Genomic DNA, 53143 nt, shown 5'->3' with positions numbered 1-53143 from the left:
GCATCAACAACACCATCAAGGTCATCAAACGCCGCGCCTACGGATACCGCGATCAGGAGTACTTCTTCCTGAAGATCCGCGCAGCCTTCCCCGGAATTCAGCGATGAACCAAAAAAACATCCTGATCAGGATGGTGTTCATCCGGCCGTAGTATCGTGCCGGTCACTTCACTGGGAATCACCAAGGCCTGTCGATGAGTCCGAAGAGCCCCACGCTCGGAACCCTGCTGCGCGGCTTGCGCACGCGCAGGGGCTGGACGCTCAGGGAGATGAGCGAACACACCGCCATCCCCCTGTCCACCCTGTCGAAGATCGAGCACGATCGTCTGACCCTGACCTACGACAAGCTCCAGCACTTGGCGCAGCGCCTGAACATGCGCGTGTCGGAGCTGTTTGCCGAACCCGAGCCGGGCGCCGCGCCGCAGGCGGTCACCGCCCGCCGCAGCATCGGCACGCTGGACAAGGCCTTGCGGGTCAAGACCGACAACTACGATTACTTCTATCTGTGCACCGAGTTGCGGCGCAAACGGATGATCCCGATCCTCACCCGGGTCCGTGCCAAGACGACGGCCGAGTTCGGCGATCTGGTGCGCCATCCCGGCGAGGAGTACATCCACGTGCTCGAAGGCCGGATCCAGGTGCACAGCGAGTTCTACGACCCGGTGGTGCTCAGCGCAGGCGAGGGCATCTACATCGACAGCCAGATGGGGCATGCCTACATCGTCGACACCGGCTGCGAGGAAGCCTTGCTGCTCGGCGTGTGCTCGAGCGCGGAGGAAGACCTCATGGAGTCGTTGATCACCATGCACGAGCAGGAAGGCAGCGTCTGAGGCCACCGGGGCCCGGGCCTTGCCATGCAAGTGCATGCAGGGCCTGGGATGTGCAGCAGGCCACGGGCCATAATGCCGGCATGCCGGACCTGCACGCGCCCTCTCTGACCGATGCCGCCGCTGCGGACGCGACATGGATGCGCCGGGCGCTGTCGCTCGCTGAGCGGGCGATGGCCGAGGACGACGAGATTCCGGTCGGCGCGCTGGTCGTGTCGCCGCAGGGCGAGGTCATCGGCGAGGGCTGGAATCGCAACATCGCCGAGCACGATCCCAGCGCGCATGCCGAAGTGGTGGCGATGCGCCGCGCGGGCCGGCTCCTGGGCAATCACCGGCTCGTCGGCTGCACGCTGGTGGTCACGCTCGAGCCCTGCGCGATGTGTGCGATGGCGATGATCCATGCGCGGATCGCGCGCGTGGTGTTCGGGGCCTTCGACCCCAAGACCGGCGCGGCGGGCAGCGTGTTCGACGTGCTGGGCGATCCGCGGCACAACCACCGGGCCGAGGTGACGGGCGGGGTGCTGGCCGAGGTCGCCGGGCCCATGCTGACGAACTACTTCCGTCGCAAGCGCGGGCGTCCGCCGCGTTGATCGCGGGCGAGGGGTGGGGACCGCTGCGATATCATGCGTGCCACGACAGCGATGGCGACCTGCCCATGAATGCCGACAGGCACAGCGACACCCGGTTGATCTGGATCGATCTGGAGATGACCGGTCTGGACACCGACCACGACCAGATCCTCGAGATCGCCACCGTGATCACCGATGGCGATCTCAACGTGCTGGCCGAAGGTCCGGAGCTGGCCATCGTGCAGCCGCTCGATGTGCTCGAGGCGATGGACGACTGGAACCGCAACCAGCACACGCGCTCGGGGCTGTGGGCGCGTTCGCTGGAGCAAGGCGTCGGCCTGGCCGAGGCGCAGGCGCGCACGTTGGCGTTCCTGCAGCAGTGGGTCGAGCCGGGTCGTTCGCCGATGTGCGGCAATTCGATCTGCCAGGACCGGCGCTTCCTGCACCGGCAGATGCCGGCGCTGGAGAAGTTCTTCCACTACCGCAACCTGGACGTGAGCACGCTCAAGGAGTTGGCGCGCCGCTGGGCGCCGCAGATCCTGTCGGGCTTCACCAAGCATTCGGCGCATACGGCGCTGAGCGATGTGCACGATTCGATCGACGAGCTCCGGCACTACCGGCGCCACATGGCGGCGCTGGCGCAGCCTTGATTCTCTGCCTGCGGTAGAAAGGTGCACGGCTCTAGTGCTCGCTGCGCGAGCCGTTGCGGGGGCCACTTCGGATAGGCATCGGCCTGCCGCCCGGTAGCCGCTCTTCCCTCGGCAGGCCGCTTCGCGGTCCGGCCACGCGAAGCACGCGTGGCGTTCGCATGGATGCGCGGCAGTGCCGCGCACGCCATCCATGCTCACCCTGTCCTGACTCGGGCGCGCGCGCTCCGCTTTGCGGATTGGTCCGGCCCGGCGTAGCACGCCGGGCGTTCGCCCGCTCGCGCGGCATGCCGCGCAAGCAGAACGGGCTCACCCATGGCGCGCTTGGCGCGGCCACCGACCGTCAGTCCGCTGCTGCAGACGTGTGCGCTCCGGCTTCGAGTAAACGCAACGTCGCATGCTGGGAGAAATCGCGCACTGGCAGGCTCAGTGCGTCGTGCTGGTCGGGGGCTGCGATAGCGGGCCATGGATGGCCCGCGGCGGCGAGTCAGCCATGGATGGCTGACCGAGCCGGGGAGCAATCCCCGGCCGGCGCGACGCGCGTTCCGGAGAGGAGGCAGTGGAAAAGCAAGATGTCCCTGACCTCGCAAAGAGCCACAAAAAAGCCCGGGAACATCCCGGGCTTTTCGTGGGGCAGGGCGGTCAGCCCGCGCGTGCCTTCGACTTCGCGAGCCGCAGCCAGGTATCGACCACGGTATCGGGGTTGAGCGACACCGACTCGATGCCTTCTTCCATCAGCCATTGCGCCAGGTCCGGATGGTCCGAGGGGCCCTGGCCGCAGATGCCCACGTACTTGCCCTTCGCGCGTGCGGCCTTGATCGCCATCGACAGCAGCTTCTTGACCGCCGGGTCGCGTTCGTCGAACAGGTGCGCGACGATCGACGAGTCGCGATCCAGGCCCAGCGTGAGCTGGGTGAGATCGTTGGAGCCGATCGAGAAGCCGTCGAAGATGTCGAGAAACTCGTCGGCCAGCAGCGCGTTGGACGGGACTTCGCACATCATGATGATCTTCAGGCCGTTCTCGCCCTGCTTCAGGCCGTTCTTCTCCAGCACCTCGACGACCTTGCGTCCCTCGTCGAGCGTGCGCACGAACGGGATCATCACCCACAGGTTCTCCAGGCCCATCGTGTTGCGGACCTTGAGCACCGCGCGGCATTCGAGCGCGAACGCTTCGGCGAACGAATCGTCCACGTAGCGGCTGGCGCCGCGGAAGCCGATCATCGGGTTCTCTTCGTGCGGCTCGAAGTTGCTGCCGCCGATCAGGTTGGCGTACTCGTTGGACTTGAAGTCCGACAGGCGCACGATCACCGGATGGGGCGCGACCGAGGCAGTCAGCGTCGCGATGCCTTCGGCCAGGCGGTCGACGTAGAAGTCGACCGGGCTGCGGTAGCCGATGGTCTTGGCGTCGATCTTCTTCTTGGTCGCCGCATCCTGCCGGTCGTACTGCAGCAGCGCATTGGGGTGCACGCCGATGTGCGCGGCGATGATCATTTCCAGCCGTGCCAGGCCGATGCCGGCGTTGGGCAACTGGCCGAAGTCGAACGCGCGCTCGGGGTTGGCGACGTTCATCATGATCTTCAGCGGCGCCTCGGGCATCGAGGTCAGATCGGTCGTGGTGCGATCGAACGGCAGCTTGCCGGCATAGATGTAGCCGGTGTCGCCCTCGGCGCAGCTGACCGTGACTTCCTGGCCGTCCTCGATCGTTTCCAGCGCATTGCCGGTACCGACGACGGCCGGCACGCCGAGCTCGCGAGCGATGATCGCGGCGTGGCAGGTGCGGCCGCCGCGATTGGTGACGATCGCCGAAGCACGCTTCATCACCGGCTCCCAGTCCGGATCGGTCATGTCGGCCACCAGCACGTCGCCCGGCTGCACCCGATCCATGTCCTCGAGCCGGCGGACCACGCGCGCCACGCCCGCGCCGATCTTCTGGCCGATCGCGCGGCCCTCGCAGACCACGTCGCCGCGCTGCTCCAGCGAGAAACGCTCGATCTGGGTGTTCTTGGCGCGCGACTTCACCGTCTCCGGACGCGCCTGCACGATGAACAGCTTGCCGCTGGCGCCGTCCTTCGCCCACTCGATGTCCATCGGGCGCTGGTAGTGCTCTTCGATGATCAACGCCTGACGTGCGAGTTCCTGCACGTCCTCATCGTCGAGGGAGAAGGTGTTGCGCAGTTCGGCCGGCGTGTCCTCGGTGCGTACCCGCTCGCCGGGGACGTCGGAGTAGACCATCCGCAGCTGCTTGGCACCGATCGAGCGGCGCAGAATCGCCGGCTTGCCCGCCTTGAGCGTCGGCTTGTAGACGTAGAACTCGTCGGGATTGACCGCGCCCTGGACGACCATCTCGCCCAGGCCGAAGCTCGAGGTCACGAACACCACATCGCGGAAGCCCGACTCGGTGTCGAGCGTGAACAGCACGCCCGAGGCGCCGATGTCCGAGCGCACCATCAGCTGCACGCCGGCCGACAGGAACACGTCCTCGTGCTTGAAGCCGTGGTGGACGCGGTAGGCGATCGCGCGGTCGTTGTAGAGGCTGGCGAAGACCTCCTTGACCTTGTGCACGACGTCGTCGGCGCCGGTGACGTTGAGGAAGGTCTCCTGCTGGCCCGCGAACGAGGCGTCGGGCAGGTCCTCAGCGGTGGCCGACGAGCGCACGGCCACGGCGATGTCGCCGCCGCCGTTCTCCGACGCCAGCTTTTCGTAGGCGGCGCGGATGTCGGCGTCCAGCTCGGGCTGCAACGGGGCCTGGGTGACCCAGCTGCGGATCTCGCGGCCAGCGGCGGTCAGCGCGCCCACGTCCTCGACATCGAGCGGCGCGAGCCGGTCGAAGATGCGCTGGTGCAGATCGTTGTGCGCAATGAACGCCTTGAACGCGTCGGCCGTCGTGGCGAAGCCCCCGGGGACCGAGACGCCCAGCTTGGCCAGGTTGCCGATCATCTCGCCGAGGGAAGAATTCTTGCCGCCGACCTGGGCCAGGTCGGTGAGTCGAAGGTCGTGCAGCCACAGGATATTGGCGCTCAAGAGGAGGCTCCGTGTCGCGTGATCGGGGAGACCGGACCGGCGGGTCCGGCTGAGACGGGTTATTTTAGCCCTCCCGGGCGCCGCGGCGCTCGCCGATGCGACGGCTTCCGTCATGCCGACATCCCGTCCCGTGTTCTACGTCTCAGATGGCACCGGTATCACCGCCGAGACCATCGGCCACAGCCTGCTGACCCAGTTCAGCGGCACGCAGTTCAGCACCAACCGGATTCCGTTCGTCGACAACGCCGAGCGCGCGCGCGAAGTCGCGGCGCTGATCCGCGCCCGTGGCGAGGCCATGGGGGCACGTCCGATCGTCGTCAGCTCCTGCGTCGACCCGGGCCTGGCGACCATCCTGGAGGAGAGCGGGGCCCTGGTGCTCGACGTGTTCGCGCCGTTCATCGAGCCGCTGGAGCGCGAACTGGTCGAGGCGCGCGAGTCGCGCGTCGGGCGCGCCCACGGCATGGTGGACTTCGACACCTACCACCGCCGCATCAACGCGATGAACTTCGCGCTCGCACACGATGACGGCATGTCGGTCAACTACGACGAGGCCGATGTGATCCTGGTGGCGGTGTCGCGCGCCGGCAAGACGCCGACTTGCATCTACCTGGCGCTGCACCACGGCGTGCGCGCGGCGAACTATCCGCTCACCGACGAGGATCTCGAGCACGATCGGCTGCCGCCGCGGCTGCGCGCGCACCGGGCCAAGCTGTTCGGACTGACGATCGACCCGGTGCGCCTGGCCCAGATCCGCCAGGAGCGGCGCCCGAACTCGCGCTACGCCAAGCTCGAGACCTGCCGCCACGAGGTCAGCGCCGCCGAGTCGCTGTTCCGGGCCGAGCGCATTCCGGTGCTGAGCACCACCCATACCTCGATCGAGGAGATTTCCAGCAAGGTGATGTCGACCCTGGGCATCGAGCGGGTGATGTACTGACGCTGCGCGGACCGGGGCTGCCGGGCGGTTCACTGCACGGCGTGTAGGATCGCGTCATGGCCAATGTCGACTCCACTCGTGTCCGAATGCCCGCACTGGGCCGCTTCGGCTGGCTGATGGCGCTGTATGCCGAGAACCACGTCCGGCTCACCCGGCTGTTCCATCCCGGCGACCTGTCTCCCGGCCCCTACCTGTCACAGGCGCCGGGTACGCCGACGGTCCGACTCGACGTGATCGCGCAGCATCGCTACACCACCGAACTGCGGCTGAGCTACACCATGCTCGATCCGCTGACCGGCGAGCCGGACCCCTCCGCGCACCTGCGCCTGTATCGCGACGCCGGCCAGGTCGAGGCGACGCATTGCTACGTCGGCCGGCGCTGGCAGGACGTCATCGGCATGTTTCCGCCGCCGGCCGAAGTGGTCGACCACCGCTTGCGCATGAACACGTTCCTGGGCAAGTGGCTGCAATATCTGGTGGAGCAGGGCCATGGGGTTGCAACTTTGCGTCCGAATCTGGATGATGCGCGCCTCGCTCGGAACGAAGCCGAACTTCTCGGCTGAAGGCACCCACCCGGAGGCCGCAAGTTGCGAGTGAGATGGAAGCGAAAACTTGTTGACGTTGCCGCACGGCATCCCTACAATTTCGCGCTTCCCACTGTGGGGCCATAGCTCAGCTGGGAGAGCGCCTGCATGGCATGCAGGAGGTCGGCGGTTCGATCCCGCCTGGCTCCACCACAATTTCGTCGCGAACCACAAGGCCGGTCCGCGACATGATGCAGGCTTCTGCGTCCCCATCGTCTAGAGGCCTAGGACACCACCCTTTCACGGTGGACACCGGGGTTCGAATCCCCGTGGGGACGCCACTCAACGCTCTGCGAACGGGTTGCTTCGATGCGAAGCGGCCCGTTTTTTTTGTTGTCCCGCGCGGCACACTGCCGTCATGACGGATCGACGCCACAGGAGTAGCGTTTCGCCAGGCGCCTAGGGGGGAGACGGACGTGAGATCGATGCATGAGGCCGACCGGATCGCGTTGATCCGCAGTCTGGATCTGTTGTCGCTGGCGGGGCATCCTGAGTTGGACAGAATCGTGTCCCTGGCTGCGTTCGCATTCCGGGTGAAGACGGTCCTCATCTCCCTGGTCGACGAGGTGGACCAGCACTTCCTGTCCTGTGTCGGCACCGAGCTGCGCGGGAGCAGCCGCGAGATCTCGGTCTGCACGTATGCAATCGAGCAGGACGACATCTACGAGGTCTGCGACCTGACCGCCGACCCGCTGTTCGCGCGCAATCCGCTGGTCACGCAGGCCCCTTGCATGCGGTTCTACGCCGGTGCGCCGCTGGTGCTCGGCGACGGCTACAAGGTCGGAACGATCTGCTTGATCGACTACGCGCCGCGCCGGCTGGACGATGTCGAGCGCGAGCAGCTACGTTCGTTTGCGCACCTGGTGGTGGGGCAGATCTCGCTGCTCCGGTCGATGGGGCGGCGCGACCCGGTGACCGGCCTGGCGAACCGCCAGCAGCTGGCTTGGGACCTGCGCGAATCGCTGCGGCATGCATCGCCCGGGATACCGGCCCTGTCGTACCTGTGCATCATCGACGTGCTCGATCTGGCCAGCGCCCACCGCTTGAACCAGGCGCTGGGGGTGGCGCCGGTCGAATCGATCATCCGGCAGTTGGGCTATCGCCTGACCGACGCCCTGGGCGACACCGCACGGCTGTACCACGTCGGCGTGACCCGGTTCGCCTTCGTGCTGGCGAACGTGGCGGAAGGAGACGTCGCGGCGGTCCTCGAAGACCTGCGCGAGCGGCTCAGCGAGCCGGTGGTGAGCAGCGGCTTGACCTTGCAGGCCGTGTTCCACGCAGGTGTGGCGAGTTTCTCCGCGGACGATGCCGCCGATGTGCTGCGCCGTGCCGTCACCGCAATGCATGCGTCGCTGGAGACCGGCGCGACGTGGTGCGCGTACGACCGTGATCGCGACGCCCGCCTGCAACGTCATTACCGCCTGGCCACGCAGGTCGAGCGCGCGCTGGAGACGCATGAGTTCTCGCTGATGTACCAGCCCCGGCTGCGTCTGTCGACCGGGCGTCTGCGCTCGGTCGAGGCCTTGCTGCGCTGGCGGCATCCCGAGTACGGCGACATCGCCCCCGACGAGTTCATCCCGGTCATCGAAGGCACGACGCTGATGCCGTTGGTCACCCGCTGGGTGCTGCGCCAGGCGCTCGTGCAACTGCAGGCCTGGGAGCAGCAGGGGGTCGTGCTCGACATCTCGGTCAACCTGTCGGGTGCGGATTTCCGCGATGGACAGTTGCCGGATTACGTCGCCGGGCTGGCCCGCGAGTTCGGCGTCGCGCCGCCGCGACTGGAGCTGGAGGTCACCGAGGGCGAATGGCTGCGCGACAAGGGCCGGGTCGCCGCCCAGCTCGCCGCGCTGCAGGCGCAGGGGTTCAACATCGCGATCGATGATTTCGGCGCGGGCTACAGCAACTTCTCGTATCTCAACGAGCTGCCCGCCACCACGATCAAGATCGACCGCGGGCTGCTCGCCGGCATCGAGACCAGCGAGCGCCGCGCGCGGCTGGTCAGGACGGTGCTCAAGCTGTCGGCCGAACTGGGCTATCGCACGGTCGCCGAGGGCGTGGAATCGCCCGAGCAGATGGCCAGACTCCGCGAATGGCAGTGCGACGAGGCGCAGGGCTATCTCGTTTCGCGGCCGCTCACGCCCGAGGCATTGGTCGCGCTGCTCCGGCAACAGGCGGATGCGGAGGGCGTGCCGCTCGCCGGTGCCGGGCGGGACGGCCCGGTATAATCGGCACCGATGCCCCGGATCTCCGCCACTGCCGTCCGCATCCTGCTGCTCGCACTGCTGCTGATCGAGGCGACGGGCGTCGTCTTCGCTTCGCCCCCGATCCCGCGCGATATCGCGACGCACGACGCCGGCCATGGAGGCGGCGCCGATGCTTCTCCTTGTCACGGCGATGCCGAGCAGGCGCCGTCGGAACCGGGCAGGGCCAACACACCCCACGCGGCGTGCGACGACGACGGTTGCCGTTGCCTCCACGGCTGCAGCATCGCGCTCATGCCGCGTCTCCGCCCACTGATGCTGCTGCCCCGGCCGACGCGCCACGACGCGCACGGACTGCAGGTGCGTGCAGATCCTGCCCCTGTCCAACCGAACCGCCCTCCCATCGCCCACCTCTGATCCGCATCGATCGCCCACCCCGCGAGGGGCAGGGCGCAGCGCCCGTGTGACCGGGCTCCCTACGGATGGAGTAGCGATGACTTCCGATATGTTCTCTGGCCGCGGCGGCTTCGATCCCGCGCGCCGCCGTTTTGTCCAGGGCCTGGCGCTCGGTGGCCTGGCCGCCGGCCTCGGCGCCTGGCCGCGCCCGTCCTGGGCACTGCAATCCCCGCACGGCCGGATCCTGGCCGGCACCGACTTCAACCTGGTGGTCGGCGAGACACTGGTGAACTTCACCGGCCGCACTCGGCCGGCCGCGACCCTCAACGGCAGCCTGCCCGCGCCGATCCTGCGCTGGCGCGAAGGCACGACGGTCACCTTGCGCGTGCGCAATGCGCTGCCGGCCGGCTCGATCTTCGGCGACATGACCTCGGTGCACTGGCACGGCATCGTGCTGCCGGCGAACATGGACGGCGTGCCGGGCATGAGCTTCGACGGCATCCATCGCGGCGAGACGTTCCAGTATCGCTTCGACGTACGCCAGGGCGGCACCTACTGGTACCACAGCCATTCGGGGTTCCAGGAACAGGCGGGCATGTACGGCGCGCTGATCATCGACCCGGTCGCGCCCGAACCCTTCGCCTACGACCGCGACTACGTCGTGCTGCTGACCGACTGGACCGACCTCGATCCGCATGCGCTGTTCACGCGGCTCAAGCAGATGGCCGAGCACGACAACTGGTACAAGCGCACGGCCGGCGACTTCGCCCGCGACGTGCGTCGCGACGGCTGGCGCGCCACGCTCGCCGATCGCCGCGCGTGGGGGCAGATGCGGATGACGCCGACCGACCTGTCCGACGTCAATGCGCACACCTACACCTACCTGATGAACGGCACGACGTCGCCAGGCAACTGGACCGCCCTGTTCCGGAGCGGCGAGAAGATCCGCCTGCGTTTCATCAACGGCTCGGCGATGACCTACTTCGACGTCCGCATCCCGGGCCTGAAGATGACCGTCGTCGCGGCCGACGGCCAGTACGTGCACCCGGTGACGGTCGACGAGTTCCGCATCGCCGTGGCCGAGACCTTCGACGTGATCGTCGAGCCTTCAGGCCAGGATGCCTACACGATCTTCGCCCAGGACATGGGCCGGACCGGCTTCGTCAGCGGCACGCTCGCCGTACGGGAGGGCTTGCGCGCACCGGTCCCTGCGGTCGACCCACGGCCGATCCTGACCATGGACGACATGGGCCACGGCGGCATGCATGGCATGGATCACGGTGCGGGGCAGGGCGTGGATCAGGGCGGCCACGAGGCTGCGGCGATGCATGGCGGCCACGACCACGCCGCGATGGGGCATGGTGCCATGCCGATGCAGGCGCACCCCGACAGCGAGCGCGGCAACCCGCTCGTCGACATGCAGACCATGACCCCGGCGCCGAAGCTCGACGATCCCGGCATCGGGCTGCGCGACAACGGTCGCACGGTGCTGACCTACGGGGCGATGCGCAGCCTGTTCGACGACCCGGACGGCCGCGCGCCGTCGCGCGATGTCGAGCTGCACCTGACCGGCCACATGGAGAAGTTCGCCTGGTCGTTCGACGGCATCAAGTTCAGCGACGCCGCGCCGCTGCGGCTGAACTACGGCGAGCGCCTGCGCATCGTGCTGGTCAACGACACGATGATGACCCATCCCATTCACCTGCATGGCATGTGGAGCGACCTGGAGGACGACGACGGCCGCTTTCAGTTGCGCAAGCACACCGTCGACATGCCGCCCGGTACACGCCGGAGCTTGCGCGTGCGCGCCGACGCGCTCGGTCGCTGGGCCTTCCACTGCCACCTGCTGTATCACATGGAAGCGGGCATGTTCCGCGAAGTGCAGGTGGTCGAATGAGCGCCGCCACCTCGCATCCCAGGTGCATGCCCTCGTTGCTCGCCGCTGCGCTGCTCGTTGCAGGCGGCGCGCAGGCGCAGGACCACGCGCATGGCCACGGCCATGGCGAAACGCATCGACCGCCGTCGACGGCCGCATCGCATGGCGCGTCCGCACACCGGCACCATGCCCCCGCTGCGCCCAAGCAAGCGGGGCAGGGCGCGCATCGACCCACTGTGGAAACGACCCGTCCGCATCCCCGGACGGACCGTGGCGTACATGCGGATCGGACGGCGCACGAGACACCTGTTGACGATGCGGCCCGCCTGCAACAGGCGATGCCCGCAAGTGCCCGACATCCCGCCCGCGATGATTCGCAGGTGGACCACTCCAGAATGAATCATGCTGGGATGGATCACGCAGGGATGGATCACACGAGGATGGAGGCTGCAGCAGGACACCCAGCAGCCGCCGAGATGGAGGGCCACTCCGGACCTGCGCCTGGGGCAGGCGACTTGCCTGCGGATGCGCCTCCGCGCACGCCAATTCCTGCGCTCACTGAGGCCGATCGCGAGGCCGCATTTCCGTCGTTGCATCCCCATGCGATGGGCGATTCGGCGATCCGCCATCTTGTACGCGTCGACCGACTCGAAGGCTTCGATACCGATCACGGCCATGGCCTGGGCTGGGACGTGGACAGCTGGATCGGCGGCGATCTGCACCGCTTGTGGCTCAAGTCCGCCGGCGAGCGCGTGGCCGGCCGCACCCACGACGCTTCGCTGGATGCGCTCTATGGCCGCAGCGTGTCGCCGTGGTGGGACGTCGTCGCCGGCGCTCATCACGTGTTCGCGCCGGGGCGTGCCAAGACCTACGCAAGTCTCGGCGTGCAGGGGCTGGCGCCGTACTTCTTCGAAGTCTCGGCAATGGCGCATGTCGACGATCGCGGCCGCGTTCTCGCCGAGCTGGAGATCGAGTACGAATTGTTGCTGACCAACCGCCTGATCCTGCAGCCGGCGGTCGAGCTCTCGGCCGCCAGCGAGTCGGATCCCTCGCGCCGGATCGGCAGCGGCCTGAACGGGATCGAAGCCGGTCTGCGGTTGCGCTACGAGGTTACCCGGCGCTTCGCGCCGTACATCGGCGTCGTGCACGAGCGCAGCTTTGGCCAGACCCGGGCGCTAGCGCAGGCCGACGGCGGCAGCGGACGCGAGACGCGCTGGGTGATCGGGGTCAGGACCTGGTTCTAGCCGACGCGGTCTAGTCTTGGCGGCAGCGCCGGACCGATGCGCCGGGGCCTTCGGCCCCGGTCGCCATCGGACGCACATGCGCCACCAGCGTGAGCAGCATCTTGCCCGGTTCCTCGTTCATGACCTCGTGTGCCGACTGCTCGAACCAGACCAGTTCCTTGCACGGCGCGTCGACGGTCGCGAACCATTCGGCCGCCAGTTCGGACGACACATTGTGGTCGTGGCGACCCAGGAACAGGAACAACGGGGTCTGGAGCTCGCGGATCGTGGTCATGTCCAGCGTCAGGACCCCGGACAGGAGATGCGTCATCGAGTAGTCATTGCCGGCCCAGACCGCTGCCAGATCGGCATCGGTGTACTCGGGTGCCAGCCACAGGGCCGCAGCCTCGGCCTGTCCGCCGCGGCGGTTGTGGACCATGCCGCCGTAGTGGTTGAGCCATTTGCGTTGCTTGAACAGATCGTCCAGCGGGACCGGCGCCGTGCCCTGCGCGTAGGGCTGCAGCGACATCAATTCCTCGACAGCTTCCGCATTGCCGTCCTGGCGAGCCTGTTCCAGCGTCCATGCCCAGCCACGACGCTCGCTTTCCGGTGCATTCGAGATCTGGCCGACGCCGATGTAGGCATGCAGCCACTCCGGCCGCTGTCGCGCCACCTCGAGTCCCAGATAACTGCCCCAGGACTGGCCCAGCACGAAGATCCTGTCCTGCGAGAACGCCTCGCGCAGCCAGGCCACCATCTCCACGGCATCGGCCACCATGCGTTCGCGGGTCATCGTCGGGGCGATCGCGTCGGGATCATGGCTCGCGTAGGTTTTGCCCGCGCCGCGCTGGTCCCACTGCACGACCGTAAAAAACTCCTCCCAGCCACGCTGGAAGTACCAGCTCGTCGGCATCGACACCCAACCCGGGCCGCCGTGGAGCATCAACAGCACGGGATTGCGGCGATCGCTGCCGCGAATGGAAACCCATTGATCGATGCCGCCGATCCGGACTTTCTCGAGGCGTTCGACACCGTGATCGGTGACCACGCGCCGCATGTCGGCAACGATCGCCACGCTGTCTTCCCGGGTCTTGGACATCTGCGCGTCGGCGGCGTGCAGAGACGTTGGCAGCAGAAGGAGCGCGAGCGCCGCCGCAGCGCACGCGGTGGACAGCAGCATGGCAGCAGTTGCGGGCCGGAGAATGCGGCGAAGCGACATCGAATGCCTGTCATGATGGAACGGGGCGCCGATGATGCCATGCCACAGCGGGCAGGACTGCCGGATGCGCGCGCATGCAGGACGGCGCCACGGTCCGCGTCACACCAGCGCGGTGTGGATCGTCAGCGCATCTGGCCTTGCGACGCTGCCTCCGCACCATCGGCCCGGGTTGCCTGAGCAAGTGAACGCAGCGCAGCGCGCATGACGCGGGCGGCGGGCCCGAGCGGGCGGTCGTTGCGGTGCGCCAGATACGACGCGAGATCCACGCGCCCGTGTTGACCGAGCGCGGGGACATCGAGCCGCTTCAACCGTCCCGACGCCAGTTCGGCCTCGACGGCCCACAGCGGCAACCGGCCCCAGCCGAGGCCTTCGCTGATCATCACGTGCTTGATGTCCTGTCCGGCCACCCGCCAGGTGCTGGGCGACAGCACGCCGAAATCCTTGTCCGCGCTCCGTGCGCTGGCGTCTTCGAGCACGATCTGCAGATGCTCGGCCAGCGCCGATGGCGTCAGGCCGCCGGGCTGGCTGGCCAGCGGATGGCCGGCTGCGGCCACCGCGACGAACGGCACCGGCGACAAAGCCTCGAGCTGGATCTCCGGCTCCCGGAACTCTTCGCCCACGGTGATGGCGAGCGTGCAACGTCCCTCGCGCAGCGCGGCCAGCGGCTCGCCCAATGGGGCTGCACGCAGACGCACGGCAACGGACGGGTAGTGTCGATGCATCGCGTCGAGGGCGTGGGCGACCGCGTGGATCGGGAACAGCGTATCGACGACCAGCGACAGGCCCAGTTCCACACCTTCGCCCAATCCGCGTGCGCGGGCGCGCATCGCATCGGCCCGCAGCACGATGCCCCGGGCATCGGCGAGCAGGGCACGCCCCTCGGGGGTCAGGGCCGGCCGACGACCGGAACGGTCGAACAGGCGTACCCCCAATTGCGTCTCCAGGCTTGCGATTGCGTGACTCACCGCAGATTGCACCCGCCGGATGCGCTTTGCGGCCGCGCGGAAGCTTCCGGTGTCGGCCACGGCCACCAGGACGCGCAGTTGGTCAAGGGTCAGGCCGTCGATCATTGATCTATTCCATCGATCGGATCGAGCAAAATATTAGCACTTCCGTAGATCGGATGCCGCTGCGAAGGTGGCCACGATTCCCGTGGAGATACTTCGCATGCCCAGGGTTCTGGTGCTGTACTACTCGGCCTACGGCCATATCGAAACGATGGCGCACGCGGTTGCCGACGGCGCCCGGGGCGCCGGCGCCGAGGTTGCGGTCAAGCGGGTGCCCGAACTGGTGCCCGAAGGCGTGGCCAGCCGCGCGGGTTACAGAACCGACCAGTCCGCTCCGGTCGCGACCGTGGCCGAGTTGCCGGAGTACGACGCGATCGTCGTGGGCACGCCGACGCGCTACGGCAACATGGCCGCGCAGATGAAGAATTTCCTCGACCAGACCGGCGGACTCTGGGTCCGCGATGCGCTGGTGGGGAAAGTCGGCAGTGCGTTCACATCGACCGGCGGCCAACACGGCGGCCAGGAAACCACGCTCCAGTCCACCCACACCGTGTTGCTGCATCTGGGCATGGTGATCGTGGGCCTGCCGTACACGTTCAAGGGCCAGCTGCGCATGGACGAGGTGACCGGCGGAACGCCGTACGGGGCATCGACGCTGGCCAGCGCAGAGAACGACCGCGATCGCCAGCCCAGCGCCAACGAACTGGAAGGCGCCCGGTTCCAGGGCGCCCATGTGGCCCGGATCGCCGCGGCCCTGGCCGGGCACGCCGGGCTGCGAGGGGAGGCGTCACCATGACCTCGCATCGCCTAGATGGGCCCGTGCCCATGGCTGCCACGAGGGACCGGCTCGCGCTGTCGCTGGTCGTTGGTGCGGGCATCGTCTCCGCCTTCCAGGTGGGCAAGGCGACCCTGGCGCTGGAATCGATCCGCCTGGATCTGGGCGTGGACTTGTCGGCCGCCTCCTGGGTGCTGTCGGCGTTCGCGATGGTCGGGGCGCTGGTCAGCGTGCTGGTCGGGGCGGTGTCGGACCGGATTCAGGCGCGCCCGACGGTCGTCGCCGGGCTGCTGCTGCAGGCGGTCGGCTCGGCGCTGGGCGCGATGGCACCGGGCCTTGGCCTGCTGCTGGCGGCACGGGCGCTGGAAGGGCTGGGTTTTCTCGCCGTGACCGTGGCCGCGCCTGTGCTGGTGGTGGCGGCAACGTCCCCCGCGACACGCAAGCAGGCGTTCGCCGCGTGGGCGATGTTCATGCCCCTGGGGATGGCGCTTGTGCTGTTCGCGGCGCCGGGACTGGCCACCCTGGGATGGCGCGGCCTGTGGTGGGCGAATGCGGCCCTGCTGGCTGTGTATGCATTGGTCCTGGTGTCGGGCACACGGGATCTGCGTCCAACCGAGGGGCAGGGCGAGGGCCGCCACTGGCGGCACGGCCTGCGACGGGTGCTCGAAGACAGGGGCGCATGGTGGCTCGCCGGCCAGTTCTGTGCCTACACCGCGATGTTCTTCGCCCTGTTCGGATTCCTGCCGACGCTCCTTGGCGAGCGTCTCGGGGTCGGCGGATCCACCGCCGGCATGCTCAGCGCGATCGCCGTTCTGGCCGGCGCTGCCGGATGTCTGGCCGGCGGCATGCTGCTGCAGCGCGGCCTCGACGCGCCCCGGATCCTGCGCGCAAGCTTCGCGACCCTGGCGCTGTGCAGTCTGGGCATTCTGGCCCTGCCACTGCCCGGCGAACTGGCTTACCTGTTGTGTGTGCTGTTCTCGTTCGTCGGGGCATTCATTCCGGTCGCGATCTTCGATGCGGCGCCGCGCCTGGCCAGGCGACCGGGCACGCTCGGCTCGATCGTGGGCCTGGCCACGCAAGGCAATAACGTCGGGATCGTCATCGGCCCGGTACTCGCCGCAGGCGTGGCCAGCGCCGGGAGCTGGCACTGGGTGGCACTGCCGCTGGTGCTGATCGCCCTGCTGGCGATGCACGCCACGCCTGCCGGCCGGCACCCGTTGGCGCCAGGCCAATGAGGGCGATTGCCGGCATCGCTGTGCTCGCCTTGGCCGGGGGATCGATGTGCCAGGCGCAGGCGGACGTGACGCTGCCGCCGGTGAACCTCGGTGACAGTACGTTTCAGGACGGAATCGCTGGGCCGGGTTGGATGGTCCAACAGACCTTGTCGGCGTATGGCGCGCAGCGGTCTCGGGATGACCGCGGGCAACGTACGGTCGGCGCACCGGAGGTCGAGTCCCTAGCGCTGCTCGGCCAGCTCAGCGTGATCTCCAACCGCCGCGTCCTGGGCGCCTACTGGGGCGGGGAACTCATCGTGCCGTGGGTCCATGCGCAGAGCACGCCCGCGCACGACAGCCCTGTGCACACGCACGGCCTCGGCGATGTCTTCATCAGTCCGCTGATTCTGCAATGGCCGCAGACGCGCCTCGGCGGACGGCCGTTCTGGCAGCGCCTCAACCTCAATGTGACCCTGCCCACCGGACGCTACGGCACGCCCGGCCGCCTGGACGCGGGACGCAACGTGCTGCAGTTCAATCCGCACTACGCGTTCACCTGGGAGCGGTCCGATGCCTGGGAGCTCAGCGGTCGCGTGCACTACCTGTGGACCCGTGCCAACCACGATCCCGCGCCCGACCTCGACGCCGCCGACGTGCAGGCCGGGCAAGCGGTGCATCTCAACGCATCGATCTCGCGTTCGGCTGGCCAGGACCTGCGCATCGGCGCTGCGCTGTACGCGCTGGTCCAGGTCACCGACGACCGCATCGACGGCGTTCCACAACCGGGACGCGAGCGCATTGTGGGTGTCGGGCCCGCACTGGGCTGGTCGCGTGGCGCCGTCTCACTGCACGCCGCGGCGTACGTCGAGACCCTGGCGAAGGATCGCTCCGAAGGCACCCGGCTCAGTCTGCGTTACGCCGCGCGATTCTAGGCAAAGCCCCCGCGCAGGCGCGGAGGAGGGCCTTCGGCCGTCGCCCGATCACCGGGCGACGGCGCGCTCGTTCGAGGCCTCATCGCGCAGCCACTGGCAGAACGCGTCCACGGCCGGCGTCGGCACCGGCGTGTCGCGGCGCACCAGCCAGAACGCGTACGCATTCTCCGACGCCTGCGCGTAGGGTTGGACCAGCCGGCCTTGCTGAAGGTCGTCCGCGACCAGCGGACCGATCCCCAGCGCAACCCCGTGCCCGGCGATCGCAGCTTCCTGCGCGAGATAGGCGCTGGTGAACACCGGTCCCGCGCCGGTATCGGCCTCGGCGGCACCTGCGGCCGCGAGCCAGTCCGACCAGCCGGGCACGCCGGGCCGACCGACCGCAGTCCGGTCGTGCAGGAGCGTGTGGTGGCGCAGGTCGGCAGGCGTGCGCAGCGGATGCGGGCCGAGCAGCAGGGCAGGGGCGCAGACGGGGAACACCGCCGCGTCCATCAGGCGTTCCGCATGCACTTCCGTATAGCCGCCGGCGCCATAGCGAAGCCCCACATCGAGGCCATCGCGCACGAAGTCCGCCGGGGCGTCGCCGGTTTCGATCCGGACCTGGATGCCTGGCCATACCCGATGGAAACGATGCAGCCGCGGCACCAGCCACTTCGCCGCGAAGGATTCGAGCGTTGTCACCCGCAGCACCGTTGCGGCCTGGGACATCGCCTGGTCCAGTGCCCGATCCAGATGCCCGAACACCTCGCCCAGCGTCGCCGCCAGTGCCTGACCCGCTTCGGTGAGCTCGACCGCACGGTGATGACGCTGGAACAGAGGCAGTCCGAGATACGCCTCCAGTTGCTTGACCTGATGGCTGACCGCGGCCGGGGTCACGAACAACTGACGGGCCGCGGCATTGAAACTCAGATGGCGCGCCGCCGCCTCGAAGGTGCGGAGCGCATTGAGCGGAGCGGGGCGGCGAGATCTCACAAGAGGTGCGACCGTTCGAGGCGGCAAGCATCGTATCGCGTTAGTTTTTCTGATGCGAACGACAACACAACTCGTTTGTCGCGTGCGCGCAGCATCGCGACCATGCGCGGGCTTCCCACAGGACAACTGCCATGCGCGTCGAGGAATTGTGTTCGGATGTAGTGATGTTTGTCGGCGATGAGGTCGAATCCGTCGCCACCGCGTTCGTCGACCACGACGAGGTGCTGCTGGTCGATGCACTGGGCAGCGAAGCCGACGCGGCGTGGCTGCGCGACACCTTGTGCGGACAGATGGGGAAGACGGTGCGCCTGATCGCGACCACACACTTCATGAGTGACCACATCGCGGGCCTGGTGCAATTTCCCGGTGCTCGGGTCCTGGCGCACCGGCACCACCGGCAGACCTTCCTGTCGCAGAATCGCCGCGTCGACGCGTTCTACCGAGAACCTGACTTCGTCTTCAACGACATGGCGCTGCGCTGGGGCCGGCACCAGTTGCGCCTGCTCTACAACCCGGGCAAGTCCATGGATCACGTCAGCGTGGACGTGCCGAGCGCTGATCTGGCCTGCGTGGGCGACAACATCGTCGGGAACATCGTGTACCTGTCGAAAGCCGATCCGCAATTGCAGCGCGCCGCCATCGGTCGGATCCGTCAGTTCGGGCGCGCGCGAATCATCGGTGGACACATCGGCGTCTTCGATGCAACGGTGCTCGAGCACGCCTAACAGTATCTCGACACCATCCAGCGACACGTCGTGCGCATCCGCAGGCAGGCATCGCCGGACGCGGTCGCGGCACGCATTGCCGAGATCCGGATCGAGGACTGTGTCGCACCGGGCGTCGCGCCGGTCGCCTTCGAGCGCGCATGGCACACCCACAATCTCGAAGCGATCGTCGCGCAATCCATCTTCGCGCTGGATGCGGCGCTGGCGTCGATGGGGCAGGGCGCATGAGGGCCGTCGCACGCGCCCGGCCGGTCGATTCCGGCCGCAGGCGCTTTCTGACGGGCTGCACGGGCCTGGCCGCGACGATGGTGCTGCCGAGTGCGGTCTGCAACGCGGCGGCCGCACCAAAACCGCTGCGGATCCAGCGTTTGGCCTGGGCGGGGATCCGGCTGCAATTGCCGGAGGCGACACTGTTCATCGACCCGCTCGTCGATCCGCAGGCGTGGGGCGCTTCGCTTCCAGACACACTCGTGCCGGTGGGCGATGCCATCGGCGAGGCCAGTGTGCTGATCACGCATGGCCATTCGGACCACTTCGATATCCAGGCGACCGCATCTGCGTTGCGACAAGGCGGCGTGTTCGCCTATCCAGCCGGGCTCCACCCCAGCCCGTTGCCTGACGGCGTCCGTGCCAGGCCCAGCCCGCTCTGGGAGCCGCAGCTGATCGGCGACTTCACCGCCACGCCCGTGCCAGCAGTCGATGGCTATGGAGACACCCAGGTCTCGTGGGTCGTGTCCGCTGGCGGGCGGCGCATTTTCCATGGCGGCGACACGCTATGGCACGGCCATTGGTGGCGGATCGGCCGTCAGTTCGGGCCGTTCGACGCGGTGTTCCTGCCGGTCAACGGTGCTCGGTTCGGCTGGCGACGCCCCGTCAGCGGCCTGCCCGGTGTGCTGACGCCCGAGCAGGCAGTGGCCACGGCCGCGATTCTGGGCGCGCGCACGTTGGTGCCGATCCATTACGGGGTTCGTGACATGGAGGCCTACGTCGAGGTGGACGATCCCATCGGCGCACTCCGTGCCGCCGCCCGACAACGGGATGTCCCGGTGCAGGTGTTGACGCCCGGAGACTGGATCGCGTGGCCGGCCTGAGTGGGCTGCAACCGTGCGTCAGCCACTGGAGCCGTCGACGCGTCACAGCCCAGCGCGCCGAATCGTCAGACCTGCATCCGGGCACACGCGCCCGCGCTGGAGACTGACGATGCACGCCACCGATTCCCCCTCACAACCGGTGCCGGTCGACCGAGCATTGCCCGATGTCTATCGCGCACTACTCGCCGTGCACACAGCCAACGATCGCCACGGACTACCGCAGGCCTTGCGCCATCTGATTCATCTGCGCGCCTCACAGATCAACGGCTGCGCGTATTGCATCCGCATGCACACCCGTGAGGCGAGGGCGGACGGTGAGACCAACGCACGTCTCGACCATCTCGCCGGCTGGCAGCACATGACGGACTACACCCCGGCCGAACGCGCCGCATTGGCCTGGACGGAGGCACTGACGCGTCTCGGTGGCGATCGAGAGCCGGACATCGGGGCGTTGCGCACGCAGTTGCGCACACACTTCGAAGACCCGATGATCGCGGCGCTGACCGTGGAAGTGGCGATGATCAACCAGTGGAACCGCATCGCGATCGCCAATCACTGACATGACCGATCGGCCCGACGATGGCATCGCCGCATTCGATCACGCCCGCCCTGGGCTGCTCGGCCTGGCGTATCGGCTGCTCGGCTCGCGGGCCGATGCGGAAGATGCGGTGCAGGACACCTACCTGAAATGGCAGCGAGCCGACCGCGCGACGATCGTGTCCGCAGGCGCCTGGCTGACCACCGCGTGCACCCGGCATTGTCTGGACCTGCTGCGCAATGCCCATCGCAACCGAGTCGACTACGTCGGCACCTGGCTGCCCGAGCCACTGCGCATTGCCGACGACATCGAGCCGCAGGCCGCCGCTGAGCTGGCGTCGACGCTGACGTCGGCCTTCCTGCTGCTGCTCGAACGGCTGACCCCGAAGGAACGCGCGGCCTACCTGCTGCACGAGATCTTCGAGATGGACTACACGGACATCGCCAAGGCACTGGACATGCAGGAACCGGCGTGCCGGAAACTCGTCTCGCGCGCCCATGCGCACGTCGGGCATCCGCGTGTGCGGCACATCACACCGCCGGCGCGACAGACTGAACTGCTGACCGCCTTCGAACGCGCCATCCGTAGCGGACAGACCGAGCAGCTTGCGCTGCTCCTCTCACGAGACGTGCGCCTTGCCGCCGACGGCGGCGGAAAGGTTTCTGCGGCGCGCCGGATCATGGTCGGGGAGGGCGAAGTGCTGCGGTTCATCGCAGCGGGCCTGCATATCTGGTGGGCCGACTACGCCTTCGAGCGCGTGATCTTCAATGGCCACCTGGGCCTGATCCTGCGCGACGCGACGGGGACGGTGACCGCGGCAGCCTCTTTCTCCTATGACGAGACTGGGCGCCTGTCCGACATCTTCATCATGCGTAACCCCGACAAGCTGGTGTGGGTGGAACAGGCCGCGATCGAGGTGCTATGACGTGCGGGGGCGCGCATCTGAATACGGACACTCCATGAGGCGACTGGAGAGCAGCCTCATGGAGACGGACTGATGGCCGATCTAAGCGCAGGCTTCAGCGAGGCAACGGTCGTACAAGCGTTCACAGCCGATGGTGGTTGTCGCCGGATCGGCCAAACAGGGGACTTCATGATGCATTGGTCTCCAGTTTTGCCCGGATGCGCATCTGGACCAACGGGTGGGCAAAAAGGGGATCTGTGGCGGGTGGCTTGTTTGCCCGGGCCGCTACAGGAAAAGAACATAATGTACATTATGCGAAGTATTAGAGCCGCGGCACATCGCATAGCAGCATGGATCTTCCGTCTCATCTACGGTCGACATGCTCACCTGTTAGCACTGTAGCCACGAGAACGAAACCCAGCACTACGACCGCGTGCTGCTCGACAAGACGGCACTGCATTGCGCCTCGATCGGACTGTTGGCGATCGCTAGCATGATCGTCACGGTGGCGGTTGCGCACCAGCTCCAGATGACAGCGGAAGCCCGTAGCGCCTGGCCAACTTCGGCGACGAGCTCAGCTGCCAGAGCCCCGCCCCTCTTAGTGTCTACCTACCGAACATCGGCTACTTTTGATGCAGATCGCCTCAAGCAGTTGCACATCGGTGGGCGTTCGCCGCTGGCAACGATCTCATCGCCAGCGGTATGGACATCGGATTTAATGATGCCACGGGCCAATGATATGCCCCCTACACGCCCCCATTCTTTTGTTCGCGCACCGACGAAGGGTGGCTGCATCCGGCTAACAACCTGGCGTATAGCCGGACCCATGGACGATGCTGACGGCGACACTCCTGCCTGACTTGACCCCCAGGTGCGACTCTCCTAACCATCAAGCGCACTCTCTCGAATGTCTGCTTTGGGTCGAAAGCCGCCCTCTACCCTCAATAAGCATCCCTAATCCGCCAAGATTCGCTAGCTTTGTTGAAAGATTAGGGCAGCTTCAAATCAACTCGTTCTTGTTCCAATGTCCTGTTTGGTATCTCCTGAAGACCCAGCCACCCCGCACGGATCGCTGAGAGCCTCATGGCATTACCCGTGGCGTCCGACACCTCTTCGCCTTGCCCATGCATCGTGAGATCCATCAGCCAAGGTCGAAGTACGCTTCCGATCGGTACAGCGACCTCCTGCAGTCGCGCTGCAATCCTGAAGCCGCCGACATCGATGTCGCCCCAGTGGTAGAACAAGGTCGAGTGCGGAAGGTTTCCGGTCAACCGAGTGAATCCTGCCACCCATGCTGGGGACGGCATGCCACCGGTAAACACCACCAGTCCATCCTGGCTGCCCTTCAGCGCCGCGGCAGCCAAATGGAACGTCGTCAAGTTTTCGATCGTCAGGACCCATGCGGGCGCGCTCGTCAGACCTCCCACGGACCGCGGTGCCACGCCGACATACGGTCGCACGATCGTACAGTCAGGACCCTCCTGCATTATGATGGTGCCCGCACCGGCAACCATCAGGGGTAGCGGCTGCTTGACCAGACCGAGCGTCTTGAGCACTTCCCATTTGCCGCGTGGACGGCACGCCAGCCCTTCTCCTGACAAAACATCAAGCTGGGGCAGTAGTTGTTCGATCCGTTTGGTGTCCGAGAACAGGTGTCCGCTGAGGACGCGGATGATCTGATCCTCCCCCGGCTTGGCCGCCAACGCATCCAACACCTGCAGAGCATCTCGCCAGGAACGCCATGAGTCCGGCCCGAGAGAGCGGATACGCCGTAGAGCTGCCCAGGCCTCCAACACCTCGACCAGCCGCGGGTATCGATCCAACCACGGCGCCAGCTGAGTGCTGGCGACCTGCGCCTGATCTACGTTTGTGGCCACACCCAGCAGACTGGCCAGCGCGTCCACGTTGCGCACGCGAACCCAATCCAGCGGCCGGTCTTCGCCACCCTGGTCAGCCCAACCGGCCTTGATCGCGCCAAGCCTGACTGCTTTTCTGATTTGCTCGTGACCACGCATGCGCTCGTCGAAGTCCTGCCGCCAGTAGATTGAGCTGGTCGGCTTCAGGTTCGTTTTCTGGGGAGCCGCCGTAGATCCCGTCACCCGCTTGCGCTCGCCGCGCTGCAACTGCTCACGCAGGACGGTCTCGACCCAAGGACACAAAGCCAGTTCGCGCCCCTCAGCCACCGGCGCGCCCCGTGACCTCGGCTAAGGCCTTGTCCATCAATTCCGGATGCACCTCAACAATGTCACTGGCAAGCAGCTCCCGGGCAGCGGGTTTCACCTCGTTGCGGAACAACTGAATCCGCTTCGTCCCGAATCGGGCCATATCCCAGTAGACGTCCAGAAACGAGGACATCTTCGCTTGGTCAGATTCGGGACCTGCAATGATCATTTGCAGCCCCAGCGCATTGAGGTACTCGGCGGTCGCACGCACGTTTTGGGCATCCATCTTCTCGAACGCCTCGTCCAGCATGATCAATCCGCCACAGCCCGGCGTACCTGCCGGCTTTCCGAAGGCTGCAGCTAGGGCAGCACCGAAGATCACGTAGAGCGGCGTGCGGTGTTCGCCGCCCGAACCGGGGCCGAAGCGCTTGCTGAGCTTCCCCTTCAGTTCGCCGCCGGCATAGATGTCGACGTCATAGCTGAAGAATAGGCGATGGTCGTTGAGCGGACTGTTCTCCAACTGCAGAGGTGAGCCCTTGCCATCACCCTCCACCAAAAGTCGGAACTCCTCCGGTATGGGGCCCGAGCCACCGAACAACGCGGTCTCGCTTTCGCCCATCTCGCGTACGCGCTGGAGGAACTCGTAAAGCTTGCGGTGCTGGTCGACCTTGGTGGCCTTGAACTGATAGCGCTCGCCGTTGGTGAACTCCGGTGCTTTGTCTAGGATCCGGTTCAAGCCCTTGATCTGCTCTTCGATCGTATCGAAACCATTGAGCAGCGTGTGCGCCACGTCCGACCGGAAGACGTCGACCGCCGCTGCGTATGCGCGACCAGCTTCGTCCTTCTTTTCGACGAGTTCCAGTTCGGACATCCGCTTGATCTCGGTCTGGATCATGACTTGGGCCTGCTGCCAGTCCTGATTGCGGATCTCGTGGTTCTCGAGTTGGTAGTTGGCCAGATACGTGGTCATTAGCCCCCACGTCTTGGTGTTGGCACCATTGCCTAGCTTGATACTGTTTTCGTGCTGCGTAGTGCACTCGATGATTGCCGCGGCCGCATTCTCGTCGGTCTTAGCATCCACAGCCTGGCGAAGCCCCTCAGCCGCGTTGAGGTCACAGAGCAGACTCTGCCGCGCGGCCAGCTCGGCCTCCTGCGCTTCGGCCTGTTCGTTCGTGAGGCGTTTGAGCTCCTTGTGCATACCCTCCAATGCCAAGCGAATCCTTTCCAGATTCTTGGCAGCGGTCGTCTTGGACTCATCCTTAGTCTTGTGGTCCGCCTCGGCGGCTTCAGCCGCAGCTTCCAGCATCGCAAGTCCGCCAGAGGCGCCGGCTTGGACGATCGTCTCCGTCTGGATGATTGCCGTCTGCTGATTCACGATCTGGCCGACCGTCGTCTGCAGACGCTTTTGGAGGGTATCGCCATCGCCAGTCGACGCCAGTGACTGACCAATGTCTGTCACCAACTGCAGCCTGTGCTTGACCGCATCGCGGTGCTCATCCGCCTTCCGATGCGCCTCGCGTGCCAACCGCAGCTGCTCGTCGTTGCTGACCCCGCCGATCCGCAAACCGGCCCTCGTCGACAGGCGCAGGCGGTCGATGCCGCCGCCGGAGCTGACCATGCCGTCACGCGAAATCGCCTTGTGGCCGACGCGCAGCTGCTCGCTGCTGTCCACTAACGCCACCTTGCCCAACTCACCTTGCAGGAAACGCACCGCCCCGTTGTCGTCGCCGGCGATCAACTGGGCGGCATACGTGCCTCCGCCCGGGGCATGCCACGGGCGGGTGCGCGAGCTCAGTGCGAGCTTGGCGCCATAGATGTCGCGGCGGTTGCGGCGATACAAGTCGATCGCCGCGGTTTCCTGACCCTGATCATGGATCAGCAAGGCGTCCACGTTCCGCCCGAGGTAGGCCTCGATCACCGACTGCCATTCCGGGTCCTTGACTTCGACCAGGTCACACACAGGGGTCGAGCGGATGCCGGCGTCTTCCAGCAGGGACTTCAGGCTTTCCACCTCCCGCCGCAACGGCGCCCGACCTGAGTTGGTCCGGCCGAGGTCGCCAGTGGCCAGAGCCAGTGCCTGATTCGCTTCAGCGGTCTGCTGGGTCAGATCAAGCCGCACGCTGTCCACGGCCTTGTGTAGTGCGCCGAGGATGTTGGCCAGCACCAAAGTGTCTTCGGGCTGTATGTCTTCTTCCCGCCCGGCCCTATCAACCAGCGCCGACACATGCTCCAGCGCCTTGGCTCCCTCACCCTGCAGGTCAGTGAGGTCATTGTTGCCCAACACGCGACGCACCGTGGTGCCCAGTCTGCCTAGCTCGTCCCTGAAACCCTTCCGCACCCGATCCAGGTCCTCGCGGCTCTTGGCCAGCTCGGTCTGGCTACCCAAATGGCGCAGGTACTCCGGATCCTGGTTCAGCGCGACTTGCGCGGAGACCAGCCGCTTGTGCGCGGCTCGGGCATCGTCCTCCGCCTTGGCTAGGGCCACCCGGGCCGTGCCCTCCTCCTGCGTCAGGTGCTCGATCATCTCGCCGGCTTCGGACACTTCCTCTCCCAGCCGCTCGGCTCGGTAGACGGCCTTCAGGTAACCGTAGTTGGCCGCCCTGACGAAGTGCTGCCTGACGATGCGGTACTGCTTTTCGACGGTCTCGGCCTCCGCCAGCCGATCGGCCAGTTCCTGGATAGTGCGCTGGATCTCACGGAACTGATCCAGCCTGGCCCGGAACTGGACGACGTTGGTCGGCCGCGCCTCGATCAGGTGGCTGCGCAAGGTCTCATTGAGATCGTCGACATCGCGGTTGAGCTTGAGGGAACGTGCGAATGCGGCACGGATTGCCCGGTGGTTGGGGGACTCACCGCGGCTTGCCAGGTGCGCCCCGAACAATTGGCGAGAGAACTCCTCGCCATTGATGGTGAACACCGGTGTCGTGCCTACTTCCCTGCAGCGATCGGCCAGTTCGTGTTGCATGCGTCTCCATGGCAATACCACCTCCTGCCCGCCCTGCATCCCGATCATCTGCTCGGTGCGCAGCGCGACGCCCGGAAGGATGTAAAGGCTGTGGAAGATGTGGTCCTGGCTATCCACGGTGGCCGACAGGGCTGCACCGGCGGTGACCGGCACGCCTGCATCCGGATCGCGGAACACTAGGTTTATGTAGGTGTTGGACGAGTCACGGCATACATCGCTGGGTCGTTGTCCGTACACCCCGAGGCAGTAGTCGCGCAGGCTGCGGGCCCGTCGCTTGCCCTCGCTCGAGGCGTTGAAGTGGATCCGGTTACGATCGGCACCCAGTAGCACGATCTGCAGCGCATCAAGAAGCGCCGTTTTCCCTGTCCCGTTCGGCCCGAGGAAGGCCGTGTTCCAGCCTACATCCAGATCCTGCCGGTTGTAGAGGAAGTACTGGACTAGGCCGATGGACTCAAGCTGCTTCATCGCCAGTCCCCTCTTCCGTGTCATCGACGCCGACGCCGTAGGCCGCAAGTTGCAACAGCGCGGTCTCGCCCAGGATGTCGGTGATAGCCGGCCGGATCGCAATCTGGAACGGCTGGTCGTCTTCAGACTCGATCTCACGGGCCATGCCGTTGCGCTTGAGCGAGCGTACCAGTTCGCGCGTCTCCGCCCGATCGGGCAACTGCCTGCCCAGCAGGCCCTTGTAGAGCTGCTCCAGCTCTTCCAGGGTCACGAACGCCTCGCCGTCCACGATGTCCACGGCGTTGATCCTGTCGTCGTAGACACGGCGCAACAGCAACGCCAGCCGTGTCTCCTCCAGCCGCATGCGGGCACCGAACGCATGGCGCGGGATGGCAACGACATAGCCATGGTGAGGGTTGTGGGTGATTATCATCCCGAACTGCTCGAACACGTCGCGGAAAGCGGCTAGGTGCCGGGTCACCATTTCGTAAGGCACACGGCTGCCACGGTCACCGGCATAGATCACCTGCTCCATCATCAGGCGGTAGGCGGCCTGCTGGTAATCTTGCTCTGCGTAAAGACCGTTGCTCTGTGCCGCCAGTCGTTCCCAACTGACCATCACGCTCCCTCGCGTTCGACGACAAAGCGTCGATGTGTCATGTAGTCGTTGTTGGTCGAGCGTTCGTCCTCGAACCGCACCCGGATCCCCCGCAGCATCTGCACTACCGGGTCGTGCCGCCGTAGTTGCAGCGGCGCATCGTTGCGGGACGCGATCAGCAGCAGGCGCTGATAGCAGCACAGGTCGTTGATCGACTCGACCTCCAACGCATCTGAGTCCACCCGGCGCTTGCCGTTGAGCATCCGCGCAACGTAGTTGGCCAGTTGCACAGCCGTAACCTTGCGGTTCTCGACCAACCGCCGGCGCAGCCACTCCATGGCCAGCTCTTCGTCCGTAAGCTCTATCGTCTCGACGGTGGTGGCCACCTGCTCCCTAGGTGGCTTGCGGGGTTTGGCCAGCGCCAACGGTGACCAGTGCACGCCACCGGCGTCGCCGGGCAAGGCCGGGTGATCCTCTTGCATACCCGCCAACGCGGTGCAGGCTCGGCTGATCAGCTTGTCCAATTGCTTTGGGGCACGGAGTTTGTACTCGATCAGCGCCAAGGCACGCTGGTTAGCGATGCTGATCTCCTCGTCTAGGCGGGCGAGGTGGTCCTCGATGTTGTTCAGGCGCAGCAACTGGCTCGTATCGCGCCGGTAGGCGGCTTCCCCGCGTTCCCGATCGCCTTTGCCGATATGCTCGACATACCAGCCGATCAAGCGTTCGCGCGAGGCTTCGTCATCCTGCAGCGCGTAGGTTTTCTCGATGATCTGGCCGCGGTACTGCAGCGGGTGGTTGCGGGTCCGCAGTTCGCTGTAGTCGGCGATGTAGACCCGCTCGACGAAATCGCTGAAGAAACCGTGGACGAAGTCGCGTGCCGACTCCAGCTCCACTAGGCCATCCATCAAATCCTGTACCCTGCACCCGGTGTTGACGATGTGCGCCATGCATTGCTTGGCCTGCTTGGCCGCGGTCTGGTACGCGCTGCAGGCGTTGGGATCGGCGCTCTCCTCGTTGATTGAGCGCAGGTTGAGCAGGATCGAACGGACCTGTCCACCGATGTACTCGGGTTCCTGCCGCGCGAACTCGCTGAGGATCGTGAACAGCATACCGATCCGCGGTTTCACGGTGACCATGTCGACCACGCCGCGGCGCCGTACAGAGAACCATCCGGCTTCCGACAACGTTCTGAACACGTTGTGGCTGAGCACGCCCACTGGAGTTTGGAGTTCGCCGTCCCAGGGGTCGTCTGCCACGATGCAGGATTCAATCACCCGAAGCGCCACGGTCTTGGGGACCTCCTCGCCCGGGGCCCGGCCATTGTCTCCCCAGAGCGTCGACATTACCCGCGACAGCACATCCCAGTAGTGGCGGCTGTTCGCCACACCCAGCGGACGGAAAATGGACTCCGGCAGCCGTTCGAACAGCGGTGCGGTCACTTCGTCATTCATCTCACCACCCGTCGGTCTCGCTTGCGCGCTGAAGCAATATCGTTGTCTACCTAGTAATAAGATGTCCGTTCGTTCCCGCACCCGCCCGAGGGCCACCATCATTTCCAGCAGATTGGGCAGACGCCTTTTCCCGTGCTAGGGGCAGTAAAGCGAAGGGCGGCCTTATCGATTGAGAGCGGCCCGTAGGCGGTACTGAGGACATCCGCGCCCGAACGGACCTGGTCAGCCGTGTCCTTCGGCCATGGCTGGGGCTCGGCCTGAAGAATCGCCTAGGGGGCACTTCCGCAGCCACGCCCTGCCAACGGGTAGTCAAGCTGTCGACGTCCGGCGCTCCCCCTGCCCTGCGCGTCTTGCGGGAACAGGAGGATACGACACGGCGGGGATGATCTGAACTGCCTGGCTAGGCTAGAAGACAGATAGGGCTACCCCCGATAAACATCCCTACTCACTACATCGCCTATTGCGAGTTCCCGTACGTTAGAGCACCACCCGCATCAAGCGGGGCGCAGTGGGCGCAGCCGCGCTCGTCAGTCGCTAGCGGCCCGGAGCACGCGGGTGATTGCAAAGCTGGGATACAAGGCTCGCATTCGCGCGGATGCTTTCGATTGTGCGATGGCCGCGCGCACCATTGACCACAGCGCGAACAGGTTCGCAAAGAGCGTCGGACTTGACGCGACCGTCGGCATCCATGACACGACCGTACGTGGGTGAAAGTGCGTCAGGCGAACCGCCTGTGGTCGGCACAAAGTTGCGCACAACCCGCCCTCCGACCTCAATGTCACGGTTCGTGTCGTAGGTACGATCGATGCGCTGGCCTTCGGGGCAGCGTTCGGATTGGTACGTGACCGCTCCCTGCCAGTTCACGCACTTGTAGACGTGTTGGGCCAAGGCCGGTGCCGACACGACGAACATCACCGCGAACGCGGCGACTCTCCTGACATCCATGATGCAAAACTCCATCCCCTGTATGACGGAGTGTAAGCCTGCTTATGTGCCGCGTCACGTGACCGGACAGCGCGTGGCCAACTCGGCGGAAAGCTTGGCCGCCAGCGCCCTACCCGACGTCTAAAGATGAAAGTTCCCGAACGATTCCGGTTGGTAGATCACCTTGTCGATCCGGATATGGCGCGTGCGATCCCCCACTCTCCAGTCGAAGGCATCGCCTTCTTGGTAGCCGAGGATCGCGGCGCCGACGTCGGAGAGGATCGAAAGTTTCCCGGAGCGGTCGTCGGCATCTTGCGGATAGACGAGCTCGACTTGCGCCTGATCGTGGTCCACCTGCAGCACCACTCTGGAATTCATGGTGACGACATCGTGCGCGACAAGCTGCGGATCCACGACGATCGCGCGCTCGATCTCGTGTTCAAGCTCGACAACAGCTGCCCCTTGCTCGAACGCAATCAGGCTCTCGAGACGGGCTTTGTCGATCTCAGTGACGTAGATGTCGGTCGCTTTTGCCAGGACGCCTTCGCGCAGCAACTGGAGATATCGAGCAGAGGTCATGGATAGGGAGTTCAGCGTGGGTACTTCGGCTTTGCGCACAAAGCCGCAGCGCTCAAAGCCCTTGAGCGAGCGCGTGTTGCCCGGCTGAATCTTGGCGATGACGGTATCGGCCCGCATGTCGAGGAAGGCGAGCTTCAGGCCTTCCCGGATGGTGCTGCCGCCGAGTCCGCGCCCCCAGTTGTCCTGGTCGCCGATGACCAGGACGATTTCGCACTCGGTGCCTGTCTTCACCAGGCGGACGAAGCCGACCGGGACATCGTTCCGGTCGTAGGTCATGAAGAATCGGCCGCCCTGATTGAACAGATGTGTCAGGATCGGCATCTGCGTCCGGTCGACGGCCTGCGCGATGAATCGAGACACGCTGCGGGAGTCGCTGAGGTAGCGCGTCACGCACTCATCTTCCAACCAGTCCATCAAAAGCAGTGCGTGTGTCCGCGTGATCTCGGGACGCAACGAAACAAACGGCTTCTTCATCTTCGCCACCTTGGTCGCAAGAATGAAAGCCTGTCACGACCGCTGCCGTGCTGGTTCTTTCCGTCAAAGCTGGAAATTATAGGTCCGATCTCATGCGCGCCCAAGGAAGGGGCGCATGTAGTGCCCGCTTTCCCGTGATCGCATCAGGTGCGGCGAGGCATGCGCAGCGCTTGGCCCGCTCGACGGTGAACCTGACAAATTGTGCCCTGCCCAAAGGAGCCTGCTTCAGCGCTGCCGACTAGCGGATCCCGCGGTGGTTGCAGGCCGAAGAGACCGCATCGTTGAGCCGGCGCAGGTCGTCGTAGCGGCGCTTCAAGCCGAGGCGGGCCAGCGTCGTGTCGCGGTGCGCGCGAGCCGCGATGCAGCGCGCATGCCGGTCATCGCGCGTCGCGGCGGACCGGCGGGGCGCATGGAGGCGGCGCGCACGCACCGTTCGTGGACGCGCCGAAGGGGTGTTCGACGTCACCTGGACCGGTTGCGCCACAACGGGCGCCGGGCGCAAATCGGCGATCTCCCAGGTCCGCAACGTCGCGCCCGCGCAGGCCTGCGACTGGTAGACGATGCCGCCGGCGGCCTCCCGGCACTTGTGCAGCGACTGAGCAGTTGCCGGCAGCACGCACAGCACCAGCAGCGCGAACATCGACCTTCGCATGGGCTCCATCCTGGGCGCGATCTTGGACGGATACGGTGCCGTGTCGTCGGGCCTGGCGCATCGGCGCTCCGGCCAATCAGCCTAGGGCTGGCCCGCGCGAGCGGATCGGGGATTGCCGCGGCGTCAGTCGTCGCGTGCGGCGCGGGCCGCTTCGCGCGCGGCGCGTAGCTGGTCGAGCTTGTCCTTGAGCTTGATCTCCATGCCGCGGGCGACGGGCTGGTAGTAGAGCCGCTCACCCATCGCATCCGGGAACCCGGTCTGGTCGAGTGCGATGCCGCCTTCGGCATCGTGATCGTACTGGTAGCCCGTGCCGTATCCGAGTTCCTTCATCAGCTTGGTCGGCGCGTTGCGGATGTGCATCGGCACTTCCTGCGTGCCGTATTCGCGCACGTCGCGCTTGGCCTGGTTGAAGGCCATGTACGCGGCGTTCGACTTGGCGGTGCTGGCCAGATAGATCGCCACTTGCGCCAGGGCCAGGTCGCCCTCGGGGCTGCCGAGCCGGTCGAAGGTGTTCCAGGCGTCGATCGCCATCTGCAGGGCTCGCGGGTCGGCCAGGCCGATGTCCTCGACCGCCATCCGGGTCAGCCGCCGGGCGAGATAGCCGGGGTCGCAGCCGCCGTCGAGCATGCGTGCCAGCCAGTACAGCGCCGCGTCGGGGTTGGAGCTGCGCACCGATTTGTGCAGCGCCGAGATCTGGTCGTAGAACTGCTCGCCGCCCTTGTCGAAGCGGCGGGTGCGGTCGGCCAGGACCTGCTCGATCGTGCCGGCGGTGACCTCTCCGCCCTCGCCCGCCAGTTCGGCGGCGATTTCCAGCAGCGTCAGCGCCCGGCGCACGTCGCCGTCGGCAGCCACCGCGATCAGCCGCAGCAGGTCGTCGGCGATGTGCAGCGTGCGGTCGCCCAGGCCGCGCTCGGGGTCGGCGAGCGCACGGCGCAGCGCATCCTGGATGTCGTCGGGCGAGACCGCTTCCATCACGTGCACGCGGCAGCGCGAGAGCAGCGCGGAATTGAGCTCGAACGACGGGTTTTCGGTGGTCGCGCCGACGAACACGATCGTGCCGCGCTCGATGTGCGGCAGGAACGCGTCCTGCTGGGTCTTGTTGAAGCGGTGCACCTCGTCGACGAACAGCACCGTGCGTCGGCCGCCGTCGAAGCGGTGCGCGGCCTCGGCCAGCACCTGGCGGACCTCGGGCAGGCCCGACAGCACGGCCGAGATCGCCTTGAACTCGGCATCGGCATAGCGCGCCAGCAGCAAGGCCAGCGTGGTCTTGCCGCAACCCGGCGGCCCCCACAACACCATCGAGTGCACCTTGCCGGCCTCGACCGCGGTGCGCAGCGCTGTGCCCTCGGCGAGCAGGCGACGCTGGCCAACCATTTCGTCGAGGCTGGCCGGACGCATGCGCTCGGCGAGCGGACGCATGGCGCTGCGGTCGACCTGCAGCAGGTCGCCGGTCAACGAGGCGGCGGACTTGGCGGAACGGGACACGAGGCAGCTGCGCGGGACAGAAGACGGGTCTTCACAATAGCAAGCCGCCGTCGCAACCCGTGCGACGGCGGCAGAGATCAGCCGATGGGATCGAGCAGGCTATTCGTCGCCGCCGACGACGTCGACGCCGGCCGGCGGGGTGTAGCGGAAGGTCGAGGCGGCGAACGTGGGATTGCGCTTCCAACCGCTGAAGCCGATCGTCGTGCGCTGGCCGAGGCTGTCGAGGATCTCCATCCGCGCCAGGCCGCCGTCGTTGCCGAACCCCAGCCGCGCGTTCTCGAACGCGGCGCCCTCGACCTGCTTGGGCCGCAGTTGCAGCCACGACAGGCCGTCGCGCTCGCCGGCCGATTCGACGACGAAGTCGCGGTCGAGTCGGGATGGGTCGATCAGCGCCGCCAGCGGGCTGTCCTGCTCCTCGCTACCCTGCGGGCGGCGCGTGACTTGCTGCAGGTCGGGGTCGTAGACCCAGACTGTCCTGCCGTCGGCGACGATCAGCTGCGGGTACGGTTTGACGTACTCCCAACGGAACAGGCGCGGCGCCGACAGCGCCACGGTGCCGCTCGCACTCTCCTTGACGCGGCCATTGCCGTCGGCGACCTGCTGCGTGAACTGGCCCTCCAGCCCCTTGAGGCCGCGGGTGAAGGCGTCGAGCTGGGCGCGCGCATCGGTGGCCTGGGCAAGCCCTGCGGCCAGCAGCACGGAGGCGGCGACGAGCCAGCGGGAATGACGGAAGATCGGACGCATCCTTGGACCTCGGCTGATCGGGAATCGTTGCGGTGAGTGTGCGAATCGGTGCCTGAATGCGACGCCGACATGCGCCTGTCGGACGCATGCCGCGGCATCGACTGTTCAGCCGTCAGCGCGGCGGCGGCGGTGCGAGCACGCTGCGGTCGCCATTGTGCTCGGGCGGGCTGACCACGCCGGCCATCTCCATCGCCTCGACCAGGCGGGCGGCGCGGTTGTAACCGATCTTGAGCCGGCGCTGCACGCCGGAGATCGACGCGCGGCGGGTCTCGGTGACGATCTTGACCGCCTCGTCGTACAGCGGGTCGCTCTCGTCCCCGCCACCGCCGCTGGCCTCCGGCAGGCCGGTCGCGCCGACCACGGTGCCGTCGCCCATCGTCTGCACCTCGTCGAGCACGCCTTCGATGTACTCGGCCTTTCCGCTCTGCTTGAGGTGCTCGACGACGCGGTGCACCTCGTCGTCGGAGACGAACGCGCCATGCACGCGTTCGGGCATCGCGGTGCCCGGCGGCAAATAGAGCATGTCGCCGTTGCCGAGCAGAGTCTCGGCGCCGGACTGGTCGAGGATCGTGCGCGAGTCGATCTTGGAGCTGACCTGGAAGGCGATTCGGGTCGGGATGTTGGCCTTGATCAGGCCGGTGATGACGTCGACCGACGGGCGCTGCGTGGCCAGGATCAGGTGGATGCCTGCTGCACGGGCCTTCTGCGCCAGGCGCGCGATCAGTTCTTCGACCTTCTTGCCGACGATCATCATCATGTCGGCGAATTCGTCGATGAAGATGACGATGTAGGGCAGCGGCTCGAGCAGGTCGGCGACCTCCCCGCTCTCGGGGTTGGGCCGGAACAGCGGGTCGGACAGCGGCTGGCCGGCGTCCTGGGCGTCCCTGACCTTCTTGTTGAAGCCCGCGAGGTTGCGCACGCCCACCGCGCTCATCAGCTTGTAGCGACGCTCCATCTCGGCCACGCACCAGCGCAGGCCGTTGGCGGCCTCCTTCATGTCGGTGACGACCGGTGCGAGCAGGTGCGGGATGCCCTCGTAGACGCTCAATTCGAGCATCTTCGGGTCGATCATCAGCATTCGCAGGTCTTTGGGCGAGGCCTTGAACAGCAGGCTGAGCACCATCGAATTGACCGCGACCGACTTGCCCGAGCCGGTGGTGCCGGCGACGAGCAGGTGCGGCATGCGCGCCAGATCGGCAACGACCGGATTGCCGCTGATGCCCTTGCCCAGCGCCAGCGTCAACGGGCTGGCCGATTTGTCGTATTCCTTGGAGTCGAGCAACTCGGTGAGATAGATCATCTCCCGGCGCACGTTGGGGATTTCCAGGCCGATCACCGACTTGCCGGGGATCACGTCGACCACGCGCACAGCCTTGACCGACAGGCCGCGGGCGATGTCCTTGTCCAGCGAACTGATCTGGCTGACCTTGACGCCTGGCGCGGGCTCCATCTCGAAACGCGTGATCACCGGGCCCGGCTGGGCCTCCTTGACCTCGACATCGATGCGGAAGTCCTTGAGCTTGAACTCGATCTGCCGCGAGAGCGTATCGAGCGTCGCCTCGTCGTAGCCACTCGGCTGGGGCTTGGGCGGATCGAGCAGCGACAGCGGCGGCAGGTCCGAGCCATCGGCATTGACGCCCTGGAACATCGGAATCTGCTGTTCGCGCTTGGCGCGCTCGCTTTTCTCCACGACCGGCGGGACCACCGGCGCTTCGATCTTCACCGGCGCGCGCTTGGCGCGCAATTCGGTCTCGATCTTGCGCGCCTCGGTGCGCTCCTCGCGATGCTCGCGCGCAGCCTTCCACTCGGTGGCCTGCTTGCTGCTGCGGCGCAGCAGCGGCGGCAACTTCAGGATCCAGCCGCCGATGCGGTCCATCAGCGCGAACCACGACAGGCCGGTCGCCAGCGTCACCGACACCAGGAACAATGCGATCAGGAACAGGTTGCCGCCGACCTGGCCGAAGGCGCCCGACAGCGAGCGCCCGACCAGCCGCCCGAGGATGCCACCGCCGCCGGCCGGATAGCCGGCCAGCACGTCGAACCGCAGCGCCAGCAGGCCCGCGGCCGAGATCAGGAAGCCGACGATGCCCACCAGTCGCAGCGCGGGGCCGAAGTCGGCGCGGCCTTCGCTGCCCGCGTCCATGCCGAACAGCGCGATCCAGGCGACCGCACCGAGGATCGGCGGCAGCAGGTAGGCCATCAGCCCGCACAACTGCAGCAGGATATCGGCCGTCCACGCGCCGACCGGTCCGCCGACGTTGTGGATCTCGGTCGCCACCACCCCGCCCTGCGTCGACCAGCTCGGATCGGTGTTCGAGTAGGTGACCAGGCACGCCAGCAGGTACAGCAGCAGCGGCGCGGTGACGATCAGGGCGATGTCGCGCAGCAGCCGCTGGCGCCGCGGATTGGGCGCAGCGGCGGCCGTCGCCTTCGCGGTGGCCTTTTCGGCGCCGCGGGCGCGCTTGACGCGATCTGAGAGCGGACGTGCCACCGTGGGTAATTACCTGAGGAATTCGATACAGGTCGTTGATATTACGCCAAGCTCGGCTCCGCTGCAGCGCGACTTGGGACGGCAGCTGCGGCGGCCCCAGGGGCATCCGGGGTTGGCGCGGGCCAGCCGCGTCGCCCAGCGCGACGAGCGACGCTGCGTTGCGCGCGGCGGCCTCCGGCGCGCCTTGTCTTGCCGGGAGCGGGACGCCAAGCTATGCGTCACACACGCCGCAGTGCGATCAACCGCGAGTCTACATGAGCTCTTCGAACGGCCCCCGCCACATCCGTCTGCTGATCCTGGGCTCCGGCCCCGCCGGCTGGACCGCCGCCGTCTACGCGGCGCGCGCCAACCTCAAGCCGGTCGTCGTGACCGGCATGCAAATGGGCGGCCAGCTGATGACCACCACCGAGGTCGACAACTGGCCGGGCGATGCCCACGGCCTGCTCGGCCCGGACCTGATGGCGCGCATGCAGGCGCACGCCGAGCGCTTCGACACCGAGGTCGTGTTCGACCACATCCATACCGCCGACCTGTCCCAGCGCCCGTTCCGGCTCAAGGGCGACAGCGGCGAGTACACCTGCGATGCGCTGATCATTGCCACCGGGGCGACCGCCAAGTACCTGGGGCTGCCGTCGGAGGAAGCCTTCAAGGGCCGCGGCGTGTCGGCCTGCGCGACCTGCGACGGCTTCTTCTACAAGGATCAGGACGTGGCCGTGGTCGGCGGCGGTAACACCGCGGTCGAGGAAGCGCTGTATCTGTCCAACATCGCCCGCAAGGTCTACCTGGTGCACCGCCGCGACACGCTGCGCGCCGAGAAGATCATGCAGGACAAGCTGTTTGCGAAGATCCAGGCCGGCAAGATCGAGCCGGTGTGGCACCACACCGTCGACGAGGTGCTGGGCAACGACGCCGGCGTGACCGGGCTGCGGGTGAAATCGGTGCATGACGGCGCGACCCGCGACCTCGACGTGCACGGTTTCTTCGTCGCGATCGGCCATACGCCCAACACCACGCTGTTCGAGGGCCAGTTGGCGATGCACAACGGCTATCTCGAGATCCGCTCAGGGATTGACGGCAATGCGACTTCAACCAACGTGCCGGGCGTGTTCGCCGCGGGCGATGTCACCGACCAGCACTATCGCCAGGCGATCACCTCGGCGGGCTTCGGCTGCATGGCCGCACTCGATGCCGAACGCTTCCTCGATCAGCAGGGCTGATCGCGGAAGCGTCGCGCAGGCGGACGCGCGCGACGCGGCCGGCCGCCTGCCGTGACCGTCGAACAACTGCGCCTGTTCGCGCGCCGCCACGGCCGGCGCATGTGGGTCCGTGCGACCGTGTATTGCGCGCTGGGGGTGGTCACCGCGCTGGTCGGCGCGCTGGTCAAGACCTGGATCCCGGAGTCGCTGGCCGGCCGGATCGGCGCCGACTCGGTCGGCAATCTGCTCAGCATCCTGGCCGCCTCGATGCTCGCGGTCACCACGTTCTCGCTGTCGACGATGGTTTCGGCCTACAGCTCGGCGTCGACCGGTGCGACGCCGCGCGCGACGCGCCTGCTGATCGCCGACAGCGCGGCGCAGAGCGCGCTGGCGACGTTCATCGGCGCCTTCCTGTTCTCGGTGGTCGGCCTGATCGCGCTGAGCACCGGCCTCTACGGCGACAGCGGCCGCGTGGTGCTGTTCGCTGCGACGGTGCTGGTGATCGTGCTGATCACGCTGACCCTGTTGCGCTGGATCGAGCAGTTGTCGAGCTTCGGCCGGCTCGGCGCGACGATCAATCTGGTCGAGGCAACCACGCGCCGGGCGATCCGGGCGCACCTGCGCGATCCCCACCTGGGCGGTGCGCCGGGCATGGGCGCGCCCGAGGGCGGGCATCCGGTGGAGGCCGGGCGCGTCGGCTACATCGAACACGTCGACGTGGCGCGGCTGGCGCAGATCGCGAGCGATCAAGGCGGCGTCGTGCATGTGCTCTGCCGCCCGGGCACGTTCGCCGTGCCGGGACGACCACTGCTGGTACTGGAGGGCACGCCGCCGGATGCCGACACCCGCGATGCGCTGCGCGACGCCTTCACGATCGGCGACGAACGCAGTTTCGACCAGGATCCGCGCTACGGGCTGGTCGTGCTGACCGAGATCGGCAGCCGGGCGTTGTCGGCCGCCACCAACGACAGCGGCACGGCGATCGATGTCGTCGGTACGGCCACCCGACTGCTCTGCGAATGGGCGGCCACGGACACGGCCGGCGACGGCCCGCACCATGCGCGTGTGTTCGTGCCGGCGATTGCGATTGACGATGTCTTCGAGGATGTGTTCCCGCTGCTGGCGCGCGACGGCGCGGGCCTGCTGGAGGTCGGCATCCGGCTGCAGAAGGGCCTGGCGGCGATCGCGGCGACCGGCAACCCGGCGTTCGCCACGGCGGCGCGCCGGCAGGCGACGCAGGCGCACGCCCGCGCCCTCGATTCGATGACCTTCGAGGGCGATCGCGCGGCGCTGCGGGACGCGACGGCGAAGGCCTGGGGCACGTGAGCAGCCTGCGCATCGTACGCAGCCTCGATGCCATCGCCGCCGAGGAGTGGGACGCACTGTCGGACGCCGGCCATCCGTTCGTCGCGCATGCCTTCCTCGCGGGCCTGGAATCGGAAGGCTGCCTGCGCGCGGACTGGGGCTGGACCCCGCACCATCTGACCCTGTGGGACGCCAACAGGCTTGTGGCGGCCGCGCCGACCTACCTGAAGGCGAACTCCCACGGCGAATTCGTCTTCGACCACGCCTGGGCGCACGCCTATGCCCGCCATGGGCGGGACTACTTCCCCAAGCTGCTGTGCGCGGTGCCCTACACGCCGGTGACCGGGCCGCGGCTGCTGGCGCGCACGCCTGCGGCGCGGACGGCACTGCTCGAGGCGATGCGCGAGCAGGTGGGCGCCGCGCAGTTGTCGTCGGCGCATGTGAACTTCCATACCGACGCCGAGGCCGTCGCGTTCGACGATGACTGGCTGCCGCGGGTCGATGTGCAGTACCACTGGTGCAATCCCGGCGACTGGGCAACGTTCGACGATTATCTGGGCGCGATGGACCACAAGCACCGCAAGAACATCCGCCAGGAACGCGCCAAGGTCGCGCGCGCCGGTGTCGACTTCCGGGTGCTGCACGGCGACGAGGCCAGCGACGACGACCTGGCGACGATGCACGGCTTCTACCTGCAGACCTTCGCCGAGTACGGCAATTCGCCGGCACTGACGCTGGATTTTCTGCGTCACCTGGCACGCACGATGCCGCGGCAGCTGGTGCTGGTGTTCGCGGACCTGGCCGGCGTGCCGGTCGCCGGCGCGCTGTGCCTGCGCGGCGGCGACACGCTGTACGGCCGCTATTGGGGGGCGCACATCGCCCTGCCCGGCCTGCACTTCGAGACCTGCTACTACCAGGGCATCGCCTATTGCCTGCGCGAGGGCCTGCGCCGCTTCGAGCCCGGCGCGCAGGGCGAGCACAAGCTCGCGCGCGGGTTCTTGCCGGCGTTCGTGCACAGCCGCCATTGGATCGCCGATCCGCAGTTCCGCGAGGCGCTGCGCGACTGGTGCGCGCAGGAAGCCGAAGCGATCGGCGGCTACGCCGCTTCGCTTGGCCGCAGCGGCCCGTTCCGCGCGGACGCGCTGCGCTGAGCCTGCACCTGCCGCAGTTGGACAGCGATCCGCTGGCGCCATTTCCGCCGGTGGCCTCGGCGCTGCGGCGCCCTGACGGCCTGCTGGCCTTCGGCGGCGACCTGTCGGTGACCCGGCTGGCCAATGCCTACCGGCAGGGCATCTTTCCTTGGTACTCCCAGGGCCAGCCGATCCTGTGGTGGTCGCCCGACCCGCGCACCGTCTTCGAGACTGCAACCTTCACGCTGCCGCGGCGCTTTATCCGCCAGTTGCGGCGCAGCGAGTGGCAGGTCCGCGCCGACACCGCCTTCGAAGCGGTCGTCGCGGCCTGCGCGTCGGCACCGCGCCCCGACCAGGACGGCACCTGGATCACCGACGCGATGCAGGCCGCCTACGCCGCACTGCACCGCGCAGGCCTGGCCCACAGCGTCGAGGTCTTCGACGGCGACCGGCTGGTCGGCGGCCTCTACGGCGTCGCGATCGGCCGGATGTTCTTCGGCGAGAGCATGTTCAGCCGAACCTCCGGCGGCTCCAAGCTCGCGCTCGGCGCGCTGGCCCGCCAGCTCCATCGCTGGCAGATGCCGCTGATCGACGCTCAGGTCGGCAATCCGCACCTGGAAGCATTGGGCGCCACGCAATGGCCCAGACCCCGATTCGCCGCGGCCATCGCCGCCCTGGTCGAGCAGCCGCCACCGGTCGCGGGTACCTGGACGCAGGCGTTCGGCGTCCAGCACGCCGCGACGTTCGCCCGGCGTAGCGCGGACGAGACGTCTGCCGGGCCAGCTTGACCCGCCTCGACCTCAGGACTGGCGGACAATCCGTAAGAATTCTTCGCCGAAGCCAGGGGAATCCTGCCTCTGCGCTCGATCGGTGCGTTCGTCTTCGTCGCGCGCGTCGCGCCGGCCGGGGACTGCTCCTCGGCTCGGTCAGCCATCCCTGGCTGACTCGCCGCCGCGCGCCATCCCTGGCTCGCTATCGCAATCCCCAGCCGGCCGGACGCACTGAGCCCCGACAGTGCGCGACTTTGTCCAGCAGGCCCCGAAGTCGGGTTGCAGACGTCCATGGCAGCGGACCGGTGGTCGGTGACCGCGTCGAGCGCGCCATGGATGGCGCGCGCTCGAGTCAAGGCAGGATGCCTTGCCGAGGGGAGAGCGGCTTCCGGCCACCAGGCTGCTGCCCACCCGGAGTAGGACTCACACGTCCGCACTCAGCCCATCACAAGGGCGCAGCCTTTTGCATCGGTGCGGCAGCCGTGCCACAATACCCGACTTTGCCGGCGCGGCTTCAGCGCGGCTCCCTAACGACGAGTACCCAACACGAATGGCGAAAGACGACGTCATCGAATTCGAAGGCTCGGTCTCCGAGACGCTCCCGAACACCATGTTCCGCGTCAAGCTCGAGAACGGCCACGAAATCATTGCGCACATCTCCGGACGGATGCGCAAGAACTACATCCGCATCCTGACCGGCGACCGGGTCAAGGTCGAGATGACGCCCTACGACCTCACCAAGGGTCGCATCACCTACCGCATGAAGTAAGCGACACGCTCCTAAGCGACGCGCTCCGTCGCTGGACGACGAAAAGGCAGCCCCAAGGGCTGCCTTTTCGCGTTGCGCACGCCGGCCGGCGAACCAGCGGCGATGCGCGCCTCACTCCACGGTCGCGGTGAGCAGGCGCTCGGGCTCGGCGAAGGTCTGCACGGTCAGTTCGCCGTCCTCGACATCCACCACCACCCGACCGCCGCCCATCAACTTGCCGAACAGCAGCTCGTCGGCGAGGCGGCGCTTGATCCGGTCCTGGATCACGCGCGACATCGGACGCGCGCCCATCTGCGGGTCGAACCCGTGCTGGGCCAGCCAGTCGCGTGCGGCCGGCGTGGCGCTGAGCGTGACGTCCTTGTCGTGCAGTTGGCTCTCGAGCTCGATCATGAACTTGTCGACCACGCGCAGGATGTGATCCAGACCCAGCGACTGGAACTGCACGATCGCATCCAGCCGGTTGCGGAACTCCGGCGAGAAGCTCTTGCGGATCACTTCCATCGCGTCGCTGCTGTGGTCCTGGCGCATGAAGCCGATCGACCGGCGCGAGGCCTGGGTGGCGCCGGCGTTGGTGGTCATCACCACGATCACGTTGCGGAAATTCGCCTCGCGGCCGTTGGTGTCGGTGAGCACGCCGCGGTCCATGACCTGCAACAGGATGTTGAAGATGTCCGGATGCGCCTTCTCGACCTCGTCGAGCAACAGCACGCAGTGCGGCGTCTTGACGATCTTCTCGGTCAACAGCCCGCCCTGGTCGAACCCCACGTAGCCCGGAGGCGCGCCGATCAGGCGGCTGATCGAGTGCGCCTCCATGTACTCGGACATGTCGAAGCGCACCAGCTCGATGCCCAACTGAAGCGCCAACTGCCGGGTGACCTCGGTCTTGCCGACGCCCGTGGGGCCGGCGAACAGGAAATTGCCGATCGGCTTGTCGGGATCGCCCAGGCCCGAGCGGGCCAGCTTGATCGCAGACGTCAGCGTCTCGATCGCCGGGTCCTGGCCGAAGATCACCATCTTCAGGTTGCGCTCGAGGTGCTCGAGCACGTCCTTGTCGGTCGCGCTGACCTGCTTGGCCGGGATGCGCGCCATCTTGGCCACGATCGTCTCGACCTCCTCGACATCGATCAACGCCTTGCGCACGCCCTCGGGCAGCAGCCGCTGGCGGGCACCGGCCTCGTCGATCACGTCGATCGCCTTGTCGGGCAGCAACCGGTCGGCGATGTGCTTGACCGACAGGTCGACTGCTGCCTGCAGCGCGTCGTCGGCGTAGGTCACGTCGTGATGCGCCTCGTACTTGGGCTTGAGGCCCAGCAGGATCTGGTAGGCCTCGCCGACGGTCGGCTCGACGATGTCGATCTTCTGGAAGCGCCGGGCGAGCGCGCGGTCCTTTTCGAAGATGCCGCGGTACTCCTGGAACGTCGTCGAACCGATGCAGCGCAGATCGCCCGACGACAGTGCCGGCTTGATCAGGTTCGAGGCGTCCATCGTGCCACCCGACGCCGACCCGGCGCCGATGATGGTGTGGATCTCGTCGATGAACAGAATCGCACCGGGATGCTTCTTGATCGCCGAGAGCACCGCCTTCAGGCGCTTCTCGAAATCGCCGCGGTACTTGGTGCCGGCGACCAGCGCGCCGAGGTCGAGCGAATAGATCGTCGCCTCGCTCAGCACCTCGGGCACCTCACCGTCGACGATGCGCTTGGCCAGGCCTTCGGCGATCGCCGTCTTGCCGACCCCGGCCTCGCCGACGTACAGCGGGTTGTTCTTGCGGCGGCGGCACAGCACCTGGATCGTGCGCTCGACCTCCTCGGCCCGGCCCACCAGCGGATCGATGCGGCCCTCGCGCGCGGCGGCGTTGAGGTCGCTGGCGAACTCGGCCAGGGCATCCCCCTTGGCCTCGCCCTCCCCGCCTGCGCCCGCCGCGCCGTCCTCGTGCGCACTCTCGGGCTCCTCGCCACCGGCCTTGGCGATGCCGTGCGAGAGATAGTTGACGACATCCAGCCGGGTCACGTCCTGCTGGTTGAGGTAGTAGACCGCGTGCGAGTCCTTCTCGCCGAAGATCGCCACCAGCACGTTGGCGCCGGTGACCTCCTTCTTGCCGGAGGACTGGACATGGTAGACGGCGCGCTGCAGGACCCGCTGGAAGCCCAGCGTGGGCTGGGTGTCGCGGGTGTCCTCATCGGCGAGCTTGGTCACCGAGGTCAGAATGGCCTGTTCCAGATCGCCACGCAGACGGGCGAAATCGGCACCTGTCGCCTTGAGCACCGACTCGGCGGACGGGTTCTCGAGCAGGGCCAGCAGCAGGTGTTCGACCGTCATGTACTCGTCGCGGGCTTCGCGGGCGCGCTTGTAGCACTGGCCGATCGTGAACTCGAGATCTTTGCTGAACATGGGGCGGGGCCTCCGGAATCACTGCAACCCTGAGTGGGGGCCCGGACCCGGCTTTTCCATCCCTGCCCCGGTCCTGTCAGCCGGCTCTTATTAGGCCTTCTCCATCGTGCACAGCAAGGGGTGAAGGTTGAGTCTTGCGTATTCGTTCACCTGCGCGACTTTCGACTCGGCGACCTCGCGGCTGTAGATCCCGCATACCCCCCGGCCTCGGGTGTGGACGTGCAGCATGACCTGGGTGGCGCGCTCGATGTCGAGCGCGAAGAATCGGGTCAGGATCTCGACGACAAAATCCATCGGCGTGTAGTCGTCGTTGAGCAGCAGCACCGAATACAGCGGCGGTGGCGCCACTTCCGGCCTGCTGGTCTCCACGACCGTGCCGTGGTCGTGCTCGTGTTGGTGTCTACGGCTCATGGCGCAATTATAAGCGCCGGCGATGGACGCGTCGGGAGCGCCGGGGAGACAATGCCCCGAGTCCCCCGCCCGATCTGCCATGCGCCTTCGTTCCCCGCCCCGCCCGTTCCCCGCCCCCGTCCGTGTTGCGGCCGGCGGCCGCATGGCGCGATGCCACCGCTGCGCGACCGCGACGTGGTCCGCAGCCGGAGCGACCCGATGAGCGGGCGTTTCTGGCAGCCCGACGTGACCGTGGCCAGCGTCGTATTCGATGCCGGCCGGGTGCTGTGCGTGGAGGAGCGGGTCGACGGTCGCCTGGTGCTCAACCAGCCGGCGGGCCATCTCGAGCCCGACGAGGCGCTGGTCGATGCGGCGGTGCGCGAGACCCTCGAAGAATCGGGCTGGACGGTCGAGCCGACCGCGCTGATCGGCCTGTACCAGTGGAGATCCCCGCCGCGCCCCGGCGAGGCCGACGGCCGCCACTTCATTCGCGTGGCCGTGGTCGCCCGCCCACTGGCACACGACCCGGACCGCACGCTCGATGACGGCATCGTGCAGGCGCTGTGGCTCACGCCCGAGGCGCTGCGCGCCGAGGCCGCACGCCATCGCAGCCCACTGGTCTGGCAGGTCGTCGCCGACTGCCTGGCCGGACAGCGTCACCCGCTGTCGCTGCTGCGCCAACTTCGATGAGCGCGCCGGAGGTCGTCGTCGGCCTGTCGGGCGGGGTCGATTCGTCGGTCGCCGCGCTGCTGCTGCGCGACGCGGGCACGCCGGTGGCCGCTCTGTTCATGCAGAACTGGGCCGACGACGATGCCCAGGACGGCAGCGGCGTCTGCCGCGCCGAGGACGATCGGCGCGACGCGGTCGCAGTGGCCGGCCGTCTGGGCCTGCCGATCCATTTCCGCGACTTCTCGCGCGAATACTGGGACGGTGTGTTCGCCCACTTCATCACCGAGTACGCGGCCGGGCGTACGCCCAATCCCGACGTGTTGTGCAACCGCGAGATCAAGTTCCGGCATTTCCTCGATGCGGCGCACGCGCTGGGCGCGACCCGGATCGCGACCGGCCACTATGCCCGTGTGGGGCGTGACGGCAGCGGCTGGCAGCTGCTGCGGGCCGTGGATCGCAGCAAGGACCAGACGTACTTCCTGCACCAGCTCGGCCAGGCGCAACTGGCCGCGACGCTGTTCCCGCTCGGCGACCTGCCCAAATCGCAGGTCCGCGAGATCGCCCGTGCTCATGGCCTGGCGACGGCCGAGAAGAAGGATTCGACCGGTATCTGCTTCATCGGCGAACGCGACTTCCGCAGCTTCCTTGCCCGCTACGTGCCTGCCCGCGAGGGCGAGATCCAGACCGCTGACGGGCGCGTGGTCGGCCGCCATCCGGGGGTGTTCTTCTTCACCCTCGGCCAGCGCGAGGGCCTGCAGTTGGGCGGCGTGCGCGGCTTTGCCGCCGCGCCTTGGTACGTCGTCGACAAACGCGTCCACGACAACGTGCTGGTGGTCGATCAGCAGCGCGACAGCCCCTGGCTGATGTCGCGAACGACCTGGACCGCGCAGGCGCACTGGATTGCGGGCGCGCCGCCGGCCGCCCACTTCGTGGCCAGCGCGCAGACCCGCTACCGCCAGCCCGACGAGGCCTGCGCGGTCGAGGTGCGCGACGACGGCACGCTGGCGGTGCGCTTCGCGCAGCCGCAACGCGCGGTCACGCCCGGCCAGTCGCTGGTGCTCTACGACGGCGAGCGCTGCCTGGGCGGTGCGGTCATCGAGGCGACCGACGCCCCCGCGCCCGCCACCACGACAGCCGCAGGCGGGCCTGATCGCGCCGCAGACGCTAGACTTGTCCGATGAGCGATTCCTTTGACGATCGGGTGCTCGCGCTCGCCGCGCTCGCCCAGGCCCTCCAGCAAGTCCGCACCACCGCCGAGTCCGGCCAGTCGCGTGGCGACGCGGCGCAAACGGTCATCGACAGCGTCTTCCGCATCGATGCCGATTCGGTGGCCGATGTCTACGACGGCGTGCCGCGGTTGCAGCCCGGGCTGCGCCTGCTGCGCGACATCCTGACCCGCCAGCCCCACGACGAGGGCGTGCCGAAACTCGCGATGTCGGTGATGCGGCTCGAACGGCGGTTCTCGGCCGAGCCCGATGTCATCGAGGCGGTGAGTGCAGGCCTGCGCCGGATCGCGCCGCAGGCCGAATCGCAGGGCGCGGCGCATCCCGACGTGTTGCTTGCGCTGGGTGCGCTGTATGCCGACACGATCAGCCAGTTGCGGCCGCGGGTCATGGTCCAGGGCGCACCGCACTACCTGGGCCAGGCCAGCGTGGTCGCTGAGATCCGCGCGCTTTTGCTCGCCGCGGTGCGCGCGACCGTGCTGTGGCGCCAGCTCGGCGGCACCCAGTGGGATCTGCTGTTCTCGCGCGGTCGCATGCTCGAGTCGATCGCCCGGCGCGTGCCCTGAGCGTCAGGCTGCAGGCGTCGATCCGCATGCAGTTGTCAGCGGCCGGCTAAAGGCCGGCCACCGGGTGCCGATACCGGGAGCGTGAGAACCTCCCTGAGAGCGCCATGTACGCACGCATCCTGATCCGCCTCGCCGCGCCGTTGTCGCTGACCCTGCTTCTGCCGCTGGCGTTCGCGCTCGGTTGGGCGGCGCCTGCGCGATGGGCGATCCTGCTGACCCTCACCGCGAGTTGGCTGGGCGTGGGCCTGTGGCTACTGCGCCGAGAAACCCGGCGTTCGCCCGAACAGGTGCGCGTGCTCAAGGAGCAGGACCAGTTGCTGACCGAACTGCGCCAGTTCGTCGGCGCCGAGATCGAGGGATCGCGGGTCGAGATCGAACGTGCACGCGAGTTGATCCGACAAGCGGTCAGCGCGCTGGGCAGCAGCTTCGACGCGATGAACCGCAAGTCCCGCCAGCAGGCGCAGGCGATGGGGCGGCTGCTCGACCATACCGGCGACCAGGACGGGATGGGCGGCGCCGATGTCGCCCGCTTCGCGCAACACGCGAGCCAGCGCATGGAACAGTTGGTCGAGGCGCTGGAGCAGGTCAGCGGCCAGAGCGTGACCACCGTGTCGCACATCGATGAGATGGCCGGGCATCTGGACGGCATCTTTGCGCTGCTCGAGGACGTCAAGTCGATCGCCGACCAGACCAACCTGCTCGCGCTCAACGCCGCGATCGAAGCGGCGCGCGCCGGCGAGGCCGGCCGCGGCTTCGCCGTGGTCGCCGACGAGGTCCGCAACCTGTCCGAACGCTCGACCGCATTCAACGAACAGATCCGCAAGCTGGCCCATTCGTCGAAGGAGTCGATCGCCAAGGTCCGCGACACGGTCTCCAACATGGCCTCGCGCGACCTGGACCGCTCGCGCGATGCGCGCGCCGAGGCGGCGGGCATGCTGACCCAGGTGGCCGCGATCAACCGCTCGCTCGGCGACGGCATGCGCGAGATCTCCGAGTGCGGGCGCGCAATCGACTCGAGCGTCGGCGACGCGGTGCGGGCACTGCAGTTCGAAGACATCGCGACCCAGGCGCTGGGCGGGGTCCATGCCCACCTCGAGCGCCTGAGCGCGATCAACCGCGAGGCGATCGATCTGCAGGAGATCCTGCATCGCAACGGCGGCGCGCTCGACGAGGAAATGATGCGTGCGCTGCAGCGGATCGGACAGCGCCTGCGCGAGTCGCGCTCGACCTGGGAGAAGCCACCGCACAAGCCGGTTGCGCAGGAGAGCATGGGCGCAGGAACCGTCGAGCTGTTCTGAGTTGGAACCGCGCTCTGCCAGCAGCGCCCCGCCCCAGGCCCCGGCTTCGACCGGGGCCTGCGTGCTGTCGCGCACGAGCGCACCGGCCGATGCCACCGTCAGCAGGATCCCGGCCGACCTGCTGCAGCGGCTCGACGCCGCTGCCCACGAAGAACTGCGCGACCTGCTCGATCACGCGTCCCAGTCGCCATCGCATGCGCCCGCGCCCGATCCGGTGGCGGCCAGCATCGCCTGGGACCTGGCCGCCGGCTACTGAGCGTCGCGCTGCGCCACGCGGACGGGCTGGTCAACGAATCCAGCGCGTTCTCCAGCGCACTCCCTGCCACCGGCATCCAGTTACAAAGGCCGACGTGTCGCGCAAGGGGATGCACCCGCGCCAGTACGCTTGGCAGCTTCTCGACACGACGGCTCGCAAAACCGGGGTCAGAGGGCAATTTCTCGAGGCGAAATTGCACTCTGACCCCGGTTTTCCCTCGTCCGGCGGCTCGGTCAGCGCGCTGTGGCGCCGTCCACGGCCTGGTGGTGGGCGAGCAGCCAGCGCGCCATCTCGCGCGGCGGTAGCGGGCGCGAGTACAGATAGCCCTGGACCTCGTCGCAGCCGGACTCGAGCAACAGGCGCTCGTCTTCCATCGATTCCACACCTTCGGCCAGGACCTGCATGCGCAGCGCCTTGCCCAGGTGGATGATCGCGCGGGCGACCTCGACAGCGCGCCGCGAGCCTCCGAGTTCGGAGATGAAACTGCGGTCGATCTTGAGCCGCCCCACCGGGAAGCGGCTCAGATAGCTCAGGCTCGAGAAGCCGGTGCCGAAGTCGTCGATGGCCAGCGCTACGCCGGCGCCCACGAGCATGTCGAAGCAGGACCGCAGGGCCTCGGTGTCGTGCAACAGCGCCGACTCGGTCAGCTCGAGCTCGAGCCGGGCGGGCGGCCAACCCGCCTCGGCGCAGGCGGCGAGGACCCGGCTGGCAAACGCGGTGTCGCGCAACTGCACCGCCGAGACGTTGATCGACATCCGGCCGAACGCGATGCCGGCCGCCTCCCACGCCGCGGCCTGGCGGCAGGCCTCGCGCAGCACCCAGTCGCCGATCGCAGCGATGTCGCCGGTCGCTTCTGCGATGCCGATGAACTCGTCCGGCGGGCAGACCCCGAGCTCGGGATGCTGCCAGCGCAGCAGCGCCTCCACCCCCGAGACGCTGCGGCGTGCGATGTCGACCAGCGGCTGGTAGGCGAGTGTGAACTCTTCATGCTCGAGCGCGCCGCGCAGCGCATGTTCGACATCCAGCCGCCGCCGAGCGAGCCGCCAGGCATCGGGGCTGTAGAACTCGACCCGATTGCGCCCGCCCTGGCGGGCGCCGTGCAATGCGACCCCGGCGGCACGCAGCAGTTCGTCGAAGCCCACGCCCGCAGGCCGGATCGCGATGCCCGCACTGATGCCAAAGCGCAAGATCTCGCCGCCGACCGGCACCGGATCCGAGAGCCCGGCGACGATCCGCTGCGCGCTGCTGGCGACATCGTGACGGCTTTCGCCCTGTTGCAGCAGCACCACGAACTCGTCGGCGCCTACGCGCCCGAACAGGTCGCCGGCATCGACGAGCATGTGCAACCGGGTGGCGATGGCCTTAAGCACGCCGTCGCCTGCGGCATGGCCATGGGCCTCGTTGATGCCGCCAAACCCCGCGACGTCGAGCAGCAGCAGCGCCTGGTAGGCAGACGCGTTGGCGACCAGCGCCGTCTCGATGTCCTGGCGCAGCCGGGTGCGATTGGGCAGCCCGGTCAACGCGTCGAAGTGCGCCAGGCGCTCGATGCGCTCGCTCGCGGCGCGCTCGCGGGAAATGTCGCGGAACAGCACCAGCCAGCGCGCCGGTCGGCCGTCGCCCGACTCGTAGTCGACGACGGCCTGGGTCCACACCTGCGCACCGTCGGGCCGGTAGAAACACAGCTCGATGGTCTGAGTGGGCGCGCCGCCGGCGGTGCGGCTCATCGCCGCTTGCAGGATCTCGCGCGATTCGGTGGTGTAGTGGCGCAACAGCTCGTCGAGCGCCAGCGACTCGCCCTCGCGGCCGTGCAGGCCGGCGCACTCGCCGGTCCAGTGCAGACGCCGGGTCGCGGCGTCGACCTCGCAGCCGCCAATGCGGCCGAGTTCGGCGACGCGCCGCAACAGGTCGCCGCGCCGATGTGCCTCGGCGTCGGCATGCCGCTGCCGGGTCACGTCCTGGACCTGTGCCAGCACCCGCGCCGGCAGCCCGCCCTCGTCCTCGTCGCCGCTGAGCGAGGCCCAGATCTGCAGGTGCGCAGGGCCGGCGACGCTGTCGACCACCAGGTCGAAATGCGCGGGCTTGGCGCACTCGCGCAGGCAGCGCCAGCTGGTGCGCAGCACCGGGAACTGCGCGCGCGGAATCCGCCGCAGCCACACGCGCAACGAGCCGCCGTCGCCGACGCCCAGCAGTTGTCGCAGCTCGGGCGCGCTGTGCACCAGCCCTGCGGCCGGGGCCCAGCTCCAGCTCGACATGCCGGCCAGGCGCTGGGTGTCCTCCACCAGGCGCCGCTGCTCGCGCAAGCGCTGCTCCAGCCGCTTGTGGTCGTCGATGACGGTCAGCGTGCCGGCCACCTTCAGCGGCGCGCGCTGGGCGTCGCGGGCGATGATCCGACCGCTGTCGCGCACCCAGCGCCAGCCGGCGGCGGGCTGCAGGCAGCGGTATTCGCACAGATAGGACGATTCGCGCCCGGTCAGATACGCACCGATCGCCTCCCGCATCCGCCCGCGGTCCTCCGGATGCACCCGGCGGCACATCTCCTCGAACGACAGCGGCGCGCCATCGCGATGGCCGACGAGCGCATGCCAGGTCGCCGAACCACGCAGTTGGTCGTGACGCACGTCCCACACCCACAGGGCATGCCCGCCCGCTTCCGCGGCCTCCAGCCAGTCCTCGACATCTTCCGACAGGCTCACGCTCAACGAAAATGCGATCGGGCCGGCCCCGTCCACCGAGATCGCGCGCAATCGGCCGTACAGCGGGGCGTCCGGTCCCGGCAGTTCACAGGCGATCGCATGCTCGCCATCGAGCAATCGCGCATAGAGCAGCGACAGCGACGGCGCATGCAGTTCCACCAGGCGGTCCAGGCCCCGCCGCCGGGCGGCCGGGTTGGCGACCAGGCAGCGTCCGCCGCGGTCGAGCAGCAACAACCCGTCGGACAGCGGGTGATCGAGAAGACTCGAGATGACGCCGGCATCCATCTGGGACCGTTTCGCTCCGTGTCGGCTTGGTAGGTCGCGGATCGCGACTTTGCTCACCGTCCGTTAGCGGCGACCGTGGGACGAAGTTGAGCGCTGTCGAAAGCAGCCCGGTAGACTCGTGGGCGAACGATGCACGGGGCAGCCGGTCAGATGGGTTCCGCACACACGAACGTCCGCGCCGCACGGCGCCAGGACGAGGCGTTGCGCCGCCGATTCGCTGCATTCGGCCGCCGCGTCTGGCTGGGCTGCCTGCTCGGCGGGCTGGCCTGGCTGGGGGTTTGCGCGGTGCTGCCCGCGTCGCTGCCCGCCGCCGGACCGCTCGACGGCCGGCTGCTGGTCGCCGCGCTGTTGCTGATTCCGGCGGCCGGACTGCCCGGCTGGTGGCTGCGGCGACAGGCCGCCAGCCTGGTCCGCAACCACGAGCGCGCGCTCGCTGCCGCCCGGCGCATCGAGCGCGACCGGGAACTGCGCGAACTGCTGGAACTGATGCCCGACGGCACGCTGCTGGTCGCAGGCGGCCAGGTCCGCCACGCCAATGCCGCTGCTGCGGCCGCGTTCGGCTACGCCGGGTCGATGGCGGGGGTGACGGCCGCGACGCTGGTCGCAGAGGAGGACCGGGCGACATTCGACGCGCTGCTCGTCGAGCCCACGCACGCGCGCGACACGCCTGCCCCGCGCATGCGGCGCCGGGACGCGACTGGCTTTCGCGCCTCGCTGACCGCCAGCCGCACGCGTTACGAAGACACCGATTGCGTGCTGGTGGTGTTGCGCGACCTGAGCGAGGTGGAGCGGATGCGCGACGCGCTGGCGGCCGGCAACGCCGAACTGCGTGCGCTCGCGGCGCGCATGTTCACGTTGCAGGAAGACGAGCGACGCGCGATCTCGCGCGAGCTGCACGACGACATCGGGCAGTCGGTCACCGCGATGAAGCTGGCCGCCGGCAGTGCATTGGTGGAGACCGACCCGCTGCGCCGCCGCGACGACCTGGAGGACATCGCGATGCTGGCCGATGCGACGATCGAGCGCCTGCGCGACATCTCGGTGCTGCTGCGCCCGCCGCAGCTCGACGCGCTGGGTCTGGAGGCCGCGCTGCGCGCGCATGCCGCACGGTTGCTGCGCAACGCCGCGCTGCAGGCCGAGGTCGAAGTCGCAACGCTGACACGCCGGCCGGCCCGCGAAGTCGAGCAGGCCTGCTTCCGCATCGCACAGGAAGCGCTGACCAACATCGTCCGGCACGCCCGGGCGAGTCGGGTGGCGTTGCGGCTGTACGAGGACGCCGGCACCTTGTGCCTGCACGTCGGCGACGACGGTGTCGGCTTTCCCGACAGCGCACCGACGGGGCTGGGCCTGGTGATCATGCGCGAGCGCGCGCAAGGCGTCGGTGGCCGACTGGACGCGGCGTCCTCGCGTACCGGCGGCACGCGGATCGAGGCGCGCCTGCCCTACGACGTGCAGGCCATCTCATGACCGCTGCAGGCCGGGCGAGCCGGTAGAATCCCGCGATGCAGCCTACCTCGATGCCGCTGGAACGTCTGGGTGCCGGTCACCCTGCCCTGGCGCGGATGATCCGCGATGCCAGAAC

At 67.5% G+C, this 53143-nt stretch carries 47 protein-coding genes and 2 tRNA genes (1 of these 49 cut by a window edge); 32 read left to right on the top strand and 17 right to left on the bottom strand.

Annotated features, from left to right (window positions below; translation table 11 throughout):
* The 4 genes from ABE488_RS11380 to orn all read left to right on the top strand — a co-directional run.
* The coding region (locus ABE488_RS11380) for a transposase (protein ID WP_346448448.1) at positions 1-107 on the top strand (107 nt) is incomplete at its 5' end.
* A gap of 86 nt (positions 108-193) precedes the next feature.
* Positions 194-829 carry a helix-turn-helix domain-containing protein gene (locus tag ABE488_RS11375; RefSeq protein WP_346442466.1) on the top strand — a complete coding sequence of 212 codons (636 nt, stop codon included), beginning with the start codon at positions 194-196 and terminating at the stop codon, positions 827-829.
* 80 nt (positions 830-909) lie between these two features.
* The gene (gene tadA, locus ABE488_RS11370; protein WP_346448438.1) at positions 910-1416 is read left to right on the top strand and encodes a tRNA adenosine(34) deaminase TadA; all 507 of its coding nucleotides are present in this window, start codon (positions 910-912) and stop codon (positions 1414-1416) included.
* A 65-nt stretch (positions 1417-1481) separates the two neighbouring features.
* Positions 1482-2045: an oligoribonuclease gene (gene orn / locus ABE488_RS11365; RefSeq protein ID WP_241946213.1), complete on the top strand. Its 564-nt coding sequence runs from the start codon at positions 1482-1484 to the stop codon at positions 2043-2045.
* Positions 2046-2684: 639 nt separating this feature from the next.
* On the opposite strand, the gene ppsA is transcribed toward orn, so the two are convergent.
* The gene (gene ppsA, locus ABE488_RS11360) at positions 2685-5063 is read right to left on the bottom strand and encodes a phosphoenolpyruvate synthase (protein WP_346448436.1); all 2379 of its coding nucleotides are present in this window, start codon (positions 5061-5063) and stop codon (positions 2685-2687) included.
* A gap of 112 nt (positions 5064-5175) precedes the next feature.
* Between ppsA and ABE488_RS11355 the strand changes: the two genes are divergently transcribed.
* The 8 genes from ABE488_RS11355 (at position 5176) to ABE488_RS11320 (ending at position 12298) form a co-directional block, all read left to right on the top strand.
* Positions 5176-5997 carry a pyruvate, water dikinase regulatory protein gene (locus ABE488_RS11355; protein ID WP_346448435.1) on the top strand — a complete coding sequence of 274 codons (822 nt, stop codon included), beginning with the start codon at positions 5176-5178 and terminating at the stop codon, positions 5995-5997.
* A 56-nt stretch (positions 5998-6053) separates the two neighbouring features.
* Positions 6054-6560, top strand: coding sequence for a DUF1249 domain-containing protein (locus tag ABE488_RS11350; protein ID WP_346448433.1), 507 nt, complete (start codon positions 6054-6056; stop codon positions 6558-6560).
* 98 nt (positions 6561-6658) lie between these two features.
* Positions 6659-6734 (top strand) — tRNA-Ala (locus ABE488_RS11345).
* Positions 6735-6786: 52 nt separating this feature from the next.
* Positions 6787-6862: transfer RNA gene (locus ABE488_RS11340), tRNA-Glu, on the top strand.
* Positions 6863-7006: 144 nt separating this feature from the next.
* Positions 7007-8806: a GGDEF and EAL domain-containing protein gene (locus tag ABE488_RS11335; protein ID WP_346448446.1), complete on the top strand. Its 1800-nt coding sequence runs from the start codon at positions 7007-7009 to the stop codon at positions 8804-8806.
* Between the two features lie 9 nt (positions 8807-8815).
* Positions 8816-9199, top strand: coding sequence for a CopL family metal-binding regulatory protein (locus tag ABE488_RS11330; protein WP_346442475.1), 384 nt, complete (start codon positions 8816-8818; stop codon positions 9197-9199).
* A gap of 76 nt (positions 9200-9275) precedes the next feature.
* Entirely contained in the window at positions 9276-11075 is a 1800-nt protein-coding gene (locus tag ABE488_RS11325; protein ID WP_346448431.1) for a copper resistance system multicopper oxidase, read from the top strand.
* 584 nt (positions 11076-11659) lie between these two features.
* Positions 11660-12298 carry a copper resistance protein B gene (locus ABE488_RS11320; RefSeq protein ID WP_346448429.1) on the top strand — a complete coding sequence of 213 codons (639 nt, stop codon included), beginning with the start codon at positions 11660-11662 and terminating at the stop codon, positions 12296-12298.
* A gap of 10 nt (positions 12299-12308) precedes the next feature.
* Here the strand turns inward: ABE488_RS11320 and ABE488_RS11315 are convergent, their stop codons facing one another.
* Positions 12309-13457, bottom strand: coding sequence for an alpha/beta fold hydrolase (locus tag ABE488_RS11315; RefSeq protein ID WP_346448428.1), 1149 nt, complete (start codon positions 13455-13457; stop codon positions 12309-12311).
* Between the two features lie 161 nt (positions 13458-13618).
* Positions 13619-14566 (bottom strand): LysR family transcriptional regulator, encoded by a 948-nt coding sequence (locus ABE488_RS11310; RefSeq protein ID WP_346448426.1) that lies wholly within the window; start codon positions 14564-14566, stop codon positions 13619-13621.
* Between the two features lie 97 nt (positions 14567-14663).
* Here ABE488_RS11310 and wrbA point away from each other — a divergent pair, with 97 nt between their 5' ends.
* From wrbA to ABE488_RS11295, 3 genes are read left to right on the top strand one after another with little or no spacing between them, the layout of a single operon-like run.
* Entirely contained in the window at positions 14664-15299 is a 636-nt protein-coding gene (gene wrbA, locus ABE488_RS11305; protein ID WP_346442483.1) for an NAD(P)H:quinone oxidoreductase, read from the top strand.
* Positions 15300-15328: 29 nt separating this feature from the next.
* The gene (locus tag ABE488_RS11300; protein WP_346448425.1) at positions 15329-16513 is read left to right on the top strand and encodes an MFS transporter; all 1185 of its coding nucleotides are present in this window, start codon (positions 15329-15331) and stop codon (positions 16511-16513) included.
* A complete protein-coding gene (locus ABE488_RS11295; RefSeq protein ID WP_346448423.1) occupies positions 16510-17424 on the top strand; it encodes a transporter in 915 nt (304 codons plus the stop codon). The genes ABE488_RS11300 and ABE488_RS11295 overlap by 4 nt, the downstream gene beginning before the upstream one ends.
* Before the next feature lie 48 nt (positions 17425-17472).
* On the opposite strand, the gene gcvA is transcribed toward ABE488_RS11295, so the two are convergent.
* Positions 17473-18393, bottom strand: a complete 921-nt coding sequence (gcvA, locus tag ABE488_RS11290; RefSeq protein ID WP_346448421.1) for a transcriptional regulator GcvA — start codon at positions 18391-18393, stop codon at positions 17473-17475.
* Between the two features lie 131 nt (positions 18394-18524).
* On the opposite strand from gcvA, the gene ABE488_RS11285 reads away from it, so the two are divergent.
* From ABE488_RS11285 to sigJ, 5 genes are all read left to right on the top strand, one after another.
* Positions 18525-19118: an MBL fold metallo-hydrolase gene (locus tag ABE488_RS11285; protein WP_346448420.1), complete on the top strand. Its 594-nt coding sequence runs from the start codon at positions 18525-18527 to the stop codon at positions 19116-19118.
* 30 nt (positions 19119-19148) lie between these two features.
* Positions 19149-19346 carry a hypothetical protein gene (locus ABE488_RS11280; RefSeq protein WP_346448418.1) on the top strand — a complete coding sequence of 66 codons (198 nt, stop codon included), beginning with the start codon at positions 19149-19151 and terminating at the stop codon, positions 19344-19346.
* A complete protein-coding gene (locus ABE488_RS11275; protein ID WP_346448417.1) occupies positions 19343-20209 on the top strand; it encodes an MBL fold metallo-hydrolase in 867 nt (288 codons plus the stop codon). Before ABE488_RS11280 ends, ABE488_RS11275 begins: the two co-directional genes overlap by 4 nt.
* A 109-nt stretch (positions 20210-20318) precedes the next feature.
* Complete coding sequence (locus ABE488_RS11270; protein WP_346448415.1) at positions 20319-20768, top strand: carboxymuconolactone decarboxylase family protein; 450 nt, start codon at positions 20319-20321, stop codon at positions 20766-20768.
* Position 20769: 1 nt separating this feature from the next.
* Complete coding sequence (sigJ, locus tag ABE488_RS11265) at positions 20770-21672, top strand: RNA polymerase sigma factor SigJ (RefSeq protein WP_346448413.1); 903 nt, start codon at positions 20770-20772, stop codon at positions 21670-21672.
* 968 nt (positions 21673-22640) lie between these two features.
* Here sigJ and ABE488_RS11260 read toward each other — a convergent pair.
* From ABE488_RS11260 to ABE488_RS11215, 10 genes are all read right to left on the bottom strand, one after another.
* Positions 22641-23834, bottom strand: a complete 1194-nt coding sequence (locus ABE488_RS11260; protein ID WP_346448411.1) for a Wadjet anti-phage system protein JetD domain-containing protein — start codon at positions 23832-23834, stop codon at positions 22641-22643.
* Positions 23827-27243: an SbcC/MukB-like Walker B domain-containing protein gene (locus ABE488_RS11255; RefSeq protein ID WP_346448409.1), complete on the bottom strand. Its 3417-nt coding sequence runs from the start codon at positions 27241-27243 to the stop codon at positions 23827-23829. Before ABE488_RS11255 ends, ABE488_RS11260 begins: the two co-directional genes overlap by 8 nt.
* The gene (locus ABE488_RS11250) at positions 27230-27841 is read right to left on the bottom strand and encodes a DUF4194 domain-containing protein (RefSeq protein WP_346448408.1); all 612 of its coding nucleotides are present in this window, start codon (positions 27839-27841) and stop codon (positions 27230-27232) included. The genes ABE488_RS11255 and ABE488_RS11250 overlap by 14 nt, the downstream gene beginning before the upstream one ends.
* Positions 27841-29271: a Wadjet anti-phage system protein JetA family protein gene (locus tag ABE488_RS11245; protein ID WP_346448406.1), complete on the bottom strand. Its 1431-nt coding sequence runs from the start codon at positions 29269-29271 to the stop codon at positions 27841-27843. Before ABE488_RS11245 ends, ABE488_RS11250 begins: the two co-directional genes overlap by 1 nt.
* 534 nt (positions 29272-29805) lie before the next feature.
* Positions 29806-30216 carry a DUF4124 domain-containing protein gene (locus ABE488_RS11240; RefSeq protein WP_346448404.1) on the bottom strand — a complete coding sequence of 137 codons (411 nt, stop codon included), beginning with the start codon at positions 30214-30216 and terminating at the stop codon, positions 29806-29808.
* A gap of 120 nt (positions 30217-30336) precedes the next feature.
* Entirely contained in the window at positions 30337-31248 is a 912-nt protein-coding gene (locus ABE488_RS11235; RefSeq protein WP_346442501.1) for a GNAT family N-acetyltransferase, read from the bottom strand.
* Positions 31249-31486: 238 nt separating this feature from the next.
* Positions 31487-31888, bottom strand: coding sequence for a hypothetical protein (locus ABE488_RS11230; protein WP_346448403.1), 402 nt, complete (start codon positions 31886-31888; stop codon positions 31487-31489).
* A 135-nt stretch (positions 31889-32023) separates the two neighbouring features.
* On the bottom strand, positions 32024-33319 hold the full coding sequence (locus tag ABE488_RS11225) for a replication-associated recombination protein A (RefSeq protein ID WP_346448444.1): 1296 nt from the start codon (positions 33317-33319) through the stop codon (positions 32024-32026).
* A gap of 165 nt (positions 33320-33484) precedes the next feature.
* Positions 33485-34129: an outer membrane lipoprotein chaperone LolA gene (lolA, locus tag ABE488_RS11220; RefSeq protein WP_346448401.1), complete on the bottom strand. Its 645-nt coding sequence runs from the start codon at positions 34127-34129 to the stop codon at positions 33485-33487.
* A gap of 112 nt (positions 34130-34241) precedes the next feature.
* Positions 34242-36620 carry a DNA translocase FtsK 4TM domain-containing protein gene (locus ABE488_RS11215; RefSeq protein ID WP_346442507.1) on the bottom strand — a complete coding sequence of 793 codons (2379 nt, stop codon included), beginning with the start codon at positions 36618-36620 and terminating at the stop codon, positions 34242-34244.
* Positions 36621-36874: 254 nt separating this feature from the next.
* On the opposite strand from ABE488_RS11215, the gene trxB reads away from it, so the two are divergent.
* The 5 genes from trxB (at position 36875) to infA (ending at position 41790) form a co-directional block, all read left to right on the top strand.
* The gene (gene trxB / locus ABE488_RS11210) at positions 36875-37837 is read left to right on the top strand and encodes a thioredoxin-disulfide reductase (RefSeq protein ID WP_346442509.1); all 963 of its coding nucleotides are present in this window, start codon (positions 36875-36877) and stop codon (positions 37835-37837) included.
* Positions 37838-37888: 51 nt separating this feature from the next.
* Positions 37889-39142: a DUF2254 domain-containing protein gene (locus ABE488_RS11205; protein ID WP_346442511.1), complete on the top strand. Its 1254-nt coding sequence runs from the start codon at positions 37889-37891 to the stop codon at positions 39140-39142.
* The gene (locus tag ABE488_RS11200) at positions 39139-40272 is read left to right on the top strand and encodes a GNAT family N-acetyltransferase (RefSeq protein WP_346448399.1); all 1134 of its coding nucleotides are present in this window, start codon (positions 39139-39141) and stop codon (positions 40270-40272) included. The genes ABE488_RS11205 and ABE488_RS11200 overlap by 4 nt, the downstream gene beginning before the upstream one ends.
* Positions 40269-41039 (top strand): leucyl/phenylalanyl-tRNA--protein transferase, encoded by a 771-nt coding sequence (aat, locus tag ABE488_RS11195; RefSeq protein ID WP_346448442.1) that lies wholly within the window; start codon positions 40269-40271, stop codon positions 41037-41039. The genes ABE488_RS11200 and aat overlap by 4 nt, the downstream gene beginning before the upstream one ends.
* Positions 41040-41571: 532 nt before the next feature.
* Positions 41572-41790, top strand: a complete 219-nt coding sequence (gene infA / locus ABE488_RS11190; RefSeq protein ID WP_047138142.1) for a translation initiation factor IF-1 — start codon at positions 41572-41574, stop codon at positions 41788-41790.
* Positions 41791-41901: 111 nt separating this feature from the next.
* On the opposite strand, the gene clpA is transcribed toward infA, so the two are convergent.
* Positions 41902-44181 carry an ATP-dependent Clp protease ATP-binding subunit ClpA gene (gene clpA / locus ABE488_RS11185; protein WP_346448398.1) on the bottom strand — a complete coding sequence of 760 codons (2280 nt, stop codon included), beginning with the start codon at positions 44179-44181 and terminating at the stop codon, positions 41902-41904.
* A gap of 90 nt (positions 44182-44271) precedes the next feature.
* Positions 44272-44592 (bottom strand): ATP-dependent Clp protease adapter ClpS, encoded by a 321-nt coding sequence (clpS, locus tag ABE488_RS11180; RefSeq protein ID WP_346442517.1) that lies wholly within the window; start codon positions 44590-44592, stop codon positions 44272-44274.
* A 198-nt stretch (positions 44593-44790) separates the two neighbouring features.
* Between clpS and ABE488_RS11175 the strand changes: the two genes are divergently transcribed.
* The 5 genes from ABE488_RS11175 to ABE488_RS11155 all read left to right on the top strand — a co-directional run bounded on the left by ABE488_RS11175 (position 44791) and on the right by ABE488_RS11155 (position 48583).
* Entirely contained in the window at positions 44791-45261 is a 471-nt protein-coding gene (locus tag ABE488_RS11175; protein ID WP_346442518.1) for an NUDIX hydrolase, read from the top strand.
* Complete coding sequence (gene mnmA / locus ABE488_RS11170) at positions 45258-46421, top strand: tRNA 2-thiouridine(34) synthase MnmA (RefSeq protein WP_346448396.1); 1164 nt, start codon at positions 45258-45260, stop codon at positions 46419-46421. The genes ABE488_RS11175 and mnmA overlap by 4 nt, the downstream gene beginning before the upstream one ends.
* Positions 46418-47029, top strand: coding sequence for a high frequency lysogenization protein HflD (gene hflD / locus ABE488_RS11165; RefSeq protein ID WP_346442522.1), 612 nt, complete (start codon positions 46418-46420; stop codon positions 47027-47029). The genes mnmA and hflD overlap by 4 nt, the downstream gene beginning before the upstream one ends.
* Positions 47030-47133: 104 nt before the next feature.
* Positions 47134-48327, top strand: coding sequence for a methyl-accepting chemotaxis protein (locus tag ABE488_RS11160; protein WP_346442524.1), 1194 nt, complete (start codon positions 47134-47136; stop codon positions 48325-48327).
* A gap of 61 nt (positions 48328-48388) precedes the next feature.
* On the top strand, positions 48389-48583 hold the full coding sequence (locus ABE488_RS11155) for a hypothetical protein (RefSeq protein ID WP_346448395.1): 195 nt from the start codon (positions 48389-48391) through the stop codon (positions 48581-48583).
* Positions 48584-48816: 233 nt separating this feature from the next.
* On the opposite strand, the gene ABE488_RS11150 is transcribed toward ABE488_RS11155, so the two are convergent.
* Positions 48817-51561: an EAL domain-containing protein gene (locus tag ABE488_RS11150; RefSeq protein WP_346448393.1), complete on the bottom strand. Its 2745-nt coding sequence runs from the start codon at positions 51559-51561 to the stop codon at positions 48817-48819.
* 150 nt (positions 51562-51711) lie between these two features.
* Here ABE488_RS11150 and ABE488_RS11145 point away from each other — a divergent pair, with 150 nt between their 5' ends.
* Entirely contained in the window at positions 51712-53028 is a 1317-nt protein-coding gene (locus ABE488_RS11145) for a sensor histidine kinase (RefSeq protein WP_346448392.1), read from the top strand.
* A 35-nt stretch (positions 53029-53063) separates the two neighbouring features.
* A protein-coding gene (locus ABE488_RS11140; protein ID WP_346448390.1) for an EAL domain-containing protein crosses the window boundary here: on the top strand, positions 53064-53143 show its start. It continues 1630 nt past the right edge of the window; 80 of the gene's 1710 nt are visible here — the first part of the coding sequence; the start codon lies at positions 53064-53066; its stop codon lies beyond the right edge, outside the window.

It is taken from the genome of Luteimonas sp. TWI662, assembly GCF_039673825.1.
Classification (GTDB): domain Bacteria; phylum Pseudomonadota; class Gammaproteobacteria; order Xanthomonadales; family Xanthomonadaceae; genus Luteimonas.
Note: the sequence above shows the minus strand (reverse complement) of the source record. Positions and strands in the feature narration are given on the sequence as shown.

What these genes read in the sequence shown, in the direction of transcription:
- ABE488_RS11225 (WP_346448444.1), bottom strand. Translation starts at nt 33,319, where the DNA reads ATGCGTCCGCTCGCCGAGCGCATGCGTCCGGCCAGCCTCGACGAAATG.
- ABE488_RS11240 (WP_346448404.1), bottom strand. Translation starts at nt 30,216, where the DNA reads ATGGATGTCAGGAGAGTCGCCGCGTTCGCGGTGATGTTCGTCGTGTCG.
- ABE488_RS11295 (WP_346448423.1), top strand. Translation starts at nt 16,510, where the DNA reads ATGAGGGCGATTGCCGGCATCGCTGTGCTCGCCTTGGCCGGGGGATCG.
- lolA (WP_346448401.1), bottom strand. Translation starts at nt 34,129, where the DNA reads ATGCGTCCGATCTTCCGTCATTCCCGCTGGCTCGTCGCCGCCTCCGTG.
- ABE488_RS11285 (WP_346448420.1), top strand. Translation starts at nt 18,525, where the DNA reads ATGCGCGTCGAGGAATTGTGTTCGGATGTAGTGATGTTTGTCGGCGAT.
- ABE488_RS11375 (WP_346442466.1), top strand. Translation starts at nt 194, where the DNA reads ATGAGTCCGAAGAGCCCCACGCTCGGAACCCTGCTGCGCGGCTTGCGC.
- ABE488_RS11160 (WP_346442524.1), top strand. Translation starts at nt 47,134, where the DNA reads ATGTACGCACGCATCCTGATCCGCCTCGCCGCGCCGTTGTCGCTGACC.
- clpS (WP_346442517.1), bottom strand. Translation starts at nt 44,592, where the DNA reads ATGAGCCGTAGACACCAACACGAGCACGACCACGGCACGGTCGTGGAG.
- ABE488_RS11320 (WP_346448429.1), top strand. Translation starts at nt 11,660, where the DNA reads ATGGGCGATTCGGCGATCCGCCATCTTGTACGCGTCGACCGACTCGAA.
- ABE488_RS11310 (WP_346448426.1), bottom strand. Translation starts at nt 14,566, where the DNA reads ATGATCGACGGCCTGACCCTTGACCAACTGCGCGTCCTGGTGGCCGTG.
- ABE488_RS11245 (WP_346448406.1), bottom strand. Translation starts at nt 29,271, where the DNA reads ATGAATGACGAAGTGACCGCACCGCTGTTCGAACGGCTGCCGGAGTCC.
- ABE488_RS11250 (WP_346448408.1), bottom strand. Translation starts at nt 27,841, where the DNA reads ATGGTCAGTTGGGAACGACTGGCGGCACAGAGCAACGGTCTTTACGCA.
- ABE488_RS11350 (WP_346448433.1), top strand. Translation starts at nt 6,054, where the DNA reads ATGGCCAATGTCGACTCCACTCGTGTCCGAATGCCCGCACTGGGCCGC.
- sigJ (WP_346448413.1), top strand. Translation starts at nt 20,770, where the DNA reads ATGACCGATCGGCCCGACGATGGCATCGCCGCATTCGATCACGCCCGC.
- trxB (WP_346442509.1), top strand. Translation starts at nt 36,875, where the DNA reads ATGAGCTCTTCGAACGGCCCCCGCCACATCCGTCTGCTGATCCTGGGC.
- hflD (WP_346442522.1), top strand. Translation starts at nt 46,418, where the DNA reads ATGAGCGATTCCTTTGACGATCGGGTGCTCGCGCTCGCCGCGCTCGCC.
- ABE488_RS11150 (WP_346448393.1), bottom strand. Translation starts at nt 51,561, where the DNA reads ATGGATGCCGGCGTCATCTCGAGTCTTCTCGATCACCCGCTGTCCGAC.
- ABE488_RS11300 (WP_346448425.1), top strand. Translation starts at nt 15,329, where the DNA reads ATGGCTGCCACGAGGGACCGGCTCGCGCTGTCGCTGGTCGTTGGTGCG.
- ABE488_RS11335 (WP_346448446.1), top strand. Translation starts at nt 7,007, where the DNA reads ATGCATGAGGCCGACCGGATCGCGTTGATCCGCAGTCTGGATCTGTTG.
- mnmA (WP_346448396.1), top strand. Translation starts at nt 45,258, where the DNA reads ATGAGCGCGCCGGAGGTCGTCGTCGGCCTGTCGGGCGGGGTCGATTCG.
- ABE488_RS11270 (WP_346448415.1), top strand. Translation starts at nt 20,319, where the DNA reads ATGCACGCCACCGATTCCCCCTCACAACCGGTGCCGGTCGACCGAGCA.
- tadA (WP_346448438.1), top strand. Translation starts at nt 910, where the DNA reads ATGCCGGACCTGCACGCGCCCTCTCTGACCGATGCCGCCGCTGCGGAC.
- ABE488_RS11235 (WP_346442501.1), bottom strand. Translation starts at nt 31,248, where the DNA reads ATGAAGAAGCCGTTTGTTTCGTTGCGTCCCGAGATCACGCGGACACAC.
- ABE488_RS11230 (WP_346448403.1), bottom strand. Translation starts at nt 31,888, where the DNA reads ATGTTCGCGCTGCTGGTGCTGTGCGTGCTGCCGGCAACTGCTCAGTCG.
- infA (WP_047138142.1), top strand. Translation starts at nt 41,572, where the DNA reads ATGGCGAAAGACGACGTCATCGAATTCGAAGGCTCGGTCTCCGAGACG.
- clpA (WP_346448398.1), bottom strand. Translation starts at nt 44,181, where the DNA reads ATGTTCAGCAAAGATCTCGAGTTCACGATCGGCCAGTGCTACAAGCGC.
- ABE488_RS11315 (WP_346448428.1), bottom strand. Translation starts at nt 13,457, where the DNA reads ATGCTGCTGTCCACCGCGTGCGCTGCGGCGGCGCTCGCGCTCCTTCTG.
- orn (WP_241946213.1), top strand. Translation starts at nt 1,482, where the DNA reads ATGAATGCCGACAGGCACAGCGACACCCGGTTGATCTGGATCGATCTG.
- ABE488_RS11145 (WP_346448392.1), top strand. Translation starts at nt 51,712, where the DNA reads ATGGGTTCCGCACACACGAACGTCCGCGCCGCACGGCGCCAGGACGAG.
- wrbA (WP_346442483.1), top strand. Translation starts at nt 14,664, where the DNA reads ATGCCCAGGGTTCTGGTGCTGTACTACTCGGCCTACGGCCATATCGAA.
- ABE488_RS11330 (WP_346442475.1), top strand. Translation starts at nt 8,816, where the DNA reads ATGCCCCGGATCTCCGCCACTGCCGTCCGCATCCTGCTGCTCGCACTG.
- ABE488_RS11325 (WP_346448431.1), top strand. Translation starts at nt 9,276, where the DNA reads ATGACTTCCGATATGTTCTCTGGCCGCGGCGGCTTCGATCCCGCGCGC.
- ABE488_RS11275 (WP_346448417.1), top strand. Translation starts at nt 19,343, where the DNA reads ATGAGGGCCGTCGCACGCGCCCGGCCGGTCGATTCCGGCCGCAGGCGC.
- ABE488_RS11355 (WP_346448435.1), top strand. Translation starts at nt 5,176, where the DNA reads ATGCCGACATCCCGTCCCGTGTTCTACGTCTCAGATGGCACCGGTATC.
- ABE488_RS11255 (WP_346448409.1), bottom strand. Translation starts at nt 27,243, where the DNA reads ATGAAGCAGCTTGAGTCCATCGGCCTAGTCCAGTACTTCCTCTACAAC.
- ABE488_RS11175 (WP_346442518.1), top strand. Translation starts at nt 44,791, where the DNA reads ATGAGCGGGCGTTTCTGGCAGCCCGACGTGACCGTGGCCAGCGTCGTA.